We start from the raw sequence: 42,152 nt of genomic DNA, 5'->3' as shown, positions 1-42,152 counted from the left end.
GTCCGGTGACCGGATCATCATGGGCGTCCGGGCGGACCTGTTCCGCTGACCGGCTGAGGCCGGGGACCCGGCCACGGACGGACGGGGGACCGCGCGCCGCGCGGTCCCCCGTCCGTCCGTGCAGGACCAGGTCTACTCGACCGTCTCCTCCACGCGGGCCTGCCCGCGCCGGCCGAAGGCCCACAGCAGCAGCTCGCTGGGCACGGCGCGCAGCACCCGCACCGTGCCGGTCCGGCCCCGGCCCCCGCGCACGGCGCCGTAGGAGGGCGCGATGAGCACCACGGTGTCGTCCTCGTCCTTGAGCATGACCTTGGCCATGAGGCTCAGGCCCTGCCACAGCGCCTGCTCCTCGTCGTGCAGCAGCGGGCGGTCGTGCCACTCGGGCTGGGCGCGGCGGGCGTCCTCGTGGTGGACGAAGAACTCCACGGTGTTCATCCGCTTGTCCAGCGGGCCCAGCCGCGCCGGGGAGTACAGCGGCGGGTGCTCGACCTTGCGCACGAGCTCCTCCCACGGCTGCCCGGCCACGGCCTCCTCGGCGCGCCGGGCCCGGTCGCGCAGCACCGGCACCCGGGACAGGGCCCGGCCGGCCAGGACGTCGGGCCGCCCGTCGCGCAGCACGAGGTGCACGGCGAGGTCACGGGTGGTCCAGCCCTCGCACAGGGTGGGGGCGTCGGGGCCCAGGCGGCGCAGGAGCGCGGCGAGGTGCCGGCGCTCGACATTGGCGAAATTGGTCACGTGGTTCCTCCTCGTGGCCCGCCGACGGTCGGCGGTGCCGTCCCGGGGACCACGCTATACCGGGGCCCCGGGACCCGGAACCGCCCGCGCCGCGGCTCAGCCGCGGGGGACCGGCGGGCCCAGGTGGAGCAGCACCGAGGTCAGGGCCGCCACCGCGACCAGGCCCACCAGGGTCGCCAGCAGCGGGCTGCGCAGGGACCACGCCTGCAGCCGCTCCGGCACGGTGGCGGGGCGCTCACCGCCCGGGGCCAGGCGCCAGCCGCCGGCCAGCCGCCCGGAGCGCTGCGCGCGGCGCTCGAAGGGGATCGTGGCCCAGGGCACCACGGCACTGGCCAGGCCGAGCACGCCGAAGCCCACCGGCCACCGCTGGTCCACCCACACGAAGCACGTCACCAGGCAGTAGCCGAGGAACACGACCCCGTGCAGCATCCCGAAGACCGGGACGAGGGCCTCGGAGACCCCCGTGTACTTCAGCACCATGCCGAGGATCAGCAGGGTCCAGGTCACCGCCTCCGCGAGGGCGAAGCGGCCGTAGAGCTCACGGGGCGTCATGGGGGTGCTCTCCTGCAGGTCGGGTGCGGCGGGGTCCCGTCGGGATCCCGCGACGGAGGAGGGACCGGCGCGGGGCGCCGCGCGGGCGTCCCGGGGCCCCGCAGGGCCTCCTCGCGGCCGCCCCGCGGGGCCGGGTGCCCCGGCTCGCGGGCCCGCCCGTCCTCCGTCCCCTGGATGATATCGGCGTCCCGCGGGCCCCGCCGCATCGGCGGGCCCGCCCCCGCCGAGGCGTCCGGCACCCTCCCCGCCCCGTCCGGGAGGGCGCCCGCAGGAGATCGCTCGCCCGTGCGACGCTCCGTGAAATGGATCACGACGACCCCTGGTAAAACCACACGAACTCACATAAACTCAAAGGAACGCAGGGCCCCTGCGTCGTCGCAGTTCGTGAGGTGGATGTCATGTTCGCAGAGGAACGCCAGGCCGAGATCGCCGCGCTGGTGGGCACGACCCGCCGGGTCAACGGCGCCGAGCTGGCGCGCCGTTTCGACGTCACCATGGAGACGGTCCGCCGCGACCTCGCCGCGCTGGAGGCCGCCGGCCGGCTCCGGCGGGTGCACGGGGGCGCGGTCTCCGTGGACCAGTCCACCTCCGACGAGAAGGCCATCCACTCGCGCCAGCACCTCAACACGCCCGAGAAGCGGCGCATCGCGGAGGCCGCCTTCACCCTGCTGCGCAACAGCGGGGCCGGCGCGGTCGTCCTCGACGCCGGCAGCACGGTCGAGGCGCTGGCCGACCTCATCGTCCGGACCGACTCCAGCCTGGCCGACGGGCAGGAGCAGCTGATCATCACCCACGCCCTGCACATCGCGGCCAAGCTGGCCGACGCCAACGGCATCGGCCTCGAGCTCGTGGGCGGGCGGGTCCGCAAGCTCACCTGGGCCGCCGCCGGCGGCCGGGCCGCGGAGCACTACACCCGGCTGCGCCCCGACCTCGCGTTCGTGGGCTGCAACGGGATCCACGCCACGTTCGGGCTGAGCACTCCCGATCCCATCGAGGCGGTCGTCAAGACCGCCATCATCCAGACCTCCCGGCGGGTCGTGGTCCTCTGCGACTCCGCCAAGCACGACCAGGAGACCCTCATGCGCTTCGCGTCCCTCGAGGACATCGACACCCTCATCACCGACCGGGCCCCCGGCCCCGAGCTGGCCGCCGCCCTCGAGGAGGCCGACGTCGAGGTGATCGTCGCGTGATCCTCACCGTCACCCTCAACCCCTCCCTCGACCGCACCGTGGAGCTGCCCTCCCCGCTGCGCCGCGGCGCCGTCCAGCGCGCCGCCGGGGCCCGGCAGGACGCCGGGGGCAAGGGCGTGAACATCTCCCGGGCCCTGCGCGTGAGCGGGGTCCCGACCCTGGCCGTGCTGCCCGGGGACCCCGGCGACCCGCTGCTGGCCGAGCTCGCCGCCGCGCAGGTCCCCTACGAGACCGTCCCGGCGGGGGCGCCGATCCGCTCGAACATCACGATCACCGAGCCCGACGGCACCACCACCAAGATCAACGCCCCCGGCACGCCGCTGCTCCCCGAGCACCTCGACGCGGTGGTGGAGCTGCTGGTGCGACACGGGGCGGACGCCTCCTGGGTGGTCCTGGCCGGCTCGCTGCCGCCGGGCGCCCCCGAGGACGTCTACGCGCGGATCGTCCGCGGGGTCCGCTCGGCCCTGGGGGAGCGGGCGCCCCGGTTCGCCGTGGACACCTCCGGGGCCGCCCTCCGGGGCGCCACCGCCGCCGACGACGCCCTGCCCGACCTCATCAAGCCCAACGGCGAGGAGCTCGCCGAGCTGGTGGGGACGCACGACGGCGAGGAGCTCGAGGCCGCTCCCGAGCTCGCCGCCGCGACCGCCGCCGCCCTCGTGGCGCGCGGCCTGGGCGCGGTGCTGACCACCCTCGGCGCCGGCGGGGCGGTGCTCACCGCCGCCGAGGGCTCCTGGCACGCCGTCCACGAACCCGTGGCGGTGCGCTCCACCGTGGGCGCCGGCGACAGCTCGCTCTCGGGCTACCTCATCGCCCAGGAGCGCGGCGACGCGCCGCCGGAGTGCCTGCGGCAGGCCGTGGCCTCCGGCTCCGCGGCGGCGGCCCTGCCGGGGACCCGCGTCCCGTCCCTTCCCGAGACCACTCCCGAGGCGGTCACCGTGCGCGAGCTCTCCGTGCGCGCGGCCGCCGACTGACCCGTTCCACCTCATCCGCTCCACCTGAACCGCTCCACCTGAACCGCTCCAGCTCATCCGCACCACCCGGGCACCGACCCGGCCGCTCAAGGAGGACACCGTGTCCGAGCTCATCACCCCCGACCTGGTCTCGCTCGACCAAGACCTGGGAGGGGACAAGGAAACCGTCATCGGCCAGCTGGCCGCCCTGGTGCAGCGCACCGGGCGCGCCGAGCAGCTGGACGGGCTGCTGGCCGACGCCATCGCCCGGGAGAACAAGACCGCCACCGGCATCCCCGGCGGCATCGCCATCCCGCACTGCCGCTCCGCGGCAGTCACGGAGCCGACCCTCGTCATGGCCCGCCTGGCCGAGGGCGTCCCCTGGGGCGCCAAGGACGGCCCCGCCGACATCGTCTTCTTCATCGCGGCGCCCGAGGGCGCCGATCAGACCCACCTGAAGCTGCTGGCCAAGCTCGCCCGCTCGCTCATGAAGAAGGACTTCGTCGCCTCCCTGCGCTCGGCCCGCTCCGAGCAGGAGATCGTGCGGATCGTCGACGACGCGCTGGACCTGAGCCCGGCCCCCGAGGACGGCGCGGCCGCCACCGCCACCGCCGGCTCCACGGCGGCCGCGGCGGTCCCGGCCTCCGTCGAGTCCCGGCCCGGGACGCAGGACGCGCCGGCCACGGCGGAGCCGACCGGGAGCGCGCCGGCCCCCGGAGCGTCGGCGCGCCGGAGGATCGTGGCCGTCACGGCCTGCCCCACCGGCATCGCCCACACCTACATGGCCGCGGACGGGCTGACCTACGCGGCCGAGGGGATGGGCGTCGACCTGCAGGTCGAGACCCAGGGCTCCGCAGGCTTCACCAAGCTCGACCCGGCCACGATCGCCGCGGCCGACGCGGTGATCTTCGCCACCGACGTCGACGTCCGGGACCGCTCCCGCTTCGCCGGCAAGCCCTACGTCGCCTCCCCGGTCAAGCGCGGCATCGACGAGCCCAAGGTCATGATCGAGGAGGCGCTCGCCAACGCCGAGAACCCGAACGCCAAGCGCGTGCAGGGGGCCGCCGGCAGCGCCGACGAGGCCGAGGCCTCCGGCGGCCGCGAGGGCTGGGGGACCCGCATCCGCAAGGCCGTGATGACCGGCGTGAGCTACATGATCCCGTTCGTGGCCGCGGGCGGTCTGCTCATCGCGCTGGGCTTCATGGTCGCCGGCGCGGACATCGCCAACATCGCCGACGACGTCCTGACGGGCTCCACCATCTGGAGCCTGGGCGAGTTCACCCTCGCCCAGTACATCGGGGCCGTGCTGTTCAAGATGGGCTCCCTCGCCATCGGGCTGCTGGTCCCGGCGCTGGCCGGCTACATCGCCTACGGCCTGGCCGACCGGCCGGGCATCGCCCCCGGCTTCGCCGCGGGCCTGGTCGCCAACTTCATGGGCGCCGGCTTCCTCGGCGGCATCGTGGGCGGCCTGCTGGCGGGCCTCGCCGCCTACTGGCTGGCGCAGCCGCGGCTGCCGCGCTGGCTCGGCTCCCTGATGCCGGTGGTCATCATCCCGCTGCTGGCGACCCTGTTCTCCTCGGGGCTGCTGCTCCTGGTCCTGGGCGGACCGATCGCCACGTTCATGGCCTGGCTCACCGAGTGGCTCAACGGCATGACCGGCGCCAGCGCGCTGGCGCTCGGCGCGATCCTCGGCCTCATGATGGGCGCGGACCTGGGCGGGCCGATCAACAAGGTGGCCTACACCTTCGCCGCCGCCGGCCTGGGCGCCGCGACCGTCGCCAACACCGCCCCGCAGGAGATCATGGCCGCCGTCATCGCCGCCGGCATGGTCCCGCCGCTGGGCCTGGCCCTGGCCTCGCTCGTGGCCAAGCGCTACTTCACCGTGGCCGAGCAGGAGAACGGCAAGGCCGCCTGGCTGCTGGGCGCGTCCTTCATCTCCGAGGGCGCCATTCCCTTCGCCGCAGCCGACCCGCTGCGCGTGCTGCCCTCCACCATGGTGGGCGGTGCCGTGGCCGGGGCGATCTCCCTGAGCTCCGGGGCGCTCTCCCCGGCGCCGCACGGCGGCGTGTGGATCCTGCCGCTCATCGGCAACCCGCTGATGTTCCTGCTCTCGGTGGTTGTCGGTACGGTGGTCACAGCAGGCATCGTCGTCGCCCTGAAGCACGTGGGCGGCGCGCACGGGCGAGTGGCGGACGCCACCCGCTCGCGCGAGGACGCGGCCGCCGTGCCGACCACCGCCTGAGCGACGCGCACGGGCCCCGGCCGGGGCCCGTGCGCCGACCGACCAGCTTTTTCTCGAGGAAGAGGAACACCATGCAGACACTGACAGGCGTGGGAGTGTGCGCGGGCCGCGTCATCGGCGAGCTCGTGAGCATGCCGAAGCCGGTCTCGGAACCGGCCACGGGCCTGAGCCTCCAGGACGAGGAGCCCGAGGCGGCGGTGGCACGCCTGCAGGAGGCCGCGGCCGCGGTCAAGGCCGAGCTCAAGCGGCGGGCCGAGGCCGCCACCGAGAAGGACGCGGCGGACGTGCTGAAGTCCACCGCGCTCATGGCCGGGGACAAGGCGCTGCTGAAGAACGCGGCGAAGCTCATCACCGGGCGCGGGCTCGCCCCCGAGCGGGCGCTGTGGGAGGCCGCGAGCGACTACGCCGACCAGATGCGCGCCCTGGGCGGGTACATGGCCGAGCGCGCCGCGGACATCCAGGACGTCCGGGCGCGGCTCGTGTGCCAGCTGCAGGGCCTGCCCATGCCGGGCATCCCGCAGCGGGACGAGCCGTTCGTGCTGACCGCGGAGGACCTCGCCCCGGCCGACACCGCGACCCTGGACCCCACCAAGGTGCTCGCCCTGGTCACCTCCGGCGGCGGCCCGCAGTCCCACACGGCCATCCTCGCGCGCAACCTCGGGCTGCCCGCCGTCGTGGCCGCCCGTGACGTCGAGGGCGTCCCGGACGGCACCGAGGTCTACGTGGACGGGGCCACCGGGGAGATCCGGACCGAGCCCGGCGCGGACGAGCGGGAGCTCGTCGAGGCCTGGGTGCGCAGCGCCGGGGCGCGCAGCGGCTTCGACGGCCGCGGCGTGCTCGCCGACGGCACCGAGATCCCGCTGCTGGCCAATGTGGGCACCCCCGAGGACGCCCGGGCCGCGGCCGCGGCCGGGGCCCAGGGCGTGGGGCTGCTGCGCACCGAGTTCTGCTTCCTGGGCCGGGACCAGGAGCCGTCGGTCGAGGAGCAGGTCGAGCAGTACACCGCGATCCTGGCGTCCTTCCCCGGCAAGAAGGTCGTCGTGCGCACCCTCGACGCCGGGGCGGACAAGCCGCTGCCGTTCCTCACCGACACCTCCGAGCCGAACCCGGCGCTGGGGGTGCGCGGCTACCGCACGGACCGCGCGGTGCCCGGGGTGCTCGCCCGGCAGCTCGAGGCGATCGCGCGGGCGGAGGAGGCCACGGACGCCGAGGTGTGGGTCATGGCCCCCATGATCGCCACGACCACCGAGGCCCAGGAGTTCGCGCGGATGGCCGCCGCCGCCGGCCTGCGGGTGCCCGGGGTCATGGTCGAGACGCCGTCCGCGGCGGTGACCGCCGACCAGATCCTGCGCCACGTGCAGTTCGTCTCCCTGGGCACCAACGACCTGACCCAGTACACGATGGCGGCCGACCGGATGATGGGTGCCCTCGCGGAGCTCAACAACCCCTGGCAGCCCGCCGTGCTGCGGATGGTCCGGAGCACCGTGCAGGGCGCCCGGGAGGCCGAGGCCGAGGGCGCCGGACCGCGCAACGTGGGCGTGTGCGGAGAGGCCGCGGCCGATCCCGCCCTGGCCGTGGTGCTCGTGGGCCTCGGCGTGCACACCCTGTCCATGAGCGCCCGCGGGCTGGCCCCGGTCGCCGCCGTCCTGCGCAGCGTGGACATGGGCACCGCCCAGGCCCTCGCCGCGCTCGCCGTCCAGCAGCCCAGCGCCGAGGAGGCCGCCGCCGCAGTGCGCGCGGAGCTCGGCGTGCTCGCCGAGCTGGGCCTCTGACCGGCGGCCCGCGCCGGCCGCCACCACACCACCCACAGGGGCCCCGAACCCAGGACCCCGCACACCGAAGGAGAACCACCATGGCAGAACGCACCGCAACCATCGCATCCTCCGTGGGCCTGCACGCCCGCCCCGCCGCGATCTTCGCCGAGGCGGCCGGGGAGTACGACCTCGAGATCACCATCGCCGCCGAGGGCGAGCCCGCGGACGAGGCCATGGACGCCTCCAGCGTGCTGTCGCTGATGTCCCTCGGCGCCGGTCAGGGGGACAAGGTGGTCCTCCGCGCCGAGGGGGACGGCGCCGAGGACGCGCTCGAGAACCTCGTGCGCATCCTCGAGACGGACCACGACGCCGAGTAGTCGCCTCCGCCGCACCGGCACCCCGGCGCCCGTCCACCCCCGGTGGGCGGGCGCCGGGGTGTCCGGCCCGGCGGCCGGGGCCTGCGGCCAGGGACTACCGTGGGAGGGATGCCCGCACACCCTGATGGAGGACCGATGACGCCCGCACCACCACCGCCCGGACCCGACCACCGGCGGACCGGGGGCACCGGGGGCGCCGGGTCCGAACCGCGCCGGGCGCTGGTCGTGGGGACCGGCCGGGACCGGGGAGCCCTGGCCGGTGCGCGCGCCCTCGAACGGGCCGGCTGGGTGGTCGGGGTGGGAACACCGGACGGCCCGGGCATGCTGGGCGCCACCCGGGCGGCGGCGGCGCGCCACGCGGTGCCGCGGCCGCGCGGCGACGCCGACGGCTTCATCGACGGCGTCCGCCGGGCGGTCGCCGAGGGGGCCTACGACATCGTCTTCGGCGCCGGCGACGACTGGATGGCCGCCGTCTCCGCGTACCGGCGGCACATCCCGGCGGAGGTGGCCCACCCGGGCCCCGACGTGGTCGCGGCCGCCCTCGACAAGGTCGGCCTGGCCGCACGGGCGGCCCGCGCCGGACTGGCCGCTCCGCAGACGCTGCCGGCCACGGACGAGGCGCTCGCGTCCTGGACCGGGCCGGTCGTGGTCAAGTGCCGCGCGCACTGGGCCCCCGGTCAGACCCGCCCCCACCGGATCGAGGCCAAGCTCTTCCCGGACGCCCGCGCCGCGGCCGCCCAGGTCCACCGGATCCGCGCCGCCGGTGCGGATCCGGTCCTCCAGCAGCCCGTGCACGGCAGCCTCGGGGCGCTGATCGGCGTCCAGCGCGACGGTCGCCTGCACGGGCGGGTGCAGCAGGCCACCTCACGGCTGTGGCCCACGCCCCACGGCGTCTCGGCGCGCGCCCGCACGGTCCCTGTCGACGAGGAGCTGGCGGCCCGCGCCGAGGCGCTGCTGCGCGAGCTGGGCTGGTGGGGGCTCGTGGAGCTGCAGTTCCTGACCGGCGAGGACGGGGTGCCGCAGCTCATCGACCTCAACGGCCGGTTCTTCGGCTCCATGGCCCTCGCGGAGGCCGCCCGCCCCGGGCTGGCCGACGCCTGGGCCCGTCTGGCGCTGGGCTGCCCGGTGCCCGAGCTGCCGGACGCCCGGACCGGTGTGCGCTACGCCTGGCTCGGCGGGGATCTCCGGCGGGCCGCCGCCGAGCGCCGCGGCGGCCTGGCGGCGGACGTCGCCGACACGCTCCGCTGGGGCCGCGGGGCCCAGCACAGCGTGTGGGACCCGCGCGACCCCGGCCCCGCCTGGCACCTGGCCACCTGGCGCCTCACGGGCGCGGCCCGCAGCCGGTAGCCCCGCTCAGCGCCGCCGCAGCACCGCGCCCAGGACCTCCCCGAGCAGGCGGCGCTCGGGCGCGCGCAGGGCGGCCAGGCCCAACAGGTAGGTCCCGCCCACCACGGCGGCGAGGACCACGGCGAGCACGATCGGCGGCAGGACGGGCAGCGCCTCCCGCACGCCCAGCCCGGCGCCGCCGGCGACGGCCGCCAGCAGGAGCGCCCGGCCGAGCAGGCCCGCGGCCGACCGCGGGTCGAGCCCGGCGTGCCGCCGGTGCAGCAGCCCCGCGTTGAGCAGCGCCGCCACGGCCAGGGACGCGGTGGTGGCCGCCGCGATCCCGGCGAGGCCCATCAGCGGGGCGAGGACGAGGTCCCCGGCCACGTTGACCACCATGGCCAGCACGGCCACCACCACCGGGCCCCTGGAGTCGCCGAGTGCGTAGGAGGCGCGGACCACCACCTGCCGGCAGCCGAGGGCGAGCAGGGCCGGGGCGTACCAGGCGACCGCCGTCGCCGTCGCCCGCACGTCCCCGGCGTCGAAGGCCCCGTGGCCGAACGCCGTGGCGACCAGCGGGGCCGCGGCCACCACGAACACGGTGCAGATCGGCGTCAGCACCGTCACGACCACGGACAGCCCGCGGTCCACGAGCCGCCGCAGCTCCGGGCGGTCGTCCGCGGCGGCGCCCAGCGCGGGGTAGAGGGGTGCCAGGAGCGCGGCGATGACCAGGGTCTCGGGCAGGTCGACGAGGCGCCAGCCGTACGACAGCGCCGAGATCGCCCCGTCCCCGAGGGTGGAGCCCACGGCGCGGTCGACCAGGGTGTTGACGTTCACCACGGCGTTGCCCACCAGCATGGGCGGGACCAGCCGGACGATCTCCCGGAAGCTCGGGTCCCGCAGCTCCCAGCGGGGCCGTATCCGCGCCCCCAGGGCCAGCACCGGGGGCAGCTGCATCAGCAGCCGCGCGGCGGACCCGGCCACGTAGCCGACCGCGAGCGCCGTGATCCCGTACCGGGGCCCGAACACGCCCGCGGCGGCGATCATCACCAGGTTGAACGGCACGCCCTGCAGCGAGGACCATGCGAAGCGCCCGTGCGCCTGGGCGAGCGAGGCCAGCAGATCGGTGCCGGCCACCAGCACGGTCGCCACCAGCACGATGCGGGTGAGCGCGGCGGCGGTGGCCGTCTGCGCGTCGTCGAACCCCGGGGCGAGCAGGCTCGTCACGGGCGCCGCGAGCAGGCCCACCACCACCCCGGCGAGGCCGAGGACGAGCACGGTGAGGGTGAGGGACACCTCGAAGCCCCGGTGGCCCCGGCACCCGGTGCCCTCGGCGCGCTCCCGGGCGGCCTCGCGTGCCGTCACCGGAGTCACGGAGCGGGCCATCGCCCAGGCGATCAGGCCGAGGACGACGTTCATCACGCCCTGGGCCACGAACCAGGCGTCCAGCTGCGCGCCGGCGCCGAACACGGCGCCGATCACGACGTCCCGGACGAAGCCCAGCACGGTCGAGACGGCGGTCAGCCCGGCCACGAGCACCGCGGCGCGCGCGATGCTCCAGCGTCCGCCCGGTCCGCCCACGGCTTCCGCCACCTCCCTGGTCCGGGTTCCCCGGCGAGGGGCGGACCGCGTCTCGTGCGTTGCGTCTGCGTGCTGGTGCGAATCGCCTGAACAGAATACACAGCCCCGTGCCGGGCCCCGGACCCGCCGGAGCACCCGCCCGGCCGCGGGGTGCGCACGGCTCAGAACCGGCTCAGGCCTGCGCGGTTAGACTGGCTCGGGCCGGTCCCCGCCGGCCCCGCGGCCGCTCCCGGCCCGGCACCCCCGACCCTTCCGACGATTGAGAGAGCCTTGCGAGAGTTCACCGCACGCTTCGCCACCGACCAGGAGATCGCCGACTGGGACGCCCACGTCACGGCGAACCCCCAAGGAGGCAACCTGCTGCAGTCCGCGTCCTTCGCGGACGTCAAGGCGGACCACGGCTGGCGTCCCCTGCACCTCGTGCACGAGCCCGTCGGCGGCGGGAAGGCCTCCTACAACCTGGTCCTCGAGAAGACGGTGCCGGCGCTCGGCCGCCTGTGGTACATGATCAAGGGCCCCGACGTCGCCTCCGTGGACGACATCCCCGGGATCGCCGCGGCCAACGCCCGGCTGGTGGCCGAGCAGCGGCTGAACGTCTTCGCGATCAAGATCGAGCCGGACGTGCTGGACTCGGACTACGCGAAGGGCGTGCTCGCCCGCGCGGGGCTGAAGAAGTCCTTCGACATCCAGCCCAACGACTCGACCGCGATCCTCGCCACGGACCGGGACGAGGAGGCCGTCCTGAAGTCCCTGCACTCGCGCGGGCGCAACGCGGTCCGGCGGGCGCTGCGCGAGGGCTGCACGGTCGAGCGCGTGGAGCTCACCGAGCAGAACATGCGGCGGATGTACGCGCTCATGGACACCGTGGGCCAGGGCGAGGCCAACGTGAACCTGCGCTCCTACGAGTACTACGCGAAGTTCTGGACCGCCTTCGAGCAGGCGGGCCAGGGCCGGCTCTACTTCACCTACGAGGACGGCGAGCCCTCCGTGGGCGCCTACGTGATCGCCTACGGGACGAAGGGCACGTACAAGGACGGCGGCTCCAAGCCCCGCCGGCGGCAGTACGGCGACTCCCACCTGCTGCAGTGGACGGCGATCACGGACCTGATGCGCGAGCACGGGATCGTCGAGTACGACTTCTGCGGCACCCCGCCCAGCGACCAGCTCAAGAACAAGGAGCACCCCTACTACGGGCTGGGGCTGTTCAAGACGAGCTTCACCAAGTCCGTGGTCGACTTCGTGGGCGTCCACGACCAGGTGCTGAGCCCGGCGAAGTACGCCGTGTGGACCAACGTGGCCGAGAAGGTCCAGCGCCAGCTGTGGGTCCGGCGCACAGGACAGCCCTTCTACTGACCCGGCCCCGCCCGGCCCCCGCCCCCGCCCCCAGGAAGGAGGAGCGCCGCTTGGTGACCGACCAGCGCACCCCTCTGCGTCCGTCCGCCGCCTACCCCTCCTCCGACGGCGGCGAGGAGCCCGACGCCTACGTCGTCGAACCGTTCGGCCCCGGCGGAGACACGACCCTCACCGGGGCCGCGCGCCCGGTCGCCCTCGTCGGCGCCGGGACCCCGCTGGTGCGCCCCACGGAGGCGCAGGCCCTGCTGGCCCGGCGCCGGGCCGGTCACGCCGCCGCGGACGTGGTGCCCGACGCCCCGCAGGCGCTGCCCGTGCTCAGCACCCGCCTGCTGCGCCAGTACGGGGACACCCCCGAGCCGGAGAAGCGCCGGGAGCTGCTCTCCGCCGCGCAGACGGCGCCGCTGAGCACATCGGCCCGGCGCCGTCGCCGCACCGACACGGGTCCCGTCTCCCGCCCGGAGACCACGACGGTCGGCCCCGTCCCGGCCCCGGGCAAGAGCGCCGACCGGATGCAGCGCGGCGCCTACCCCTCCACCCGCGCCCAGGCCGCCCGGCCCGGCGGACGCTCCCGGCTGCGCTCGATGCTGCAGGGGGAGGCGGCCCCGACCGCCCCCATGCGCGTGGTCGAACGGCTCAGCGCCTCGCCCTTCGCCAACCTGCGCCGGTTCGGGGAGTCCACCAGCCGGGAGGCCCGGCGCACCCTGAACTTCGCGCTGCGGCTCGCGGAGACCATGTTCCACTACGGCGCGGACGCCCTCGACGTCGAGAACGCGATCATCGCGGTGTGCACGACCTACGGCGTCGAGAACGTCGAGGTGGACATCACCAACCAGGCCGTGACGATCAACTACATCGCCGACGACCGCGCCGGCGGCGCCGACGACCGGGCCGGCGGCGACGACACCCGCACCCGCGAGGACGTCTTCAACGACCCCGACACCAACAGCCACACGGTGATGCGGGTGGTGCGGTCCTGGACCGACAACTACGCCGGGCTCGCCGAGACCCACCAGCTGGTCGCGGACATCACGGGCGGGGAGATGCCCCGCGGGGAGGCGGAGCGGCGGCTCGAGGCGATCAACGCCAAGCCCAAGCCCTACCCCCGGTGGATGGTGCGGACGGCCACGGCGGCCGCGGCCGTGGCCATCACCGTGGGCATCGGCGGCGGCGTCCTGGGCGCGCTCGTCGCCGGCCTGTCCTCGGTGCTCAACCAGTTCGTCGCCCACCGGCTGGGCGCCTGGCGGATCCCGGAGTTCTTCACGATGGCCGCCCAGTCCGGGATCCTCACCACCATGGCGCTGCTGCTGTCCTGGTCGGGCCTGGAGCTGTCCCCGGCGCGCGTCATCGCGGGCGGGATCATCCTGCTCCTGCCCACCACCCGGATGGTCTCCACGATGCAGGACGCGATCAACGGCTTCCCCGTCACGGCCGCCGGGCGCCTGCTGTCCACCTCCATGGCGTTCCTGGGCCTCGTGGCCGGCATCGCGGGGGGCATCTCCGTCGCCGGCTACGCGGGGATGCCCCGGGTCGACGTCTCGCAGAGCGCCTTCGACCCCGTGGGGCCCCTGACCAACGGGGTGTTCATGCTGATCGCCACCGGGCTCATCGCGGTCACGATGCAGGCCAAGCCCCGGCACGTGCTGGCCACCACGGCGGCGGCCCTCGGCGGGCTCGTGGTCTACCACACGGGCATGGCCGCCGGCGTGGGCGCCCGCCTGGACACGGCGCTCGCGGCGGTCACCAGCGGGTGCGTGGCGACCGTCCTCGCGGCCCGGCTCCGGATTCCCCAGCTCATCCTGGCGATCCCCGCGATGACCTTCCTGCTGCCCGGGCTGTCCATCTTCCGCGGGCTGTACACCATCACCGTGGAGACGGACTCCTACGGGCCCGGGATCGTGGGGCTGGTCAACGCGATGGCCTCCATCGTGGCCCTGGCCTCGGGCGTGGTGCTCGGCAAGTACCTCATGCGGCCCTTCGTGGGCCACCTCAACGGCACGAGCACCCGCCGCAACCGGCGCCGCTGAGCGTCCGGGCGGCGGTGCCCGGGACCGCTCAGAGGATCATGCCGACGGGCAGCTTCTTCTCCGCCTGGAACACGTCCTCGGTGCGGCCCCGCGCCCAGTAGCCGGACAGCGAGACCTGGTCGCGCTCCAGGCCGCGGCGCCCGAACAGCTCGTCGCGCAGGGCCTTCATGGCCTCCCGCTCCCCGTGGGCGAAGACCTGCACGCCCTCGGGCGCCGCGGGCCAGCCGGCCTCCTGCACCGCCCGCACGAGCGCGGGGACGCCCTCGGCCGTGTCCCGGCGGAACACCCAGCGCACCGCCATGCCGGCCGGGGCCGTCACGGGCAGGACGTCGCGGGGCGAGTCCACCTCCAGCACCACCTCGCCGTGCGCGGACGCCGGCAGGGCCTCCAGGACGGCGAGCGCGGCGGGGATCGCGGCGTCGTCGGCGGCGATCAGGGTCCATGCCGCCTCCGCGGACGGCGTCCACCGGCCGCCCGGGCCGAGGGCGATGATCCGGTCCCCGGGCTCGGCGCGGGCGGCCCACGGCCCCGCCCAGCCCTCGTCGCCGTGCAGCACGAAGTCCATCCACAGCTCGGCGCGCTCCGGGATCCACCGCCGGATCGTCAGGTGGCGGGTCACGGGCTGGTGCTCGGGCGGCAGGGACTCCTTGAGCGCCCAGTAGTCCGGGTTCGGCCCCGGGGCGGGGCGCCCGGCCGCCGGGTGCCCGGTGGCCGCGTGCTCGGCGGCCGGGCCGAGGAACACGAGCTTGACGTACTTCTCCGGAGGGGCGATGTCCTGGAAGCGCTCCGGCTCGTCGACGCCCAGGACGACCCGGACCATCGACGGGGAGAGCTGCTCGCGCCGGCGCACCGTGAGGTTCAGCTGCGGCTTGCGGGGGCGTGCGGGAGCGGACCCGGGCGTCGTCGTCATGCGCTCCACCCTAGCGGGGCCGGGGCTCAGAGCCGCCAGTCGACGGGGTCCGTGCCCTGCTCCTCCAGGAGGTGGTTGGTGCGGGAGAACGGCCGGGAGCCGAAGAACCCGCGGGAGGCGGACAGCGGAGAGGGGTGCGCGGACTCGACCGTGGGGTGCCCGTCCAGCCACTTGGCGGTGCTGCGGGCGTCGTTGCCCCACAGGATCGCCACGAGCGGGTGGTCGCGGGCGGCGAGGACCTGGATGGCCCGCTCCGTGACCGCCTCCCAGCCCCGGCCGCGGTGGGAGGCCGGGGCGCCCGCGCGCACGGTGAGGACCCGGTTCAGGAGCATCACGCCCTGCCGCGACCACGCGGAGAGGTCCCCGTGCTCGGGCGGGTCGATGCCGAGGTCGTCCTGCAGCTCCTTGTAGATGTTCTGCAGGGAGCGCGGCACCGGGCGCACGTGCGGCTGGACGGAGAAGGACAGGCCCATGGCGTGGCCCGGGGTGGGGTAGGGGTCCTGGCCGACGACCAGCACCCGGACCTGCTCCAGCGGGTCCTGGAAGGCCCGGAAGACCGCCGCCCCCTCGGGGAGGGTCCGGTGCCCGTCGGCGTGCTCCTCGCGCAGGAACCGGCCCATCTGCCGGATCTGCGGCTCCACCGGGGCCAGGGCCTCGGCCCAGTCGGGGGCCATGATCGTGTCCAGGGGCTGGGGCTCGCTCACGCTGCTCCTCGGTGGTCGGTGGTCGGTGGTCGGTGCTCGGTGTCTGTGACGGTGTGCCTGTGGCCGCCCGGCAGGGTCGTGGCCGGCCGGGCGAGGAGGTGCGTCCCTCGCCCGGGCACCACTCTAGGCCGGTCGCTCGGGGCCGGCGGCCTCGCGGTAGTCGACGTCGGCGTACCGGCGGCGGAGGTCGCGGCCCTCCTCCACCAGCTCCTGCTCCTTCTGCCGCAGCTTCCGCGCGGCCCGGACGTCGCGCGGGGGCAGGCGCAGGTTCTCCTCGGCGGCGATCCCCGCCTGGAGCTGGCGGGCCCGTTCCGTCTCTGCGTTGAACTCCGCCCCGGCCAGCAGCACGGTGTTCATGATCCAGATCCACAGCAGCAGCACGATCACCCCGCCGATGGCGCCGTAGGTCGCGTTGAAGTTGCCGAAGCTGGAGACGTAGTAGCTGAAGCCGGCCGTCGCGGCGGCCATCACCGCGATCGCCGTCACCGAGCCGATGCCGAGCCAGCGGAACCGGGGCTGCCGGACGTTCGGGGTCGTGGAGTAGAGCAGGACCACCATGAAGGCGAGCAGGGCCAGCATGACCGGGACCCGTGCCGCCTGCCACAGCCGCAGGGTGCTCCCGGGCAGGCCCACCAGCTCGCCCAGCCGCTCGGCGACCGGCCCGGAGAGCAGCAGGAGCATCATCATGCCCACGGCCAGGACCACCAGGAGCAGCGTGATCCCGACCATCAGGGGGTAGAGCTTCCAGAACGGCCGGCCCTCCTCGACCTCGTAGATCCGGTTCATGGACCGGCCGAAGGCCCGGACGTAGGCCGAGGCGGTCCACAGGGCCCCGAGGAGTCCGGTGACCAGCGTCAGCCCCGCCGAGGGGGACCCGGCCAGCTCGCGGACCGGGCCCTCGACCACGGCGACGGCCTGGTCCGGCACGCCGAACTCGTGCAGCAGCCGGAGGAGGGTCTCGGCGGTCGCCTCGGCCTGGCCGACCACGCCCAGCAGGGAGACCACGGCGAGCAGGGCCGGGAAGACCGAGAGCACGGCGAAGAAGGTCATCACCGCGGCCGAGTCCGTGCACTCGTCGCGGCGGAACTCGTGCGCGGTCCGGCGCAGCACGTAGCTCCAGGACGGCTTGCTGATCTGGGTGGGCGAGGACGGCTTCTCGGCGCTGTCCGGGTCCTCCCCGGGGGCCCCCGAGGTCTCGGGTTCGACTGCCATGGGGATCCTCCGCGTGGTCGGCTGCGGGCCAGGATACCGGGGCCGCCACCGTCCCGGTGCCTCCGGTCCGAGGCGGGCGGGACCGGCGGGGGACTGGTTAGAGTGGGCGCATGAGCGCAACCGATCCCCGACCCGTCGCCGTCGTCACCGGGGCCACCGGAGGCATCGGCCGCGCGTGCGTGGCCGACCTGGCCCGGGACCACGACGTCGTGGCCCTGGGCCGCGAGCCCGCCCGTCTCGCCGAGCTGGCGGAGCTGCCCCACGTCACCGTCCGCGCCGCGGACCTCACCGACCTCGCCCGGCTGCCGGCCGCGCTGGAGGGACTCGACCGGGTCGACGTCCTCGTGCACTCGGCGGCCCGCGCCGGCCGCACCACCGTGGCGGCGGCCTCGGTGGACGACTGGCGGGGCCAGCTCGAGCTCAACGTCGTGGCCCCGGCGGAGCTGACCCGGCTCCTGCTGCCCGCCCTGCGCGCGACCCGCGGCACGGTGGTGTTCCTCAACTCGGGCTCCGGGTTCACCGCACGCGCCGGGGACGCCGTCTACGCCGCCTCGAAGTTCGCGCTGCGCGCGCTCGCCGACTCCCTGCGCCAGGAGGTGGAGGCCGACGGCATCGTGGTGAGCTCGGTGCACCCCGGGCCCGTGGACACCCAGATGCAGCGGGACATCCAGGCCGGTCTGGGCAACGAGTACGAGCCCGAGCGCTACATCCGCCCCGAGTCCGTGGCCGCGGCGGTGCGCGCCGTCGTGGACGCCGGCGAGGACGCGCAGCTGACCACCGTCACCCTGCGGCCCCGGGCCGAGTCCCGGTGACCGGGGAGGACGCCGCCGCCGAGGACCCGGCGGCGGAGGAGCCGACCGGGGACGACCCCGCGGCGGGGGAGCATCCCGGGGCGGACGCGGCCCCGGCCGGGGCCGGCCCGGGGCTCGACGAGACCGACCGGGAGATCCTGGCGATCGAGAACCTGCAGTGGAAGTACCAGGGGGCCAAGGAGATGGAGATCCGACGCCGCCTGGGGCTCTCCCCGACGCACTACTACCAGCGGCTCAACGTCCTCATCGACAGCCGCGCCGCCCTCGAGCACGACCCGATGCTCGTGGGCCGGCTGCGCCGGCAGCGCGGGGACCTCGGATGAGCCAGTACCCGCCCGACGAGTTCGACGACGTCCCCGAGGACGGCCCGCGCCAGGGCGCCCACCGCGGGCTGCGCCCGACCGCCCGGGTGGGCGCGGGGGAGCTGACCGCCATCGTCGTGGCCGGTCTGCTCACCCTCGGCGTGGGGGCGTACGCGTTCCTGGAGGGCGCCGCGGACCCGGCACCCGCCCCGGCCGTCTCGTCCCCGCAGCCCTGACCGGCACCGCCCCACCACCGGGGACCCGGGCACCCGCACCCGGCCCCCGCACCCCGTGCCAGACGCCCCGGAAGGAAGCACCGTGCAGATCGCAGGCAGCCGAGTCCACCTCCGTGACTGGACCGAGGAGGACCTCGCCGCGTACGAGACGTGGATCATGCCGCCCGAGGGCGGCGGCGAGCACGAGTGGCAGCGCACGGACGGGCCGTTCTACCCGAACTTCACCGCGGAGGGCGCCCAGCGCTGGCTCACCACCCTGCGCGCGCACGTGACCGCGCAGGACTGGCCGGACCCGCGCGAGACCATGGTCATCGCGGACGCCGCCACCGGCCGCTTCATCGGGCAGGTGTCCTGGTACTGGTCGGAGAAGCCCACCGAGGACCCCGGGACCGGCACGCACCTGCTGCCGCTGCGCTCCCTGGGCATCACCGTCTACTCCCCGCAGCACTGGAGCGGCGGCTACGGCACCGAGGCGATGCGGCTGTGGATCGACCACCTCTTCGCCCGCTCCGACTCCCACCGGCTCGATCTCGAGACCTGGAGCGGCAACGTGGGCATGTGCCGGGTGGCCGTGAAGCTCGGCTTCACCGAGGAGGCCCGGCTCCGCCGGGCCCGCAGGGTCGGCGGCGAGTACTACGACCGGATGATCTACGGCCTGCTGCGCGAGGAGTGGCAGGGCTGAGCGACACCGGCTCAGGGGGTTTGCACTCTCCCCGGACGAGTGCCAAGATTGCGATTAGCACTCAGTCGTGCGGACTGCTAAGGGGTCGGTCCCCGGCCCGGCCCGGGCAGCCACCGGCACAGGAGTGACACCTCAACCACCACGGTGAGGTGCCGTGCGGCGTCGGGAAGAGCCCGCCGCCGTGCGCGCCGTCCGTCGCGGGCACCGTGGAGGTCGACCGTTTGTCTACCGTCCAGGAGGGACGAAGTCACATGGCAAAGATGATTGCTTTCGACGAAGAGGCACGCCGCGGTCTCGAGCGGGGTCTGAACACCCTCGCCGACGCCGTCAAGGTCACCCTCGGCCCGCGCGGGCGCAACGTGGTCCTCGAGAAGGCCTGGGGCGCCCCCACGATCACCAACGACGGCGTGTCCATCGCCAAGGAGATCGAGCTCGAGGAGCCCTACGAGAAGATCGGCGCCGAGCTCGTCAAGGAGGTCGCCAAGAAGACCGACGACATCGCCGGCGACGGCACCACCACCGCCACCGTGCTGGCCCAGGCGCTCGTCAAGGAGGGCCTGCGCAACGTGGCCGCCGGGGCGGACCCGCTGAGCCTCAAGCGCGGCATCGAGAAGGCCGTCGCCGCGGTGACCGAGGAGCTGCTGGCCTCCGCCAAGGAGGTCGAGACCGAGGAGCAGATCGCAGCCACCGCGTCCATCTCCGCCGGCGACCCCGAGATCGGCCGCCTCATCGCCCAGGCGATGGAGAAGGTCGGCAAGGAGGGCGTGATCACGGTCGAGGAGTCCAACACCTTCGGCCTGGACCTCGAGCTCACCGAGGGCATGCGCTTCGACAAGGGCTACCTCTCCGGCTACTTCGTCACCGACGCCGACCGCCAGGAGGCCGTCCTCGAGGATCCCTACATCCTCGTGGTCAACTCCAAGATCTCCGCGGTCAAGGACCTGGTCCCCGTGCTCGAGAAGGTCATGCAGGCCGGCAAGCCGCTGCTGATCATCGCCGAGGACGTCGAGGGCGAGGCCCTGGCCCTGCTGGTGCTCAACAAGATGCGCGGCTCCATCAAGTCCGTGGCCGTCAAGGCCCCCGGCTTCGGCGACCGCCGCAAGGCCCAGCTGGCCGACATCGCCATCCTCACCGGCGGCCAGGTCATCACCGAGGAGGTCGGGCTCTCCCTGGAGACCGCCACCGTGGACCTGCTGGGCCAGGCCCGCAAGGTCGTCGTGACCAAGGACGAGACCACCATCGTCGACGGCGCCGGCACCGCCGAGGAGATCGAGGGCCGCGTGGCCCAGATCCGCGCCGAGATCAACAACTCGGACTCGGACTACGACCGCGAGAAGCTGCAGGAGCGGCTGGCCAAGCTGGCCGGCGGCGTGGCCGTGCTCAAGGCCGGTGCCGCCACCGAGGTCGAGCTCAAGGAGCGCAAGCACCGCATCGAGGACGCCGTGCGCAACGCGAAGGCGGCCGTGGAGGAGGGCATCGTCGCCGGCGGCGGCGTCGCCCTGATCCAGGCCGGCCAGAAGGCGTTCGAGAAGCTGCAGCTCACCGGCGACGAGGCCACCGGCGCGAACATCGTGAAGGTCGCCATCGACGCCCCGCTCAAGCAGATCGCCATCAACTCCGGTCTCGAGGCCGGCGTGGTCGTCGACAAGGTCCGCGGCCTGGACCTGGGCCACGGCCTCAACGCCGCCACCGGCGAGTACGAGGACCTGATGGCCGCGGGCATCAACGACCCGGTCAAGGTCACCCGCTCGGCGCTGCAGAACGCGGCGTCCATCGCCGGGCTGTTCCTCACCACCGAGGCCGTCGTGGCCGACAAGCCGGAGCCCGCGGGCGCCGGCGCCGGTGCCGACGACGGCATGGGCGGCATGGGCGGCATGATGTGATCGACGGCTGACCCGTCGAGCGTGCGAGCCACGCATCCGGCACGGGCCGGGCACCCCTTCCGGGGCGCCCGGCCCGTCGTCGTTCCCCCGCCCGCAGCGGCCGCCCGTTCCGCAGCACGCGGACTTGGTGTTCAATCGAGTCACCACGCGGGGAGGAGCGGCCATGGACTTCGCCGACTGGGACCGGGTCCCGGTCCAGCTGGCCCTGGTGGTGGCGGCGTTCGGGCTCACCGCGCTCGTGGGCCTGGAGCGGCGGCTGCGGCGCAAGAGCGCCGGGCTGCGCACCCACGCCCTCGTCGGCACGGGCTCGGCCGTGTTCACGCTGGTCTCCGCCTACGGCTTCGGGGCGCTGCCGGGCATCGACGCCGGCCCGGACCCCTCCCGCGTGGCGGCGCAGATCGTCACCGGCATCGGCTTCCTGGGGGCGGGGGTGATCTTCACCAACCGGGACGTGGTGCACGGGCTGACCACCGCCGCGAGCATCTGGCTCTCGGCGGCCATCGGCATGGCCTGCGGGGCCGGGCTGGTGCCTCTGGCGGTCGTCGCCACCGGTCTGCACCTGCTCTCCGCCGTGGCGCTGGGGCCGTTGTCCCGCCGGCTGCCGCGCATGGTGGCGCCGCAGGGACTGCGGCTGCGCTACGCGGACGGCCACGGGGTGCTGCGGGAGGTACTGGCCGTGGTCGAGGAGCTCCAGCTCAGCGCCTCCGTGGTCTCCAGCCGCCGGATCGGCGGCCCGGGGCGGCCCGAGGTGGAGCTGCTGCTGCGGCTCGAGGGCAAGACCGACCTGCGCACGGCCGCGGTGCAGCTCTCCGGGGTCGACGGCGTGCGGGACGTCGCCCAGCAGCGTCTCGAGGACGACCGCGGCGACTGAGCGCGGTCCGGGGCGCCGCCGGGGCCGTGAAAAGATGGACGCCATGACGATCACTGCTGCCGCCGACGGCTCCGCCCTGGGCAACCCCGGTCCCGCCGGGTGGGCCTGGTACATCGACGACGACACCTGGCGGGCCGGCGGCTGGCCGCACGGCACCAACAACATGGGCGAGCTCAAGGCCGTGCTCGACCTGCTCGAGTCCACGGCCCACCGCCCCGAGGAGCCCCTGCGGGTGCTGTGCGACAGCCAGTACGTCATCAACTCGATCACCAAGTGGATGCCGGGCTGGAAGAAGAAGGGCTGGAAGAAGAAGGACGGCAAGCCGGTGCTGAACGTGGAGCTCATGCGCTCCCTGGACGCCGCCATGGCCGGGCGCGACGTGCGCTTCGAGTGGGTCAAGGGCCACGCCGGCCACGAGCTCAACGAGGCCGCCGACGCCCGCGCCCGCGCGGTCGCCACCGCGTTCCAGACCGGCCGGCCGGCGCCGGAGGGCCCCGGCTTCCCGGGCGCCGGGAGCGTCCCGGCGCGGGCCGCCGGGAGCCCGCGGGGCCGCACCGCGTCCTCGGACCGCACCGCGTCCCCGGACCGCGCGGCCGCGGCGGGACGCCTCCCGACGCCCGTGGCGCCCGAGGACCGCCACGACCCGGACCTGCTGAGCGAGCTGCTCGCCCACGAGGAGGACCTGGCCCGCGGGCGGTCGGCGGCGCAGACGGTCCAGGCCCTGGAGCGGGACCTGCTGCGCCCGGAGATCCGCGCCGACGCCGGCCGGGTCGGCCAGCTGCTCCACGAGTCCTTCGCCGAGATCGGCGCCTCGGGGACGTGGTGCTCCCGGGCCGAGGTCCTCGACCGGCTCTCCCGCGAACCGGGGCTCGGCCCGGTGGACGTGCACGTCCTCTCCGCCACCGAGCTCGGCCCTGCGGCCGTGCACCTGGTCTACCGCCTGGTCGCGGGGGACCGCCCGAGCCTGCGCAGCTCGCTGTGGGTCCGGGAGGACTCCCGCGCCGAACTCGGGCCCTGGCAGCTGCGCTTCCACCAGGGCACCGACGAGTCCTGAGCGGCCCGCTCAGACCTCCGGGGCGTCGTCGGCCCGCTCGATGCCCGGCACGCGCACGGTCATCGTCGCCCCGCCGCCGGGCGTCTCGGTCAGGCGGACCGTGCCGTCGTGCTGCTGGACGATCGCGGCCACGATCGACAGCCCCAGGCCCGTGCCGCCGGTCTCGCGGGTGCGGGAGGAGTCGGCCCGGTAGAAGCGCTCGAACACGCGCTCCGCGTCCGGCCCGTGGATGCCGGGGCCGTGGTCGCGCACCTGCAGGACCGCGTTGAAGGTCTCGTCCACCGAGCGCTCCACCCCCACCGCGATCTCGATCGGGCTGCCGTCGGGGGTGTAGCGCAGGGCGTTGGTCACCAGGTTGGCCACGACCTGGCGCAGCCGCGACTCGTCGCCGTGCACCCAGGCCGAGACGGGCCCCGCGCCCTGCAGGCCCACGACCTCGATCCGCCGGTCGGGGTCGGAGGCATGGGCGTCGCCGGCGGCGTCGAAGGCGAGGTGGAGCAGGTCCACGTCGACGTTCTCGGCGGGGCGCCGCTCGTCCAGGCGGGCCAGCATCAGCAGGTCCTCCACGAGCTGCGTCATCCGTTTGGCCTCGGACTCGATCCGGGCCATCGCGCTGCCCACGTCCTCGGGCTTCTGCAGGGCGCCGTGCCGGTAGAGCTCCGAGTACCCCCGGATGGTCACCAGCGGGGTGCGCAGCTCGTGGGAGGCGTCGGCCACGAACCGGCGCAGCTTGCCCTCGGAGCGGGTGCGGGCCTCGAAGGCGTCCTCGATGTGGCCGAGCATCGTGTTCAGGGACGCGGAGAGCTGGCCGATCTCGGTCTGCCGGTTGTACCCCTCCATGCGCTGGGAGAGGTCGCCCTCGGCGATCCGGGCGGCCGTCTGCTCCACGTGGTGCAGCGGCGCGAAGGCGCGCGTGACCAGGACCCAGCCGACGGCCATCGCCGCGAAGAGGGTCGCCACCCCGAAGCTCAGCGTCAGCAGCGTCACCGCGCTGAGCATGGCGTTGGTGTCGTCGAGCGGCTCCGCGACGGCCACCACCAGGTCCAGCCGCTGCGGCTTGGCCGTGACCACCCGCCAGGTCCGGTCCGGGGCGCCCACGGAGCCCACGGTCGCCGCCTCGAGGGGATTCTCCTCGACGTGCTCGAGGTCGATCCTCGACAGGTCCGGACGCAGCGTGTGCACGCCGTCCGGGGTGTTGACGGCCTCGGCCACCACGGCGCCCTCGGCGTCGAGCAGATAGCCCGCGTGCGGGACCTGCACGCCCTCCTCGCCCTGCAGGTCGGCGACCAGCACCGCGGAGACCGTCCGGACGGAGTCGCGCAGCTCGCCGTCGATGCCGTTGAGCATCGAGGTGCGCAGCACCGAGATCGCCACGAAGCTGGTCACCAGGATGGACAGCGCCAGCAGCACGCCCGTCAGCACCATCAGCTGCGAGCGCAGCGACGCCGAGCGCCACCGGGAGGACAGGGTCTGCATCCCGGACCGGGTCAGTGGTGCTTGTGCGAGGACCGCAGCAGGTAGCCGACCCCGCGCTTGGTGTGGATCAGCGACGGCAGCTCGGGGTCGTTGTCGATCTTGCGCCGCAGGTAGGAGATGTAGGACTCCACGATGGAGGCGTCCCCGTTGAAGTCGTACTCCCAGACGTGGTCGAGGATCTGCGCCTTCGACAGCACCCGGTTCGGGTTGAGCATGAGATAGCGCAGCAGCTTGAACTCGGTGGGGGACAGGTCGATCTCCCGGTCGCCGCGGAAGACCTCGTGGGCGTCGTCGTCGAGGACGAGGTCGTCCACGCGCAGCCGCGAGTCGTCCTCCTCGGCGGGCTGGGTGCGGCGCAGCACGGCCCGGATGCGGGCGACCACCTCGTCGAGGCTGAAGGGCTTGGTGACGTAGTCGTCGCCGCCCACGGTCAGCCCGGTGACCTTGTCCTCCGTCTCGTCCTTGGCGGTGAGGAAGAGGATGGGGAAGTGCCGCCCGGCCGCGCGCAGCTTGCGGGTCACGGAGAACCCGTCCATGTCCGGGAGCATGACGTCGAGCACCGCGAGGTCCGGGTCCTCGGACTCCGCCTTCGCCAGGGCGTCGCGGCCGTTGGCGGCGGTGACGACCTCGAAGCCGGCGAAGCGCAGGGACGTGGCCAGCAGCTCGAGGATGTTGGGCTCGTCGTCGACGACGAGCAGTTTCGCTTCGGGGTTCTCGTTCTTCACAGGCACCATTTTCTCGGAACACCCTGAGAGCCGTCTGAACGCAGTTCGCTGTTACCCGGGGAGTTCGCCGGAGGCGGCGAGGTCGGCCGCGTCGAGGATCCGGTAGGCGTAGCCCTGCTCGGCGAGGAACCGGCGGCGCCTGGAGGCGTAGTCGGCGTCCACGGTGTCCCGGGCCACCACCGTGTAGAAGGTGGCCGGGCGGCCGTCCCGTTTGGGCCGCAGCAGCCGCCCCAGGCGCTGGGCCTCCTCCTGGCGGGAGCCGAAGGCGCCCGAGACCTGCACCGCCACGGAGGCCTCCGGCAGGTCCACCGAGAAGTTCGCGACCTTGGACACCACCAGCACCGGCAGCTCCCCGGCGCGGAAGGCGGCGAAGAGCCGCTCCCGCCGGGCCGTGCTCGTGCTGCCCTTGAGCACGGGGGCGTCGAGCAGCGCGCCCAGCTCGTCGAGCTGGTCCAGGAACTGCCCGATCACCAGCACCGGCTCCCCGCGGTGGCGGGCCACCAGGCGGGCCGCGACGTCGAGCTTGTGCGGGGAGGAGGAGGCGAGCCGGTGCCGGTCGGCGTCCTCCGCGGAGGCGTAGGCCATCCGGTCCCCGACGGGCAGCTGCACCCGCACCTCCACGCAGTCCGCGGGGGCGATGTGCCCCTGGGCCTCGATCTCCCGCCACGGGGCGTCGTAGCGCTTCGGGCCGATGAGCGAGAACACCTCCCCCTCCCGGTGGTCCTCGCGCACCAGGGTCGCGGTCAGGCCCAGCCGGCGCCGGGCCTGCAGCTCGGCGGTCATCCGGAAGACGGGGGCGGGCAGCAGGTGCACCTCGTCGTAGACGATCAGCCCCCAGTCGTGGCCGTCGAGCAGCTCCAGGTGGGGGTGGGTCCCGCCGCGGCGGGCCGTGAGCACCTGGTAGGTGGCGATGGTGACGGGGCGGACCTCCTTGAGCGCCCCGGAGTACTCGCCGATCTCGTCCTCCGTCAGGGTGGTCCGGCGCAGCAGCTCCGCCTTCCACTGCCGGGCGGAGACGGTGTTCGTGACCAGCACGAGCGTGGTCGTCGAGCTCGCCGCCATCGCCGCGGCGCCCACCAGCGTCTTGCCCGCGCCGCACGGGAGGACGACGACGCCGCTGCCGCCGGCCCAGAAGTTCTCCACGGCCCGGCGCTGGTAGGGCCGCAGCGCCCAGGCCTCGCCGGAGACGGGGTCCGTCTCCGTCAGGGAGATGGGGTGCGGGGTGCCGTCCACGTACCCGGCCCGGTCCTCGGCCGGCCAGCCCACGGCGAGCAGCAGCTGCTTGAGCTCGCCCCGGGCGCTCGCGTGCACCACGGTGGTCTCCCCGTCGATCCGCGGGCCCAGCAGCGGGGCGATCTTCCGGTGCCGGGCGATCTCCTCCAGGACGGGGGCGTCGTGGCAGCGCAGCACGAGCCCGTGCACGGGGTCCTTCTCCAGCACGAGCCGGCCGTAGCGGGACATCGTCTCGTCGATGTCCACGAGCAGGGCATGGGGCACCGGGAAGCGGGAGCGGGTCAGCAGGACGTCCAGCACCTGTTCGGCGTCCAGGCCGGCGGCGCGGGCGTTCCACAGGCCCAGCGGGGTGATGCGGTAGGTGTGCACGTGCTCGGGGGCGCGCTCGAGCTCCGCGAAGGCGGCTAGCTCGCGGCGGGCCTCGTCGGCGTCCTCGTGGTCGATCTCGAGCAGCACGGTCCGGTCGCTCTGGACGATCAGGGGTCCCATCAGCGCTCTCCTGCAGGGTCGGTGCGGTCGGTGCGGTCGGGCGGCGGCGGGACGTCGTCCGCGCCGGTGAGGCGGGCCAGCAGGTCCTCGACCTCCGCGGCCGACGGCCCTGGGTGGCGCGGGGCGGGCGCCTGCGGCAGCAGGTCCGGGCCGGTGTCGCCGGCGGACGGCGGCGGTGCCGGCCGGACGGTCTCCACCGCCGGTTCCGTGCCCGTGGCGCGGACGGCGGCGACGAGCTGCTCGAGAGTGCCCCGCGCGCCGGTCCCGCCCGGCGCCGGCCGGGACCCGGTTCGTCCCCGGTGACCACGAGCACGCCCGGGGCGGGCCGGCGCAGCCGGTGCCCCGCCAGGCGGGGCGAGCGGGCGAGGGCCTCGAGGAGGTCCTGCTCACCCGTGAGCACCCAGTCGGCGGGGGTGATCCGGACCCGGCCGTGGTCCCGGCCGGCCTCCTCGACCAGGTAGGCCAGGGCCTGCGGCACGGGTCCGCGGCTGTGCTCGGCCAGCCACGCCAGGATGCTCTCCGGGTCCCACCCGGCGTCGAGGGCCCGGTGCAGGGAGCGCTCGGTGAAGCGGTGCCGGGCCGCCGGGCCGTGGCCCTCCGCGTCCGCGAGCTCGCCCAGGGCGCGGGCCACGGGCGGGGCGAGGTAGCCGGTGGCCGTGGCGGTGAGGTCGCCCTTCAGCAGCACCGTCCGTGCGGGAGCGGGCAACCAGCCGGCCACCGCCCGGGCGGCCTCCTCGGCCCGGCCCGCGGCGACCGCACGCCCGGCCGGGGAGAGGGCGTCGGCGCCCACGAGGCCGAGCTCGGCCGCCTCGGCGAGCATGCCGGGTCCCCACCGGTCGAGGGGGCGGGCCAGGCGCGGGCGCTGCCACCGGGCGAGCGCCAGGACGTCCTCGGGGGCGTGCCCGCCCGGCGCGGCCTCGGCGAGGGCGGCATGGGCCCGCAGCAGTGCCCGGCGCACCGGCGGGGCCTCCGGGGAGTGCGTCCCGCGGGTGAGGACCGCCACGACCGTGCCGTCGGCCAGAGGCAGGCCGACCGCGGAGGGCACGACGTCGGCGGCCAGCCACGAGCTGACGACGTGCAGCCACTGCTCGGGGCGCTCGGCGTCCTCGAAGGGCGCCGGCGCGGGCCGCCACGCGGAGGTGTCCGGGTCGAGCTCCACGAGCCCGGCGAGCTCGGCCAGGCCCAGGAGGCGCACGAGCTCCGGGTGCTCCAGGGCCAGGGCGGTGCGCAGGCGGCGCAGCTCGCGCACGCCGATCCCCCCGGCGCGCAGCGTGGTCAGGGGACGCTCGCGCAGCTCGGCGCGCAGCGCGGCCAGCCGGCGCAGCACCTGCTCGACGGCCGCTGCGGCGGCGTTGTCCCGCAGCCGGTCGGGCACCCGCGTGCCCGGGGGCAGGGGCGGGTCCTGCGGGGACCGGGCCCAGGGGTCGCCCCCGCGCAGGGCGAGGCCGAACTCCCGGGGCAGCTCGACGTGGCGGGAGTCCACGGGGAGCAGGACGCCGCGGGCCAGGAGCCAGTCCACGGGCCGGGCGGCGGCGGCCTCCGGGTCCGGACGGCGCAGCGCGTCCGGCAGCAGGCCCACCGGGCGGGAGCGGAACCGCTCGAGCACCTCCCGCACCGGCGCGGGCCAGCGCACGATCTCCGCGGGGGACGCGGGGGACGCGGGGGCCGCCGGCTCGCCGCCGCGCAGGCGTGCCGCCCGGGCCGCCAGCACCCGGTGCGGGCGGCCCAGCCCGGCGGGGTAGCGGCCCAGGGCCTCCGCCACCCCGGGCACGAGCCGCAGCGCGTTCCCGTCCCTGTGGACCAGGGCCAGCCGGTGCAGCCGGTCCCACGGCGGGGCGGCCAGCAGCGGGCCGGCGGGACCGTCCGGGGTGCCGAGCACCACGGCCCGCTCGAGGGCGTCCAGCTCCGGCCGGGAGAGCTCGTCGAGGGCCCGGCTCAGGCCCGCCCGGGAGAGCAGTGCCTCGGCGAGCTCGGCGGTCGTCGTCGTCTCGGGGCGCACGGCGTCGGGTCGCGCGTCGAGCAGCGCGGCCAGCTCACCGGGGGAGCGGGCCGCGAGGTCCCGGAGCAGTCCGTCCGGGACCACGGGTCAGGCCCGGCGCCGGCGCAGCACGGAGCGCACCAGGGCGGCGCAGAAGAGCAGGAAGGCCACGGGCAGCACGAACCACGGGATGACCGTCAGCCCGTCCCACGGGTCCGCGCCGACGGCCTTCAGCACCAGCAGCAGCGCGAGGCACGCCGCGCAGACCAGGCCCAGCACGACCGCGGCGGCGCCGAGGACGTCGACCCCCGGGCGGCGGGCGGGGCGGTCCTCGGGCGTGGCGGCGCGGTCGTCGTGGGAAGGCATGGGTCCAGAATAGCGAGCCGGGGACCCCGCCGTGACCGCGTCCGCGGGCGTCCCGGCGCCTGCGGCAGGGCTAGAATGGGAGGTTCCACAGGGTGGCCCGGCAGCACGGACGGCGGGGCCGCCCTTCCACGAGGACGACGACGAGGGAGACAGCGTGCCCACCGGCAAGGTGAAGTGGTTCGATTCCAAGAAGGGCTTCGGCTTCCTGGCGACCGACGACGGCCAGGAGGTGTTCCTTCCCTCCTCGGCCCTGCCCGCGGGCGCCACCACGGTGAAGCCGGGGACGCGCATGGAGTTCGGCGTGGCCCAGGGGCGGCGCGGCGCGCAGGCGCTGTCCGCGCGCATCCTGGACCGGGCGCCGTCGATCGCCAAGAACGTCCGCAAACCGGCCGAGGAGATGGCGGTCATCACCGAGGACCTCATCAAGCTCCTGGACGAGATGTCCAACGGGCTGCACCGCGGCCGCTACCCGGACTCCGCGCACGGCCGGAAGATCGCCGCCATCCTGCGCACCGTGGCCGACAACCTGGACGTCTGAGCCGACCGGCCCGGGCCCCGGCCCGGGCCCCGGCCCGGGCGCCCCACCCAGCACTCACCCCGAGGGAGACCAGCAGTGACCGAGGAGACCGTCCAGGACGCGCCCGCCGAGGCGGCCCCCGAGCCTCCTGCCCGCCCGGCGCGACCGGCCCGCCGCCGGGCCCCCAAGCAGGACGCCCTGCTGATCGCCGACACCGCCACCGCCCGTGCCGGCGTGGAGCAGATCGCGGAGCCTCAGCAGATCGGTCCCGGGCACCGCGTGCAGGTCGAGGAGGACCGGCTGGTCGTCCACCTCTTCGAGTGCACCCTGCCCGGCTACCGCGGCTGGAACTGGTTCGCGAGCCTCGCCCGGGCCCCGCGCAGCAGGACGGTGACCGTCTGCGAGGTCGGCCTGCTGCCCGGGGAGGACGCCCTGCTGGCCCCCGAGTGGGTGCCCTGGTCCGAGCGTGTGAGCCCCGAGGAGAAGGCCCAGGAGGAGCAGGAGCGCGCCGAGGAGGAGGCCGCGGCGGCACCCGCCGACCAGGCCCCCGGGACCGCCGCCGAGGAGCCGGCCGCGGGCGGCGACGAGCCCGGGTCCGGCCCGCAGGACGGGACCGTGCCGTCGCCGGACGGCGAACGGCCCTGAGCGCCCCGCGGAGCGGCGTCGCGGCCGCGGGCGCCCCCGATCCCGCCCGGGGCATGTTCCGGTCCTTCCGCTTCCGCAACTACCGCATCTGGTTCCTGGGCGCCCTGGTGTCCAACATCGGCACGTGGATGCAGCGCACCGCCCAGTCCTGGCTGGTCTTCGACGAGCTCTCGGACCACGACGCCACCGCGATGGGCGTGGTGACCGCCCTCCAGTTCCTGCCCCAGCTCTTCCTGGCGCCCTGGGCGGGGGTGCTCGCCGACCGGCTGGACCGGCGCCGCCTGCTGCTGTGGACGCAGACCGCCATGGCCGCGCTCGCGGCGGGACTGGGCGCGGCCGTGCTGGCCGGGGTGGCGACCCTGGGGCTCGTCTACGCCTTCGCCCTGGCCCTCGGTGTCGCGTCCACCGTGGACGCTCCCGTGCGCCAGACCTTCGTCTCCGAGATGGTCGACGACGACTACCTCTCCAACGCCGTGGCCCTGAACTCCACCTCGTTCAACGCGGCCCGGATGATCGGCCCCGCCGCCGCCGGCGTGCTCGTGGCCTCGATCGGTTCCGGGTGGGTGTTCCTGCTCAACACGCTCACCTTCGGCGCCATGCTCGCCGCGATCCTCGCCATCCGGTCCGAGGAGCTGCGCGGGATGCCGCGCTCCGGGAGGGGGCGCGGGCAGATCCGGGAGGGACTCGCCTACGTCGGCGGCCGTCCCGACATCGTGGCGGTGCTGGTGACGATCTTCCTCATCGGCACCTTCGGGCTGAACTTCGCCGTGTTCCTGGCCGCCATGGCCGGCCCCGAGTTCGGCCGCGGACCGGAGACCTTCGGGGTGCTCAACTCGGTCCTCGCGGTGGGCACGGTGGCGGGCGCCCTGCTCTCGGCCCGGCGGCGCAGCGCCCGGTTGCGCTACGTCTACGGCGGCAGCGCCGTCTTCGCGCTCAGCTGCCTCGGGGCGGCCACGGCGCCCACCCTGACGGTGTTCGCGCTGTGGCTGGTCCCGTGCGGGCTGTCCTCCCTGACGATCATGACCACCGCCAACGCCTATGTGCAGTCGACCACCTCCCCGGTGATGCGCGGCCGGGTGATGAGCCTCTACATGGCCATCTTCATGGGCGGCACCCCGGTGGGGGCGCCCGTGGTCGGGTGGATCACGGACGCCCTCGGGGCGCGGTGGGGCATGGGCGTGGCCGTGGCCGCCGGGCTCGGCGGGGCCCTGGTCGGCGCCCTGTTCTGGCTGCGGCTGCGCGCCCGGGGCCCCGCGGCCGGGGCGGCGCCCCCGGGGGCGGCTCCCTAGCGCCCGCCGCCCGGCGCGCGCAGCCGGTCGACGACGTGGTCCACGCAGGCCAGCAGCCGCGCGACGTCGTCGGGCTCGATCGAGACGAACGTGGCGATCCGCAGCTGGTTGCGCCCCAGCTTCCGGTAGGGCTCCACGTCCACCACGCCGTGGGCGCGCAGCACGGCGGCCACGGCGGCGGCGTCCACGCCCGAGTCGAAGTCCACCGTGGTGATCACCGTGGAGCGGTCCTGCGGGCGGGCCACGAAGGGGGCGGCGAAGGGGGAGGCCTCGGCCCAGGCGTAGACCAGGTCGGAGGACTCCTTCGTGCGGGCCGCCGCCCAGGCCATGCCGCCCCGGTCGTTGAGCCAGCGCAGCTGCTCGTCCAGCATCACCAGCGTGGCCAGCGCCGGGGTGTTGTAGGTCTGGTCCTTGCGGGAGTTCTCCAGGGCCGTGGTCAGCTTCAGGAAGTCGGGGACCCAGCGCCCGGAGGCGCCGATCCGCTGGATCCGCTCGATCGCGGCGGGGGAGAAGGCCCCCAGCCACAGCCCGCCGTCGGAGCCCAGGTTCTTCTGCGGGGAGAAGTAGTAGACGTCCGCCGCGGAGAGGTCCGCGGCCATTCCGCCCGCCGCCGAGGTGGCGTCGACCAGCACCAGCGCCTCGTCCGCGATGCCGGCGGGCCGGAGCACGGGGGCGGCCACCCCGGTGGAGGTCTCGTTCTGGGGCCAGGCGTAGACGTCCACGCCGTCCTCCGCCCGCGGCTCCGGACGGGTGCCGGGCAGGGACTCCACCACCGAGGAGGCCTCCAGGAACGGCGCGGCGTCCGTGGCCTGGGCGAACTTGGCGCCGAACTCGCCGAACACCAGGTGCTGGGCCTTGGCCTCGACCAGCCCGAAGACGGCGGCGTCCCAGAAGGCGGTGGCCCCGCCGAGGCCGAGCAGGACCTCGTGGCCCTCGGGCAGACGGAGGAACTGCGCCAGGCCCTCGCACACCGAGCCCACGAGCCGCCGGACCGGGGCCTGCCGGTGGGAGGTCCCGAGCAGCCCGGCCCCGGCCCGGGCGACGGCCTCGACCTGCTCCGGGCGGACCTTGGAGGGCCCGGCGCCGAACCGGCCGTCGGCCGGGAGCAGGTGCGGGGGGATGGTGACGTGTGCGGACAACGGGTGCTCCCTCATGACGGACGTGCGGCGGGCGGCGGGCGCGGCGGTGGTGCAGGGGCGTGCACGGCCGGGCCCCGGCCCATTCTGCCCCACCCGGACCCGGGCCCCGCCGCGGCCCGGTCCCCTCCGCGGCAGGGGACCGCGGACTAAGCTCGTGCGGGAAGACCGGACCGGGCGGGATCCCCGGGGACGGACGGCCGGACGAAGGATGACTGAGGCATGAGCGATCTGATCGACACCACGGAGATGTACCTGCGGACCGTGCTCGAGCTCGAGGAGGAGGGCATCACGCCCATGCGGGCGCGCATCGTCGAGCGCCTCGACCACTCCGGGCCCACCGTCTCGCAGACGGTGTCCCGGATGGAGCGCGACGGACTGCTGACGGTGGGGGCCGACCGCTCCCTGGTGCTCACCGAGCTGGGCCGCGAACGCGCGGTGCAGGTGATGCGCAAGCACCGTCTGGCGGAGCGGCTGCTGGCCGACGTCATCGGACTGGACCTGGCCCAGGTCCACGACGAGGCGTGCCGCTGGGAGCACGTGATGAGCGAGCAGGTCGAACGGCGGCTGGTGGACCTGCTGCACAGCCCCCGATACTCCCCGTACGGCACGCCGATCCCGGGCCTGGCCGCACTGGGCGTCGAGGACAGCCCCTCGGCGGCGGGGCACCCCTCCCTGCTGGAGGCCGCCCGCGCGGATCCGGAGGCGACGCACACCGTGGCGCTGCTGCCGGAGGTGGTGCAGGCCGACGCCGCGCTGCTGGGCGTGCTGAGCGACGTCGGCGTGCTCACCGGGGCCGTCGTTCGGGCCCGCGTGGAGGGCCAGCGGGTGCGGATCGAGGTCGCCGAGACCGGCCGGTCCGCGGAGATCGACCTGCGCACGGCCGGGGCCATCCGGGTCCTCGCCGTCTGAGCGCCCGTCGGGTCGTGCCCGGCCCGGGGGCAGGTCACGGGACAGGTCACGAGACAGGTCACGGGGCCCTGCGCGAGACCCGGCCACCCTTGTGGGGACGTTCACAAGGCACTTTCGGCCAGTTCGGCCGGACCGTGCCCCGCCGGCGGCGAATGCCCTGGTGAGCCGCGGGTTCAGGGGTGCCCGGACCCTCGCTCCACCGTGCGCGGCCGGATCGCACTGATAGTCCGGAACGACATAATCCACAGGTTTTCGTCCGGTCCGAGATGCAATTCCGTGATCGGCCGTGATCAAAACGTGACACTTCCGTAACCGGTCATGTATTGTTCAACCCGTGCTGATCACTGGTCGGATCGGCATCCTCGTGCACATCGCCGAATTCTGCCGGTGCCCGGGGCCCATGCACAGAAACTGCTTGGCAGAAGCGGGGGAACCATTTCCGGTCCCGGTGATCCGGGGCCTTGGGGTTAAGTCGCCGGAGCGCATGCGCTCCGCGGCCGGGTGTCTCCCACCCGAATCCGACAGCTCACCTCGTAGGCAAAGGGAGGAACACACCCATGGCTATTTTCAAGCAGAACACCGCCCGCCACCGCGCCGAGACCACCTCGAACGCCGTGCGCAACACCACGATCGCCGCCGCCGCCGGCGCCGCGATCGTCGGCTCCATCGCCCCGGCCCAGGCCTACGCCGAGATACCCGCGGCCTCCGGTGCCGCCTACTCGGCCCCGGCTCCGGCCGCCGCCTCGCTGGCCTCCTACACCTACCAGGCCCCGGCCCCCGCCGCCTACCAGGCCCCCGTCGCCGCGCAGCCCGCCGCCCCGGCCTACCAGGCCCCGGCCCCCGCCGCGCAGCCGGCGGTCTCCACCGCGAGCGTGACCCCGCAGGCCAACGCCACGACCGAGATCACCGCGGCCGCCGGCGGCATCGTGGGCACCGCCCAGCAGGGCATCGGCTCCGGCTACGTCTACGGCGGCACCGCCTTCGGCGCCTGGGACTGCTCCGGCTTCACCCAGTGGGTCTTCGCCCAGAACGGCATCGACCTGCCCCGCACCACCTGGGCCCAGTTCGCCGCCGGCACCCCCGTGTCCAACCCGCAGCCCGGCGACCTCGTCTCCCAGAACGGTGGCGGCCACGTGGGCATCTACATCGGCGGCGGCAAGATGATCTCGGCGCTGAACCCCTCGCAGGGCACGCAGATCCACTCCGTCAACGCCATGCAGCTCGACGGCTACTACCGGATCGGCTGATCCGGCTCGTCTCCCGCGGAGACCCCAGGGTCCCCGCGGGAGGCACCCGGTCCCTCCCGGACCACCCGGACCCGCACTCCCGGGTCCCCCCCCCCCGCACATCCGTCCTCCCCGACGCCGTGCGCCCCGTCCGCCTTCGGACGCCCTCCTCCGTTCCCCCCGCCGTGCGCGGCCCTCCGCATCCGGACGGCCGCGCTGCCGGAGATCGATCACCCCGCGCGCCTGCGCGCGGGGTGATCCGTGCTGTCACCGCAGTCTCCCGGCAGGTTCGCCCGGCCCTCCAGAAAGCCTGCTGAAACCCCCATGACTCGTGACCTGAACTCCTCGACCGGCGTCGCCTCCCTCCTGACCGGCCGGGCCCGCACCGTGGCCGCCGTCGCCGCCCTCTCCGGCCTGGCGCTGGCCACCACCGTCTCCGCGCACGAGGCCCCGGCCCAGGAGGCCGCCGCCGACGCCCCGCTGTCCGCCGTGGCCGCGGCGACCCCGTCCGCCGCCCCCACCGTCTCCCTCGCGCCGGTCGCCCACGTGACGAAGGCCCAGGACGAGTCCGAGAAGAAGCAGGCCGAGAAGAACGAGAAGAAGGCGGCCGAGAAGAAGGCGGAGCCCGAGGCCCGCGAGACCGTCCAGCGGCCGGCAGCGACGCCGGCGGCGCAGCCGGTCGTCGCCCCGGCCCCGCAGCCGGCCGCCCCCGCCGTGCAGGCCGCCCCTGTCGTGGCCCCCGTGGCGCAGCCGGCGTCGAAGGCCGTGGCCGCCCCGAAGCCCGTGGCCGCCCCGAAGCCCGCCCCGGCCCCGCAGCCGGCCGCCCCCGCCGTGCAGGCCGCCCCGCAGCCGGCCGTGAAGCAGGCCCCTGCGCCGAAGCCGGCCGTCCAGGCGGCCCCGGCGGCCGAGCGCACCGTCGCCCCGCAGAGCTCCGCCTCCGGCAAGGGCGCCACCATCTCCTCGGCCGCTCTGGGCCAGCTCGGCGTCGGCCAGGACTGCACGGCCCTGGTCACCAACGCCCTGCGCGCCGCCGGCATCAACCACCACGGCTGGCCGGCCTCCTATCTGAGCCTCGGCACGCAGGTCTCCGCCGGCCAGGCCAAGCCCGGCGACCTCGTCTACTACGCCGACGGCGGCATGGGCTCGGCCCACATCGGCGTCTACATCGGCGGCGGCAAGGCCGTGCACGGCGGCTGGAACGGCGGCACCACGGTCATCGACAGCGTCAACGTGGGCTCCGGCCCGATCTACGTCCGCGTGCGCTGACCGCACGCGAGGACATCGGTTCGGGTGCGCGGATCCTGGTCGGCCAGACAGGTTCCGCGCACCCGCTGCTCGTCCGGCGGCCGCCCGCCCACCGTGCCCGGTGCGCGCCGCCGACCGGTCCGGCCACTGCCCGGCCCGCGTCGCCCGGCGCCGATAGACTGGGCCCATGGCCACCGACCTCAGCCGCAACGCCCGCACCAGCCTGGACCGTGAGTACGCCTACATGGCCTACGGCATGATCGGCGGCGCCGTGCCCGGGATCGTGGTCGGCCTCGTGGTGGCCGCGTTCGTCGGCCACGCCGCCATGTGGCTGTCCGTCTTCGGCGGTGTCGGCATCGTGCTGGGCCTGGTCACCGGGCTCCTGCTCCACCGGCGGCACCGCGCCGCGGGCGAGCTGGACGATCCGCAGGGGGGCCCAGCAGCGCGGGAATGACGTGCTCCCGGAGCAGCGGCGCCAGATCGGCCGGCAGCGCGGCGGGCGAGACGTCGTCCAGCGGCTGCCACCGCAGCTCCTCGATCTCCGCGCGGGCCTCCGGGCGCCCGGTGAGGGGCGCGGTGAAGACCGTGGAGCGCACCCACGTGGCGGTCTCGTTCGCGGCGGGGGCCTCGAACTCTCCCAGCAGGCGGAGCTGCCCCGGGCGCAGCGCCAGTCCCACCTCCTCGGCCGTCTCCCGCACGGCCGCCTCGGCGGGGGACTCGCCCGGGTCGAGCTTGCCGCCCACCAGCATGAACCGGTCCGTGCCCCGCTTGCGCACCGTGAGCAGGGCGCCGTCGTCGTCGCGCAGGCACACCGCCGTGATCGTGAGGACCTCCACGTCGGCGGGGGCGCCCCGGCCCGCGGCAGTGCGCAGCTGCCGGATCTCGGCCTCCAGGTTGCGGGCGGCGCGGGCTCCCCAGCGCCGCTGCGCAGCCGGCGTGCGGTAGAGCGGCTGCCGGTGCCAGAGTCCTTCGAGCACCCGCAGCCGCCCGGCGGCGAAGTCGGTGTCGGGCACTCGCGCGTACTCCCGGCGCACGGCGGCGGTGTAGGCCGCGTACGCGGCGGGCGAGGACCCCAGCACGGCGAGGTCCGCGTCCAGCAGGAGCGCCCCGGGGAGGTCCTCGGCCGCGGCCGCGTGGTCGAGGGTGAGCAGGACGAGGCGCTGGACCTCGGCGACCACGTCCGGGGCGAGACCGGCCGCGGTCAGGCGCTCCCCGGCCAGTTCGGCGGAGTCCCGCTCGTCCTGCCCGGGCCGGCCGGCGTAGACGGCGTCGTGGAACCACGCGCCCAGCAGGAGGGCGTCGTGCTGCTCCCGGTCCAGCCCGGCTCCGGCGGCCAGCTCGTCGAGGGCCTCGAGGACCGCCAGCAGGTGCGAGCGGCCGTGGTAGTGCCGGTGGGGCTCCCCCCACCGTTCGACGAGCTCCGCCCCGAGCCGCGGCAGACCGGGGAACCGGCCGTCCCAGCGCCGGCCCAGCACCCGGCCGATCCGCTCCGGGCGGGCCCGGGCGGGCACGCGAAGACCGCTGCGCAGGAGCACCCGTGTGAGCTCACGGCCCTCGACCGGCCGCGCGCCCGCGGCCACCGCCCGGTCGTAGAGGCTGCCCCGCACGTCGTAGTGGTCCCGGTCGAACGCGCGCCGGGGCACGCCCAGCCGGTACGCGAAGGCGTGCAGCTCCTCGTAGGAGGAGTCGGAGACCATGTGGGAGAAGTGCGTCCCGTGGGCGGGCCACAGCGGAGGATCGATGTAGACGGGCATGCGACCGATCCTAGACGCGCACGGTTCGCGGGGTTCCCGGGCAGCACCTAGACTGTTCGGCGTCGCCCTCGTAGCTCAGGGGATAGAGCACGGCTCTCCTAAAGCCGGTGTCGTTGGTTCGAATCCAATCGGGGGCACCACCGCAACGCCCCGGACCGCCCGGTCCGGGGCGTCGCGCTGCCCGGGTCCTGCCGCTCAGCGCGGCAGGACCCCGGGGCGCTCCGGGCCGCCGGCCGGAGGCCGCGGCGCCCGGCGCCGCAGCGCCTCCACGGCCACGGCCACGGTGACCGCCAGCAGCAGCACCAGCAGCACCCAGCGGGCCACCACGAGGGCGGACGCCGTGGCCACGGCCGAGGCGTCGCCGGGGTCCGCGAGCGCGGCGTCGATCGCCGCGTTGCCCGCCAGGGAGACGGCCGCGAAGCCCAGCACGACCGCCGAGCGCAGCCACCGGCGAGCGCGCGAGGCCGTGTGGAGGGCGACGAGGAGCAGCCACGCCAGACCCACGAAGAGCGGGGCCAGCAGACCGGCGGAACGGTGCACGGCCTCGTACTGGGCCCGTCCCTCCTCGCCGAGGGCGACGGCGAGCCGTGCGGCGTGGGCCTGGTCGAACCCGCCGGGCATCCACTCGGGCAGGAGCAGGCCGTCCGCGACGGCCGCGCCGAACTGGGGGAGCACCCACGCGTGCACGTACAGCCACAGCAGCGCGGAGACGCCCACGGCCACCCCGACCACGAGCCCGGAGCTCGACCGGGCGGGCTCGGGCCGCAGCTCGCCGGGCCGCGCCTCGTGCAGCCGGGCCCCCCGCGGCGGCGGCTCGACCGCCGTGCTGCCGTGCTTGCGTGCCTTCTGCGCCCGGGTCAGTGCCATGCCCCCATTATCCGTCCGGTGGCCGGGCGTGCGGTCCGGCTGTGCGTCCCCCCGCGGGGCGCTCGACCCAGGAGTAGGCTGGGGCCACCCGCACCGGTCCTCGCGACCCGCGGGGGAACGGTCCGGCCGACGACGACCGGGCGCGCGACGAGGACGACACGGAGGTGCCCGTCATGGAACTGTCCATCGGACTCCCGGACGGCCTGCTCATGCGGCTGACCGAGGGCAATGCGCTGAGGCTCTTCGAGAAGGACCACGAGACGGTGCGCCGCACGGTGGACTGCTCCGTCCTCGGCGGCGCCCCCATCACGGACATGGTGTGGTCGCACAAGCTCTCGGCCGTGATCGTGGCGGTGCCGTCGCTGCACCGGCTGTTCCGCTGGGACCCGTACACCGACGTGCTGTACGGGTTCGCGGGCACGGGGGAGTCCGGGCAGCGGGACGGGAAGGCGGGACAGGCCACGTTCGCGGCCACCGTCTCGATCACCGAGGACGGCAACGGGACCCTCTGGTTCGTGGACCGCGACTCCTCGTCCCTGCGCTGCATCGAGATCGACACGGACAAGCCCGACGGCGACCCGCGGATCTGCACGGTGGTGGGCCGGGCGGGGCCGGGCTTCGCCGACGGGCCGGCGGACGCCGCCCAGCTGGACCACCCCGAGGACCTGCAGATCCTCTACGACGGGTCGATCGTGATCGCCGACACCGGCAACGACGCGATCCGCCACCTGGACCTGGCGGACCGGCAGCTGGACACCGTCTACGGCGGCGGTGAGGCCGGGGCCGCGGAGTTCGACGACGAGATCCGGCTGCAGCGGCCCGTCCGGGTCACCGTGGCCGACTCGGAGCTGTGGGTCGACGACGACAACGGGCGGCACCGGCTGGAGCTGCACTTCGTCTGAGCCCGCTCCCCACCCCGGCCCGGGTGTCACCGGCCCTCGGTAGACTGGGACCACGATGGACTACCTCTTCGACAACCCGCTCCTGCCCTCCTCCTCCGTGGCGCGTCCCGCCGCGAACGCGGCCCCGCGCCGCGGCGCCGTTCCCGCGGAGGCCCTCGTGGAGGGCCTCAACGAACCGCAGCGGGCCGCCGTGGAGCACTCCGGTTCGCCGCTGCTGATCGTCGCCGGCGCGGGCTCCGGCAAGACCCGGGTGCTGACCCACCGGATCGCCCACCTGCTGGCCACCGGCCGTGCCCACCAGGGGGAGATCCTGGCGATCACGTTCACGAACAAGGCCGCCGCCGAGATGCGCGAGCGCGTGGTCGAGCTGGTGGGGGAGTCGGCGAAGTCGATGTCGATCTCCACGTTCCACTCGTTCTGCGTGCGGGTGCTGCGGCGGGAGGCCGCCAGCGTGGGCCTGAAGTCGACCTTCTCGATCTACGACTCCGCCGACTCGCTGCGGCTGATCACCCTCGTGGCCAAGCAGCACGACCTCGACCCGAAGCGTTTCGCGCCCAAGAGCATCCAGCACCGGATCTCCGCGCTGAAGAACGAGCTCGTCGACGACGAGACCTACCTGTCCCGCGTCTCGGAGACCGACCCCTTCGAGAGCGCGGTGGCCCAGGTCTACCGCGGCTACACCGAGCGGCTGCGCGCGGCCAACGCGATGGACTTCGACGACCTCATCGGCCAGACCGTGCACATGCTCCGGGCCTTCCCCCAGGTCGCCGAGTACTACCGGCGCCGGTACCGGCACGTGCTCATCGACGAGTACCAGGACACCAACCACGCGCAGTACGCCCTGGTCCGGGAGCTCGTCGGCACGGGCGCCGGCGCCGATCCCGGTCCGGGGGCGAACCCCGTGCCGCCCGCCGAGCTGACCGTCGTGGGCGACTCCGACCAGTCGATCTACGCGTTCCGCGGGGCCGACATCCGCAACATCGTCGACTTCGAGAAGGACTACCCGCAGGCGCGCACCATCCTGCTGGAGCAGAACTACCGGTCCACCCAGAACATCCTCACCGCCGCGAACGCGGTGATCGCCAAGAACAAGGCCCGCCGGGACAAGCGGCTGTGGACCGCCTCCGGCGACGGCGCGAAGATCACCGGCTACGCCGCGGAGAACGAGCACGAGGAGGCCCGGTTCATCGCCGAGGAGATCGACCGCCTCCAGGACGAGGACGGCTACCGTCCCGGTGACGTCGCCGTGTTCTACCGCACCAACGCCCAGTCCCGCTCGCTCGAGGAGATCCTCATGCGCGTGGGCCTGCCGTACAAGGTGGTGGGCGGCACCCGCTTCTACGAGCGCAAGGAGATCAAGGACGCCCTGTCCTACCTGCGCTCGATCGTGAACCCGGACGACGACATCAACGTCCGGCGCATCGTGAACGAGCCCAAGCGCGGCATCGGCGACCGCGCCGAGGGGGCCGCGGCCGCGCTCGCCGAGCGGGAGCGGATCTCGTTCATGGACGCCCTGCGCCGCGCCGACGAGGCCCCCGGGATGGCCACCCGCTCGCTGAACGCGGTCAAGGCGTTCGTCCAGCTCATGGACGACCTCGCCTCGGTCGCGGAGGCCTCGGGGGCCGCCACGGTGCTCGAGGCGGTGCTCGAGCAGTCCGGCTACCTCGCCGGGCTGCGCGGGTCCTCCGACCCGCAGGACGAGTCCCGGGTGGAGAACCTCGCCGAGCTCGTGGCCGTGGTGCGCGAGTTCGAGCGGGACAACCCCGAGGCCGGGCTGCCCGAGTTCCTCGAGCACGTCTCGCTGGTGGCCGACGCCGACCAGATCCCCAACCGGCCCGCGGGGTCCTCCGAGGACGGGCCGAGCGCCGAGCAGATCGCGGCGGAGGTCGCCGAGGCCCGCGTCCAGGGCGTGGTCACCCTCATGACCCTGCACACCGCCAAGGGCCTCGAGTTCCCCGTGGTCTTCCTGACCGGCATGGAGCACGGGCTGTTCCCGCACCAGCGCTCCCTCACGGATGAGAAGGAGATGGAGGAGGAGCGGCGCCTCGCCTACGTGGGCCTGACCCGCGCCCGGGAGCGCCTCTACCTCACCCGCTCCGAGTTCCGCTCGATGTGGGGCCAGTCCCAGTACAACCCGGCCAGCCCGTTCCTCGACGAGATCCCGGCGGAGCTGCTCGAGTGGAAGCGCGAGGGATCCTCGGCCCCGGCCTCCTGGGGCTCCTCGCTGCACGCCGGCGGCTCCGGGCAGCGGGACGCGATGCGCGGCTCGTACTGGGGCGCGGCGGCCTCCTCGAACGCCGCCTTCGAGCGGATGGCGCCGTCCCGGGCCGCCGCGGCGGGGCGGGTGCAGCCCAACAAGGAGATCCCGAGCCTGTCCGCCGGGGACACCGTGGACCACAAGGCCTTCGGCAAGGGGACCGTGGTGTCCGTCGAGGGGGCCGGGGACAAGACCGTGGCCAAGGTGCGCTTCGGCGGGGACGAGAAGCGGCTGCTGCTGCGCTACGCCCCCCTCACCAAGGTGGGCTGAACCAGGCCCACGGCGGCCCGCCGCGGCGCCTGCGCGACGTGCGTGCCGCGGCCCGGCAGGAGGCCGGGCGCCTCGGCGCAACGGAAGAGCCCCCGGGTGCGGTGGGGCCCCTCGAGGG

37 protein-coding genes, 1 tRNA gene, 3 pseudogenes and 1 riboswitch are annotated in these 42,152 nt (G+C 74.8%); of the genes and pseudogenes, 25 read left to right on the top strand and 16 right to left on the bottom strand.

Annotated features, from left to right (window positions below):
* Positions 1-132 precede the first annotated feature (132 nt).
* Together ABL57_RS03580 and ABL57_RS03575 are read right to left on the bottom strand one after the other, a co-directional pair.
* Positions 133-735: a TIGR03085 family metal-binding protein gene (locus tag ABL57_RS03580; protein WP_047802079.1), complete on the bottom strand. Its 603-nt coding sequence runs from the start codon at positions 733-735 to the stop codon at positions 133-135.
* Between the two features lie 96 nt (positions 736-831).
* Entirely contained in the window at positions 832-1,287 is a 456-nt protein-coding gene (locus ABL57_RS03575; RefSeq protein WP_047802078.1) for a DUF3817 domain-containing protein, read from the bottom strand.
* 398 nt (positions 1,288-1,685) lie between these two features.
* Between ABL57_RS03575 and ABL57_RS03570 the strand changes: the two genes are divergently transcribed.
* From ABL57_RS03570 to ABL57_RS03545, 6 genes are all read left to right on the top strand, one after another.
* A complete protein-coding gene (locus ABL57_RS03570; protein ID WP_047802077.1) occupies positions 1,686-2,477 on the top strand; it encodes a DeoR/GlpR family DNA-binding transcription regulator in 792 nt (263 codons plus the stop codon).
* Complete coding sequence (locus ABL57_RS03565; RefSeq protein WP_047802076.1) at positions 2,474-3,448, top strand: 1-phosphofructokinase family hexose kinase; 975 nt, start codon at positions 2,474-2,476, stop codon at positions 3,446-3,448. The genes ABL57_RS03570 and ABL57_RS03565 overlap by 4 nt, the downstream gene beginning before the upstream one ends.
* Positions 3,449-3,548: 100 nt before the next feature.
* Entirely contained in the window at positions 3,549-5,669 is a 2,121-nt protein-coding gene (locus ABL57_RS03560; protein WP_047802075.1) for a fructose-specific PTS transporter subunit EIIC, read from the top strand.
* Positions 5,670-5,740: 71 nt separating this feature from the next.
* Complete coding sequence (gene ptsP, locus ABL57_RS03555) at positions 5,741-7,441, top strand: phosphoenolpyruvate--protein phosphotransferase (protein WP_047802074.1); 1,701 nt, start codon at positions 5,741-5,743, stop codon at positions 7,439-7,441.
* A gap of 80 nt (positions 7,442-7,521) precedes the next feature.
* The gene (locus ABL57_RS03550; RefSeq protein WP_047802073.1) at positions 7,522-7,800 is read left to right on the top strand and encodes an HPr family phosphocarrier protein; all 279 of its coding nucleotides are present in this window, start codon (positions 7,522-7,524) and stop codon (positions 7,798-7,800) included.
* A 135-nt stretch (positions 7,801-7,935) separates the two neighbouring features.
* Positions 7,936-9,147 carry an ATP-grasp domain-containing protein gene (locus tag ABL57_RS03545; RefSeq protein WP_047802072.1) on the top strand — a complete coding sequence of 404 codons (1,212 nt, stop codon included), beginning with the start codon at positions 7,936-7,938 and terminating at the stop codon, positions 9,145-9,147.
* Positions 9,148-9,153: 6 nt separating this feature from the next.
* Here ABL57_RS03545 and murJ read toward each other — a convergent pair whose 3' ends face one another.
* Positions 9,154-10,704 carry a murein biosynthesis integral membrane protein MurJ gene (gene murJ / locus ABL57_RS03540; protein WP_047802082.1) on the bottom strand — a complete coding sequence of 517 codons (1,551 nt, stop codon included), beginning with the start codon at positions 10,702-10,704 and terminating at the stop codon, positions 9,154-9,156.
* Positions 10,705-10,974: 270 nt separating this feature from the next.
* Here murJ and ABL57_RS03535 point away from each other — a divergent pair, with 270 nt between their 5' ends.
* Together ABL57_RS03535 and ABL57_RS03530 are read left to right on the top strand one after the other, a co-directional pair.
* Positions 10,975-12,057: a peptidoglycan bridge formation glycyltransferase FemA/FemB family protein gene (locus tag ABL57_RS03535; RefSeq protein WP_047802071.1), complete on the top strand. Its 1,083-nt coding sequence runs from the start codon at positions 10,975-10,977 to the stop codon at positions 12,055-12,057.
* A gap of 53 nt (positions 12,058-12,110) precedes the next feature.
* Positions 12,111-14,081: a threonine/serine exporter ThrE family protein gene (locus ABL57_RS03530; RefSeq protein WP_238985960.1), complete on the top strand. Its 1,971-nt coding sequence runs from the start codon at positions 12,111-12,113 to the stop codon at positions 14,079-14,081.
* Between the two features lie 28 nt (positions 14,082-14,109).
* Here ABL57_RS03530 and ABL57_RS03525 read toward each other — a convergent pair whose 3' ends face one another.
* The 3 genes from ABL57_RS03525 to ABL57_RS03515 all read right to left on the bottom strand — a co-directional run bounded on the left by ABL57_RS03525 (position 14,110) and on the right by ABL57_RS03515 (position 16,907).
* Positions 14,110-14,991, bottom strand: coding sequence for a siderophore-interacting protein (locus tag ABL57_RS03525; RefSeq protein WP_047802069.1), 882 nt, complete (start codon positions 14,989-14,991; stop codon positions 14,110-14,112).
* 26 nt (positions 14,992-15,017) lie between these two features.
* Entirely contained in the window at positions 15,018-15,695 is a 678-nt protein-coding gene (locus tag ABL57_RS03520) for a uracil-DNA glycosylase (protein ID WP_047802068.1), read from the bottom strand.
* Between the two features lie 123 nt (positions 15,696-15,818).
* The gene (locus tag ABL57_RS03515; RefSeq protein ID WP_047802067.1) at positions 15,819-16,907 is read right to left on the bottom strand and encodes a YihY/virulence factor BrkB family protein; all 1,089 of its coding nucleotides are present in this window, start codon (positions 16,905-16,907) and stop codon (positions 15,819-15,821) included.
* Between the two features lie 110 nt (positions 16,908-17,017).
* On the opposite strand from ABL57_RS03515, the gene ABL57_RS03510 reads away from it, so the two are divergent.
* The 7 genes from ABL57_RS03510 (at position 17,018) to ABL57_RS03480 (ending at position 22,747) form a co-directional block, all read left to right on the top strand.
* Entirely contained in the window at positions 17,018-17,719 is a 702-nt protein-coding gene (locus ABL57_RS03510; protein ID WP_047802066.1) for an SDR family oxidoreductase, read from the top strand.
* The gene (locus tag ABL57_RS21100) at positions 17,716-18,042 is read left to right on the top strand and encodes a DUF3263 domain-containing protein (RefSeq protein WP_047802065.1); all 327 of its coding nucleotides are present in this window, start codon (positions 17,716-17,718) and stop codon (positions 18,040-18,042) included. Before ABL57_RS03510 ends, ABL57_RS21100 begins: the two co-directional genes overlap by 4 nt.
* On the top strand, positions 18,039-18,257 hold the full coding sequence (locus tag ABL57_RS03500; protein WP_047802064.1) for a hypothetical protein: 219 nt from the start codon (positions 18,039-18,041) through the stop codon (positions 18,255-18,257). Before ABL57_RS21100 ends, ABL57_RS03500 begins: the two co-directional genes overlap by 4 nt.
* A gap of 82 nt (positions 18,258-18,339) precedes the next feature.
* Entirely contained in the window at positions 18,340-18,939 is a 600-nt protein-coding gene (locus ABL57_RS03495) for a GNAT family N-acetyltransferase (protein ID WP_047802063.1), read from the top strand.
* A gap of 251 nt (positions 18,940-19,190) precedes the next feature.
* The gene (groL, locus tag ABL57_RS03490; protein WP_047802062.1) at positions 19,191-20,822 is read left to right on the top strand and encodes a chaperonin GroEL; all 1,632 of its coding nucleotides are present in this window, start codon (positions 19,191-19,193) and stop codon (positions 20,820-20,822) included.
* A 163-nt stretch (positions 20,823-20,985) separates the two neighbouring features.
* Complete coding sequence (locus ABL57_RS03485) at positions 20,986-21,693, top strand: MgtC/SapB family protein (protein ID WP_047802061.1); 708 nt, start codon at positions 20,986-20,988, stop codon at positions 21,691-21,693.
* Positions 21,694-21,736: 43 nt separating this feature from the next.
* Positions 21,737-22,747, top strand: coding sequence for an RNase H family protein (locus tag ABL57_RS03480; protein ID WP_047802060.1), 1,011 nt, complete (start codon positions 21,737-21,739; stop codon positions 22,745-22,747).
* A gap of 9 nt (positions 22,748-22,756) precedes the next feature.
* Here the strand turns inward: ABL57_RS03480 and ABL57_RS03475 are convergent, their stop codons facing one another.
* From ABL57_RS03475 to ABL57_RS21630, 6 genes and pseudogenes are all read right to left on the bottom strand, one after another.
* Positions 22,757-24,223: a HAMP domain-containing sensor histidine kinase gene (locus ABL57_RS03475; RefSeq protein ID WP_047802059.1), complete on the bottom strand. Its 1,467-nt coding sequence runs from the start codon at positions 24,221-24,223 to the stop codon at positions 22,757-22,759.
* 11 nt (positions 24,224-24,234) lie between these two features.
* A complete protein-coding gene (locus ABL57_RS03470) occupies positions 24,235-24,957 on the bottom strand; it encodes a response regulator transcription factor (protein ID WP_047802058.1) in 723 nt (240 codons plus the stop codon).
* A gap of 42 nt (positions 24,958-24,999) precedes the next feature.
* Positions 25,000-26,670, bottom strand: coding sequence for a DNA repair helicase XPB (locus ABL57_RS03465; protein WP_047802057.1), 1,671 nt, complete (start codon positions 26,668-26,670; stop codon positions 25,000-25,002).
* A complete protein-coding gene (locus ABL57_RS03460) occupies positions 26,670-26,867 on the bottom strand; it encodes a hypothetical protein (RefSeq protein ID WP_047802056.1) in 198 nt (65 codons plus the stop codon). Before ABL57_RS03460 ends, ABL57_RS03465 begins: the two co-directional genes overlap by 1 nt.
* A 140-nt stretch (positions 26,868-27,007) precedes the next feature.
* Positions 27,008-27,490 (bottom strand): annotated as a pseudogene (locus ABL57_RS23480) (helicase-associated domain-containing protein); the annotation flags it as partial.
* 1,266 nt (positions 27,491-28,756) lie between these two features.
* Complete coding sequence (locus ABL57_RS21630) at positions 28,757-29,014, bottom strand: hypothetical protein (protein ID WP_047802054.1); 258 nt, start codon at positions 29,012-29,014, stop codon at positions 28,757-28,759.
* Between the two features lie 154 nt (positions 29,015-29,168).
* Here ABL57_RS21630 and ABL57_RS03445 point away from each other — a divergent pair, with 154 nt between their 5' ends.
* From ABL57_RS03445 to ABL57_RS03435, 3 genes are all read left to right on the top strand, one after another.
* Positions 29,169-29,552, top strand: a complete 384-nt coding sequence (locus tag ABL57_RS03445; RefSeq protein WP_047802053.1) for a cold-shock protein — start codon at positions 29,169-29,171, stop codon at positions 29,550-29,552.
* A gap of 75 nt (positions 29,553-29,627) precedes the next feature.
* Positions 29,628-30,176 carry a DUF3027 domain-containing protein gene (locus tag ABL57_RS03440; RefSeq protein WP_053004716.1) on the top strand — a complete coding sequence of 183 codons (549 nt, stop codon included), beginning with the start codon at positions 29,628-29,630 and terminating at the stop codon, positions 30,174-30,176.
* Positions 30,177-30,229: 53 nt separating this feature from the next.
* Positions 30,230-31,465, top strand: coding sequence for an MFS transporter (locus ABL57_RS03435; protein ID WP_047802052.1), 1,236 nt, complete (start codon positions 30,230-30,232; stop codon positions 31,463-31,465).
* Here ABL57_RS03435 and serC read toward each other — a convergent pair.
* Positions 31,462-32,619: a phosphoserine transaminase gene (serC, locus tag ABL57_RS03430; RefSeq protein WP_047802051.1), complete on the bottom strand. Its 1,158-nt coding sequence runs from the start codon at positions 32,617-32,619 to the stop codon at positions 31,462-31,464. The two genes, ABL57_RS03435 and serC, sit on opposite strands and share 4 nt — an antisense overlap.
* Positions 32,620-32,823: 204 nt before the next feature.
* Between serC and ABL57_RS03425 the strand changes: the two genes are divergently transcribed.
* From ABL57_RS03425 to ABL57_RS03410, 4 genes are all read left to right on the top strand, one after another.
* Positions 32,824-33,513 (top strand): metal-dependent transcriptional regulator, encoded by a 690-nt coding sequence (locus tag ABL57_RS03425; RefSeq protein ID WP_047802050.1) that lies wholly within the window; start codon positions 32,824-32,826, stop codon positions 33,511-33,513.
* Positions 33,514-33,875: 362 nt separating this feature from the next.
* Positions 33,876-34,065, top strand: a riboswitch (cyclic di-AMP (ydaO/yuaA leader).
* Positions 34,066-34,070: 5 nt separating this feature from the next.
* A complete protein-coding gene (locus tag ABL57_RS03420; RefSeq protein WP_047802049.1) occupies positions 34,071-34,760 on the top strand; it encodes a C40 family peptidase in 690 nt (229 codons plus the stop codon).
* Positions 34,761-35,063: 303 nt separating this feature from the next.
* Positions 35,064-36,005 (top strand): C40 family peptidase, encoded by a 942-nt coding sequence (locus ABL57_RS03415; protein WP_047802048.1) that lies wholly within the window; start codon positions 35,064-35,066, stop codon positions 36,003-36,005.
* 166 nt (positions 36,006-36,171) lie between these two features.
* On the top strand, positions 36,172-36,438 hold the full coding sequence (locus ABL57_RS03410) for a hypothetical protein (protein WP_047802047.1): 267 nt from the start codon (positions 36,172-36,174) through the stop codon (positions 36,436-36,438).
* Here the strand turns inward: ABL57_RS03410 and ABL57_RS22620 are convergent.
* Both ABL57_RS22620 and ABL57_RS22615 read right to left on the bottom strand, forming a co-directional pair.
* Positions 36,356-36,787 (bottom strand): annotated as a pseudogene (locus ABL57_RS22620) (NUDIX domain-containing protein); the annotation flags it as partial. The gene ABL57_RS03410 and the pseudogene ABL57_RS22620 sit on opposite strands and share 83 nt — an antisense overlap.
* 75 nt (positions 36,788-36,862) lie before the next feature.
* Positions 36,863-37,738 (bottom strand): annotated as a pseudogene (locus ABL57_RS22615) (DUF4031 domain-containing protein); the annotation flags it as partial.
* A gap of 64 nt (positions 37,739-37,802) precedes the next feature.
* Here ABL57_RS22615 and ABL57_RS03400 point away from each other — a divergent pair.
* A tRNA-Arg gene (locus tag ABL57_RS03400) sits at positions 37,803-37,878 on the top strand.
* A gap of 55 nt (positions 37,879-37,933) precedes the next feature.
* Here ABL57_RS03400 and ABL57_RS03395 read toward each other — a convergent pair.
* Positions 37,934-38,605, bottom strand: coding sequence for a hypothetical protein (locus ABL57_RS03395; protein WP_047802046.1), 672 nt, complete (start codon positions 38,603-38,605; stop codon positions 37,934-37,936).
* A 173-nt stretch (positions 38,606-38,778) separates the two neighbouring features.
* Here ABL57_RS03395 and ABL57_RS03390 point away from each other — a divergent pair, with 173 nt between their 5' ends.
* Together ABL57_RS03390 and pcrA are read left to right on the top strand one after the other, a co-directional pair.
* Complete coding sequence (locus tag ABL57_RS03390; RefSeq protein ID WP_238985959.1) at positions 38,779-39,507, top strand: integrase; 729 nt, start codon at positions 38,779-38,781, stop codon at positions 39,505-39,507.
* Positions 39,508-39,562: 55 nt separating this feature from the next.
* Positions 39,563-42,034 carry a DNA helicase PcrA gene (pcrA, locus tag ABL57_RS03385; RefSeq protein ID WP_047802044.1) on the top strand — a complete coding sequence of 824 codons (2,472 nt, stop codon included), beginning with the start codon at positions 39,563-39,565 and terminating at the stop codon, positions 42,032-42,034.
* The last annotated feature ends 118 nt before the right edge of the window (positions 42,035-42,152 follow it).

This window comes from Kocuria sp. SM24M-10 (assembly GCF_001027955.1).
Classification (GTDB): Bacteria; Actinomycetota; Actinomycetes; order Actinomycetales; family Micrococcaceae; genus Kocuria; species Kocuria oceani.
Note: the sequence above shows the minus strand (reverse complement) of the source record. Positions and strands in the feature narration are given on the sequence as shown.

What these genes read in the sequence shown, in the direction of transcription:
- ptsP (WP_047802074.1), top strand. Translation starts at nt 5,741, where the DNA reads ATGCAGACACTGACAGGCGTGGGAGTGTGCGCGGGCCGCGTCATCGGC.
- ABL57_RS03425 (WP_047802050.1), top strand. Translation starts at nt 32,824, where the DNA reads ATGAGCGATCTGATCGACACCACGGAGATGTACCTGCGGACCGTGCTC.
- ABL57_RS03480 (WP_047802060.1), top strand. Translation starts at nt 21,737, where the DNA reads ATGACGATCACTGCTGCCGCCGACGGCTCCGCCCTGGGCAACCCCGGT.
- ABL57_RS03510 (WP_047802066.1), top strand. Translation starts at nt 17,018, where the DNA reads ATGAGCGCAACCGATCCCCGACCCGTCGCCGTCGTCACCGGGGCCACC.
- ABL57_RS03415 (WP_047802048.1), top strand. Translation starts at nt 35,064, where the DNA reads ATGACTCGTGACCTGAACTCCTCGACCGGCGTCGCCTCCCTCCTGACC.
- ABL57_RS03435 (WP_047802052.1), top strand. Translation starts at nt 30,230, where the DNA reads ATGTTCCGGTCCTTCCGCTTCCGCAACTACCGCATCTGGTTCCTGGGC.
- ABL57_RS03470 (WP_047802058.1), bottom strand. Translation starts at nt 24,957, where the DNA reads ATGGTGCCTGTGAAGAACGAGAACCCCGAAGCGAAACTGCTCGTCGTC.
- ABL57_RS03550 (WP_047802073.1), top strand. Translation starts at nt 7,522, where the DNA reads ATGGCAGAACGCACCGCAACCATCGCATCCTCCGTGGGCCTGCACGCC.
- ABL57_RS03390 (WP_238985959.1), top strand. Translation starts at nt 38,779, where the DNA reads ATGGAACTGTCCATCGGACTCCCGGACGGCCTGCTCATGCGGCTGACC.
- ABL57_RS03525 (WP_047802069.1), bottom strand. Translation starts at nt 14,991, where the DNA reads ATGACGACGACGCCCGGGTCCGCTCCCGCACGCCCCCGCAAGCCGCAG.
- ABL57_RS03515 (WP_047802067.1), bottom strand. Translation starts at nt 16,907, where the DNA reads ATGGCAGTCGAACCCGAGACCTCGGGGGCCCCCGGGGAGGACCCGGAC.
- ABL57_RS03410 (WP_047802047.1), top strand. Translation starts at nt 36,172, where the DNA reads ATGGCCACCGACCTCAGCCGCAACGCCCGCACCAGCCTGGACCGTGAG.
- ABL57_RS03475 (WP_047802059.1), bottom strand. Translation starts at nt 24,223, where the DNA reads ATGCAGACCCTGTCCTCCCGGTGGCGCTCGGCGTCGCTGCGCTCGCAG.
- groL (WP_047802062.1), top strand. Translation starts at nt 19,191, where the DNA reads ATGGCAAAGATGATTGCTTTCGACGAAGAGGCACGCCGCGGTCTCGAG.
- ABL57_RS03485 (WP_047802061.1), top strand. Translation starts at nt 20,986, where the DNA reads ATGGACTTCGCCGACTGGGACCGGGTCCCGGTCCAGCTGGCCCTGGTG.
- ABL57_RS03395 (WP_047802046.1), bottom strand. Translation starts at nt 38,605, where the DNA reads ATGGCACTGACCCGGGCGCAGAAGGCACGCAAGCACGGCAGCACGGCG.
- ABL57_RS21630 (WP_047802054.1), bottom strand. Translation starts at nt 29,014, where the DNA reads ATGCCTTCCCACGACGACCGCGCCGCCACGCCCGAGGACCGCCCCGCC.
- ABL57_RS03545 (WP_047802072.1), top strand. Translation starts at nt 7,936, where the DNA reads ATGACGCCCGCACCACCACCGCCCGGACCCGACCACCGGCGGACCGGG.
- ABL57_RS03575 (WP_047802078.1), bottom strand. Translation starts at nt 1,287, where the DNA reads ATGACGCCCCGTGAGCTCTACGGCCGCTTCGCCCTCGCGGAGGCGGTG.
- ABL57_RS03465 (WP_047802057.1), bottom strand. Translation starts at nt 26,670, where the DNA reads ATGGGACCCCTGATCGTCCAGAGCGACCGGACCGTGCTGCTCGAGATC.
- ABL57_RS03570 (WP_047802077.1), top strand. Translation starts at nt 1,686, where the DNA reads ATGTTCGCAGAGGAACGCCAGGCCGAGATCGCCGCGCTGGTGGGCACG.
- ABL57_RS03500 (WP_047802064.1), top strand. Translation starts at nt 18,039, where the DNA reads ATGAGCCAGTACCCGCCCGACGAGTTCGACGACGTCCCCGAGGACGGC.
- serC (WP_047802051.1), bottom strand. Translation starts at nt 32,619, where the DNA reads ATGAGGGAGCACCCGTTGTCCGCACACGTCACCATCCCCCCGCACCTG.
- pcrA (WP_047802044.1), top strand. Translation starts at nt 39,563, where the DNA reads ATGGACTACCTCTTCGACAACCCGCTCCTGCCCTCCTCCTCCGTGGCG.
- ABL57_RS03420 (WP_047802049.1), top strand. Translation starts at nt 34,071, where the DNA reads ATGGCTATTTTCAAGCAGAACACCGCCCGCCACCGCGCCGAGACCACC.